The organism is Ruegeria sp. YKSF57, assembly GCF_059612585.1.
This window is the reverse complement of the sequence record NZ_JBXWQW010000036.1, coordinates 1-44,538: the sequence shown is the minus strand read 5'-3', so window position 1 is coordinate 44,538 and position 44,538 is coordinate 1. Positions and strand designations below refer to the sequence as shown.

36 protein-coding genes and 1 pseudogene are annotated in these 44,538 nt (G+C 54.5%); 22 read left to right on the top strand and 15 right to left on the bottom strand.

The features are described from left to right. Window positions 1-95 precede the first annotated feature (95 nt). Window positions 96-1,025: a GlxA family transcriptional regulator gene (locus tag AC2FLX_RS15585; protein ID WP_480751641.1), complete on the top strand. Its 930-nt coding sequence runs from the start codon at window positions 96-98 to the stop codon at window positions 1,023-1,025. On the opposite strand, the gene AC2FLX_RS15580 is transcribed toward AC2FLX_RS15585, so the two are convergent. From AC2FLX_RS15580 to AC2FLX_RS15550, 7 genes and pseudogenes are all read right to left on the bottom strand, one after another. Continuing rightward, the gene (locus AC2FLX_RS15580; RefSeq protein ID WP_496875464.1) at window positions 1,019-2,647 is read right to left on the bottom strand and encodes a bifunctional aspartate transaminase/aspartate 4-decarboxylase; all 1,629 of its coding nucleotides are present in this window, start codon (window positions 2,645-2,647) and stop codon (window positions 1,019-1,021) included. The two genes, AC2FLX_RS15585 and AC2FLX_RS15580, sit on opposite strands and share 7 nt — an antisense overlap. Before the next feature lie 13 nt (window positions 2,648-2,660). Next, a complete protein-coding gene (gene aspT / locus AC2FLX_RS15575) occupies window positions 2,661-4,352 on the bottom strand; it encodes an aspartate-alanine antiporter (protein ID WP_496809882.1) in 1,692 nt (563 codons plus the stop codon). Window positions 4,353-4,379: 27 nt separating this feature from the next. Next, window positions 4,380-7,526, bottom strand: a complete 3,147-nt coding sequence (locus AC2FLX_RS15570) for an efflux RND transporter permease subunit (RefSeq protein WP_480751646.1) — start codon at window positions 7,524-7,526, stop codon at window positions 4,380-4,382. Between the two features lie 4 nt (window positions 7,527-7,530). Continuing rightward, a complete protein-coding gene (locus AC2FLX_RS15565; RefSeq protein WP_480751647.1) occupies window positions 7,531-8,661 on the bottom strand; it encodes an efflux RND transporter periplasmic adaptor subunit in 1,131 nt (376 codons plus the stop codon). A 174-nt stretch (window positions 8,662-8,835) separates the two neighbouring features. Beyond that, window positions 8,836-9,105, bottom strand: coding sequence for a hypothetical protein (locus tag AC2FLX_RS15560; protein WP_480751649.1), 270 nt, complete (start codon window positions 9,103-9,105; stop codon window positions 8,836-8,838). A gap of 740 nt (window positions 9,106-9,845) precedes the next feature. Then, complete coding sequence (locus AC2FLX_RS15555) at window positions 9,846-10,415, bottom strand: LysR substrate-binding domain-containing protein (RefSeq protein WP_496747024.1); 570 nt, start codon at window positions 10,413-10,415, stop codon at window positions 9,846-9,848. A gap of 174 nt (window positions 10,416-10,589) precedes the next feature. After that, window positions 10,590-10,700 (bottom strand): annotated as a pseudogene (locus tag AC2FLX_RS15550) (LysR family transcriptional regulator); the annotation flags it as partial. A 123-nt stretch (window positions 10,701-10,823) separates the two neighbouring features. Between AC2FLX_RS15550 and AC2FLX_RS15545 the strand changes: the two are divergent. The 9 genes from AC2FLX_RS15545 (at window position 10,824) to tnpC (ending at window position 21,144) form a co-directional block, all read left to right on the top strand. After that, window positions 10,824-12,266 (top strand): aldehyde dehydrogenase family protein, encoded by a 1,443-nt coding sequence (locus AC2FLX_RS15545; protein ID WP_496809883.1) that lies wholly within the window; start codon window positions 10,824-10,826, stop codon window positions 12,264-12,266. Further along, window positions 12,266-13,240, top strand: a complete 975-nt coding sequence (locus tag AC2FLX_RS15540) for a membrane dipeptidase (protein WP_496809884.1) — start codon at window positions 12,266-12,268, stop codon at window positions 13,238-13,240. Before AC2FLX_RS15545 ends, AC2FLX_RS15540 begins: the two co-directional genes overlap by 1 nt. 4 nt (window positions 13,241-13,244) lie before the next feature. Beyond that, complete coding sequence (locus AC2FLX_RS15535) at window positions 13,245-14,933, top strand: hypothetical protein (RefSeq protein WP_496809885.1); 1,689 nt, start codon at window positions 13,245-13,247, stop codon at window positions 14,931-14,933. Further along, window positions 14,930-15,559 carry a DUF3726 domain-containing protein gene (locus AC2FLX_RS15530; RefSeq protein ID WP_496809886.1) on the top strand — a complete coding sequence of 210 codons (630 nt, stop codon included), beginning with the start codon at window positions 14,930-14,932 and terminating at the stop codon, window positions 15,557-15,559. The genes AC2FLX_RS15535 and AC2FLX_RS15530 overlap by 4 nt, the downstream gene beginning before the upstream one ends. Window positions 15,560-15,571: 12 nt before the next feature. Next, window positions 15,572-16,582: an Ldh family oxidoreductase gene (locus AC2FLX_RS15525; RefSeq protein ID WP_480751658.1), complete on the top strand. Its 1,011-nt coding sequence runs from the start codon at window positions 15,572-15,574 to the stop codon at window positions 16,580-16,582. A gap of 88 nt (window positions 16,583-16,670) precedes the next feature. Further along, on the top strand, window positions 16,671-18,497 hold the full coding sequence (locus AC2FLX_RS15520) for a BCCT family transporter (RefSeq protein WP_480751660.1): 1,827 nt from the start codon (window positions 16,671-16,673) through the stop codon (window positions 18,495-18,497). A 390-nt stretch (window positions 18,498-18,887) separates the two neighbouring features. Beyond that, entirely contained in the window at window positions 18,888-19,235 is a 348-nt protein-coding gene (tnpA, locus tag AC2FLX_RS15515; protein ID WP_496809887.1) for an IS66-like element accessory protein TnpA, read from the top strand. Continuing rightward, a complete protein-coding gene (gene tnpB, locus AC2FLX_RS15510; RefSeq protein WP_008555941.1) occupies window positions 19,232-19,603 on the top strand; it encodes an IS66 family insertion sequence element accessory protein TnpB in 372 nt (123 codons plus the stop codon). Before tnpA ends, tnpB begins: the two co-directional genes overlap by 4 nt. Window positions 19,604-19,641: 38 nt before the next feature. After that, complete coding sequence (tnpC, locus tag AC2FLX_RS15505; RefSeq protein ID WP_496809888.1) at window positions 19,642-21,144, top strand: IS66 family transposase; 1,503 nt, start codon at window positions 19,642-19,644, stop codon at window positions 21,142-21,144. Between the two features lie 125 nt (window positions 21,145-21,269). On the opposite strand, the gene AC2FLX_RS15500 is transcribed toward tnpC, so the two are convergent. The 8 genes from AC2FLX_RS15500 to AC2FLX_RS15465 all read right to left on the bottom strand — a co-directional run bounded on the left by AC2FLX_RS15500 (window position 21,270) and on the right by AC2FLX_RS15465 (window position 28,873). Further along, window positions 21,270-22,370, bottom strand: a complete 1,101-nt coding sequence (locus tag AC2FLX_RS15500; RefSeq protein WP_496748332.1) for a M56 family metallopeptidase — start codon at window positions 22,368-22,370, stop codon at window positions 21,270-21,272. Beyond that, window positions 22,357-22,752, bottom strand: a complete 396-nt coding sequence (locus tag AC2FLX_RS15495) for a BlaI/MecI/CopY family transcriptional regulator (RefSeq protein WP_480751702.1) — start codon at window positions 22,750-22,752, stop codon at window positions 22,357-22,359. The genes AC2FLX_RS15500 and AC2FLX_RS15495 overlap by 14 nt, the downstream gene beginning before the upstream one ends. A 69-nt stretch (window positions 22,753-22,821) precedes the next feature. Next, on the bottom strand, window positions 22,822-23,229 hold the full coding sequence (locus tag AC2FLX_RS15490) for a DUF2160 domain-containing protein (RefSeq protein ID WP_496809889.1): 408 nt from the start codon (window positions 23,227-23,229) through the stop codon (window positions 22,822-22,824). Window positions 23,230-23,237: 8 nt separating this feature from the next. Continuing rightward, a complete protein-coding gene (locus AC2FLX_RS15485; protein ID WP_480751665.1) occupies window positions 23,238-24,035 on the bottom strand; it encodes a carbohydrate ABC transporter permease in 798 nt (265 codons plus the stop codon). Further along, window positions 24,032-24,895 (bottom strand): carbohydrate ABC transporter permease, encoded by an 864-nt coding sequence (locus AC2FLX_RS15480; RefSeq protein ID WP_480751667.1) that lies wholly within the window; start codon window positions 24,893-24,895, stop codon window positions 24,032-24,034. The genes AC2FLX_RS15485 and AC2FLX_RS15480 overlap by 4 nt, the downstream gene beginning before the upstream one ends. After that, complete coding sequence (locus tag AC2FLX_RS15475; RefSeq protein WP_496809890.1) at window positions 24,892-25,968, bottom strand: ABC transporter ATP-binding protein; 1,077 nt, start codon at window positions 25,966-25,968, stop codon at window positions 24,892-24,894. The genes AC2FLX_RS15480 and AC2FLX_RS15475 overlap by 4 nt, the downstream gene beginning before the upstream one ends. A gap of 1 nt (window position 25,969) precedes the next feature. Then, window positions 25,970-27,031, bottom strand: coding sequence for an ABC transporter ATP-binding protein (locus AC2FLX_RS15470; protein ID WP_496809891.1), 1,062 nt, complete (start codon window positions 27,029-27,031; stop codon window positions 25,970-25,972). A 102-nt stretch (window positions 27,032-27,133) separates the two neighbouring features. After that, window positions 27,134-28,873, bottom strand: a complete 1,740-nt coding sequence (locus AC2FLX_RS15465) for an ABC transporter substrate-binding protein (protein WP_480751672.1) — start codon at window positions 28,871-28,873, stop codon at window positions 27,134-27,136. A 425-nt stretch (window positions 28,874-29,298) separates the two neighbouring features. On the opposite strand from AC2FLX_RS15465, the gene AC2FLX_RS15460 reads away from it, so the two are divergent. The 12 genes from AC2FLX_RS15460 to AC2FLX_RS15405 all read left to right on the top strand — a co-directional run. Continuing rightward, window positions 29,299-29,727: a hypothetical protein gene (locus AC2FLX_RS15460; protein ID WP_480751674.1), complete on the top strand. Its 429-nt coding sequence runs from the start codon at window positions 29,299-29,301 to the stop codon at window positions 29,725-29,727. A gap of 2 nt (window positions 29,728-29,729) precedes the next feature. Further along, the gene (locus AC2FLX_RS15455; RefSeq protein WP_496748362.1) at window positions 29,730-31,745 is read left to right on the top strand and encodes a dynamin family protein; all 2,016 of its coding nucleotides are present in this window, start codon (window positions 29,730-29,732) and stop codon (window positions 31,743-31,745) included. Window positions 31,746-31,753: 8 nt separating this feature from the next. Further along, a complete protein-coding gene (locus tag AC2FLX_RS15450; RefSeq protein ID WP_480751676.1) occupies window positions 31,754-33,529 on the top strand; it encodes a dynamin family protein in 1,776 nt (591 codons plus the stop codon). 21 nt (window positions 33,530-33,550) lie between these two features. Continuing rightward, window positions 33,551-33,952, top strand: coding sequence for a hypothetical protein (locus AC2FLX_RS15445; RefSeq protein ID WP_480751677.1), 402 nt, complete (start codon window positions 33,551-33,553; stop codon window positions 33,950-33,952). Window positions 33,953-33,975: 23 nt separating this feature from the next. Next, entirely contained in the window at window positions 33,976-34,842 is an 867-nt protein-coding gene (locus AC2FLX_RS15440; RefSeq protein ID WP_496809892.1) for a hypothetical protein, read from the top strand. 80 nt (window positions 34,843-34,922) lie between these two features. Beyond that, window positions 34,923-36,965, top strand: coding sequence for a dynamin family protein (locus AC2FLX_RS15435; protein ID WP_480751680.1), 2,043 nt, complete (start codon window positions 34,923-34,925; stop codon window positions 36,963-36,965). Next, window positions 36,962-38,266, top strand: a complete 1,305-nt coding sequence (locus AC2FLX_RS15430) for a dynamin family protein (protein WP_496809893.1) — start codon at window positions 36,962-36,964, stop codon at window positions 38,264-38,266. Before AC2FLX_RS15435 ends, AC2FLX_RS15430 begins: the two co-directional genes overlap by 4 nt. 308 nt (window positions 38,267-38,574) lie before the next feature. Beyond that, the gene (locus tag AC2FLX_RS15425) at window positions 38,575-41,007 is read left to right on the top strand and encodes a serine/threonine-protein kinase (protein WP_496875463.1); all 2,433 of its coding nucleotides are present in this window, start codon (window positions 38,575-38,577) and stop codon (window positions 41,005-41,007) included. Between the two features lie 199 nt (window positions 41,008-41,206). After that, window positions 41,207-42,178 carry an FHA domain-containing protein gene (locus tag AC2FLX_RS15420; RefSeq protein ID WP_496809895.1) on the top strand — a complete coding sequence of 324 codons (972 nt, stop codon included), beginning with the start codon at window positions 41,207-41,209 and terminating at the stop codon, window positions 42,176-42,178. A 3-nt stretch (window positions 42,179-42,181) separates the two neighbouring features. Beyond that, window positions 42,182-42,967, top strand: a complete 786-nt coding sequence (locus AC2FLX_RS15415; RefSeq protein WP_496809896.1) for a PP2C family protein-serine/threonine phosphatase — start codon at window positions 42,182-42,184, stop codon at window positions 42,965-42,967. Window positions 42,968-43,000: 33 nt separating this feature from the next. After that, window positions 43,001-44,266 carry a LysM peptidoglycan-binding domain-containing protein gene (locus AC2FLX_RS15410; protein WP_480751689.1) on the top strand — a complete coding sequence of 422 codons (1,266 nt, stop codon included), beginning with the start codon at window positions 43,001-43,003 and terminating at the stop codon, window positions 44,264-44,266. A gap of 32 nt (window positions 44,267-44,298) precedes the next feature. After that, window positions 44,299-44,538, top strand: a 240-nt coding sequence (locus AC2FLX_RS15405) for a LysM peptidoglycan-binding domain-containing protein (protein WP_496875462.1), incomplete at its 3' end; no start/stop codon positions are given.

Below are 44,538 nucleotides of genomic sequence, written 5' to 3'. Positions count from 1 at the left end.
GCAACTTCCGCTAAATGGAGGGCAATGTGTTCTATTGTGCATCAAATCCACAAACTTCGGCTCCGGTACGCGGACTCGTGGTGTCGAGTTCTCGAATGACTGCAATTGACGTTATTGTGCCAACTAGCGCGACAGAGGCTTCTGCTCAGATTGTCGTTGACCTTTTTGGAGCTGCGAACGAACTGGTAAAAGGCGCGCCATACGAGATTTCCGTGAGAAAGCTTTCGGCACAACCTGCGGAGGATGCCCGTTACTGGGCCAATCGCACAGTTATTTTTCTCGGGGATATTCATGATCGCTGGCATCTGACTTCGGACGAACGAAATCGAATACATCAGATTCTACGACTCGCAAACAGGTCAGTTTTGATTGGCGGTGCGATCTTTTTGTTATGCGACACCGGATTGCAGGAACGATATTCCGTTGCCATTCACCCCAATTTCGCCGCGGCTGCGGCTGAAGAGCAATTGGTGGAGCGTGTTCCCGGTGCACATTCTGCAACGTCCGGGTCTGTCTGTACTGCCGTTAGCAGTTTTGCTGCCCTGCGGCTGCTACTCGAGTTTGTCGGCGAGGACCACGGCCAATTCACCGCCAGCGCCTTGAGTGACTATCTGGGCTTGAGCGCTGACCCGCGCCAGCAACAAAGCAAGGTCTCGTTGTCGTTGGTGCAACGTGCGCAGGGGGATCGATTGATCGCAGGTTGTCTGGACATTATGCGTCAGCATTTGGAAGAGCCACTGAAGATAGGCGAGTTAGCGGAACAATTGGGCGTCTCCACTCGAAAACTGCAGCGGCGTTTTCTGGATCTGACAGGTTCGGGGCCGCTTACGGCCTATCGCGCCTTGCGAATCGAACGTGCCCGGCAATTGTTGGAGCATACAAGCCTCCCGCTTACAGAAATCGTTGTCGCCACCGGCTTTGGGACATGTTCCAATCTGGCACGCTGGTTTCGCCGGGAATATGGTGAAACACCTCAATCTGTGCGCCGGCGATCATTTCGGGGCAGGCGCGCTTCAAATCACTGATTGGTGTTACCGTGCAACGGTTGATTTTGCGCGGCTCGATATGCCTGAACATAACCGCGAGCGACAGCTCTGACAGCACGACCGATTTTCGCATAAGCCTCGTCCGGAAGATTGGCAAACGATACGCGCGCTGACCAGTTTGGTGCATCAAATCCACCGCCATTCAGCAATACGATAGCGTGATCTTCGGCCAGCTTGAACGCGATATCCAGCGGGTGAACATTCTGCTTGATCCACTGAACTACGTCTTCGCCGACGTACTGACGTAACCAGTACTCGAAGTCGATGATGCCGTAGTAGGCGTCATAGTTATTGCCGAAGGATACATCTATACCGAGCGACTCAGTCAGTAAGTTGAAGCGCCTATGGACGATTTCCATGCAGGCGGCCTGATAAGTCTTTTTGGTATCGACCAGTTCGCAAAGAGAAAACAGGCACATCATCACCTGCTGAGGTAATGACAACCCCGCCGTATGGTTAAGCGCCACATCTCGGCTGTCTGCCACAATACGGTCAATGAAGCGGATTTCTCTCGGATTGAGGCTGAGCGTTCTATAACGTTTGTCCAGTTTTAGTTTCGTTTCTTCCGGCAGCGCAGCCAGTTTTTCGTCCAGGATGTTGTCCTGAGCGACAGCAATCAGGCCCAAGCGCCAGCCGGTACAGCCGAAGTATTTGGAATAGGAGTAAACGCCGATTGTATTGCGGGGCAGGTGCGCGAGAACTGATTGAAAGTCATGAACAAACGTACCGTAAACATCATCTGTCAGGACGATCAGGTCCGGTCGGGTGTTGGTTACCAGATCATCCAGTTTGGCAAGAGTTTTCGAATTCATAGCAACCGAAGATGGGTTGCCTGGGTTGACCAGAAAGAAGGCCTTGATTTTTGGGTCTTTCAGCTTGTCGAGTTCGGCGTCGGAATACTGGAAGCCGTCTTCTTCGCGGGCGGATACGTGAATAGTCACAAGGTTATAGTCTTCAAGCTCCGGCATTTCGAGATAGGGTGTGAAAATCGGCGTTCCCAGAGCAATCGTGTCGCCCGGGTTCAACAGCCGGTTGTTCTTGAGCGCCTTAAAAATATAGCACATCGCGGCCGTGCCGCCTTCGACCGCAAACAAGTCGAACTTTTCGTCTGGGCGGTGGCCGGCGCACATAGACCACATCAGGTATTCATGTGCGACGACGGCGTTATGATGCAATATCCGGTCGGGAACTGGATAGTTGTCACCGATGATCGAATCCGTCAGTTCGTGAACAAATGAATCCGGATCGAATCCAAAGGCAGATATTGCATGATCAACCACCTCTGCCAGTGTGTCCGCGCCCGGCATGCTTGCATTCTCTACCAGCCATTCGCGCAGGCGGTCTGCGCATCCCTGCTGAGCAGGCATGCCGCCAATCCCTGCAGGATCATCCATCACCCGCTTCGCTTCGGTAATTGCGAATTGACCCAAAAGAAAAAAAGCCTCGCGCGGGTGCGTGGCGATCCAGTTAGGGTTACCTCGACCTGCGTTCAGGAAAGCATGGCTAGAACGGCGCGAATCCTCGCTGGCCAGTTTTATTAACTCATCCTTGATTTCGAACGGGCTGAGAGCTTCAAAATCGTGCAGATTCAATTGGTCCATTGTTAAAAACCTTTTAGAAACGCGCCATCGCGATGACGACGATCATACCGAAAATGGTCAAGAGCGTGTTGCCGATGGCGTAGGGCATACCATAACCCAGTGCAGGGATCCGGCTTTGGGCAGCTTCCTGAATCATGCCCAATGCAGCGGTCGTGGTTCGAACACCAGCACAGGCTCCGAACAGGATCGCCGGATGAAACCTGAAGACATAGTAACCGATATAGACGGAAAAAATCATCGGTACTGATGTAGCAACCACGCCCCAAAGCAAAAGTGCGATGCCTGCCTGACGCAGGCCATCGGCAAAGCCGGGTCCTGCCGAAATTCCCACAACGGCGATGAAAACATTCAGCCCCATGGTGTTCATCAGCCAAAGTGCAGGCGATGGAATGCGCCCGAATGTCGGATGAATAGTGCGCAGCCATCCAAGAAGCAATCCCGCCAACAACGCTCCGCCAGTTGTCGACAGGCTGATGGGCAAACCGTCAAAGACGTAGGTTAGAGTCCCGACCAGACCGCCAAGGAATATCCCCCATCCTACAAAGGCGAGATCCGTTGTTTCCACAGGTCTGTCCGCGTATCCAAGCGCCTTAACCGCAGCCTCCACGTGCCGCTTACTGCCGGTTATTGTCAGGATGTCCCCTCGATGTAACTCTGTCTTGGGCAGAATTGGCAATTCGACCATGTTCCGCGTAATCTTGGTTAGATAGACACCCCGAGCCAACGAGGATTTTCCGAGTGCTTCAAGCTTCTTACCGTGAGCGCGTCGGTTTGTTACCAGAACATCCAGCTTTTCGATCTCGAAGCTCAGCAACTCAGGTACATCTGCTTCCTGCATCGTGTTTTCCAGGTGTTTGACCAAATCAGCGCGGTGACCCGAAAAAACCACAATGTCCCCGGCCTTGAGTTCGGACGCGGAATCTGCCTCGATAACTTTTCCATCCCTGCGCAAGCGTTCCACAAATATGCGGGTATCGGGCAGTAAGTCGTCCAAAGGCCTACCTACAAGCGGGCTGCCTTCGGGCATCACGAACGCACGGGCCTCAATCGCGTGATAGGCGGAATGGTCACCCATGTCTTCGCTATCTTCCTGCGCACCGCCCCCCATCTGCTGCTCGTATTCCTTGCAGGCGGCGACAAGGTCGATCTTGAGCAGGCGAGGCCCCAACTTGGCAAGGATCAACGCGGAACCAATGGTTCCATAGATATAGGTCACAGCGTAAGCGATAGGAATCTGGTTGTTGTATTTGGACACATCCTCGCTCGGTAATCCCATTTGAGTGAGTTGTTCGGACGCAACACCAATAGCGGCCGAGATTGTCTGGCTACCTGCGTAGAACCCGGCGGCATAACCGATATCCAGTCCTGCGATTAGTGCTGCCAGAAGTGGAACCAGCAGGCATACGATCAACACGCTTAGGGCAAAAAGGATCTGTCTGAATCCATCGGATTTGAAACCGCGCATGAATTGCGGTCCGACACCATATCCAACCGCAAAAATGAATAGAATGAAGAAGGTCGATTTCAACTCGGGGGCCAACTCGATGCGTGCCTGACCAATCACAACGGCTGCTAAGAGTGTGGCCGTGACGGTGCCGAGGCTGAAGCCCTTGATGCTTTTTGGACCAATCAGGAACCCGATCCCGATTGCCAGAAAAACCGACAACTCAGGATGATCCCGAAGCGTATCCAGAAGCCATTGCATCTTGTTTTCCTCCAAAATTGGAGGCGGTCAGCTTTCCGCCTCCTGTCCTGCTGTCGGCCGGTCCGGCTTGCCATGCACTTTTTCCCGGAACCATTGCGCGATTACGTAGAGAGAGGGGATAATGAAAATTCCGACGAGCGATGCAGCGATCATACCGCCGAAAACCGGCGTCCCGACGCCCCGTCGGGCTAATTCGGAGGCGCCTTCGGCGACGACCAACGGATAGAGGCCCGCAATAAAGGCGAAGCTGGTCATCATGACTGCTCGGAAACGCGCCCTTGCGCCGTCAATGGCAGCCTCGACGATACTCATGCCGTGCTCATAACGCTCCATAGCAAACTCGACGATCAAGATCGCGTTCTTTGCCGCCAAAGCGATCAGAACGACCAGACCGATCTGTGCATATAGGTTGTTTTCCAGCTCAAGCAGCAACAGCGCTCCCATCGCCCCACACATGGCGAAGGTCACCGACAACAGCACTGCTAGTGGGATTGTCCAGCTTTCATAGAGCGCGACGAGGAACAGATAGGCAAACAATACGGCCAGGCCCAAAACAATCTGGGTTTTGCCCGCCGCCTCGATCTGTTGTTGTGCGGTGCCGGTCCATTGATAACTATAACCCTGCGGAAGCGTCTGATTTGCCAGCTGATCCATGGCGGCAATCGCCTCGCCCATCGAATGCCCGGGTGTCGGCCCCCCGGCTATCGTAACCGAGCGGAAGTTGTTATAGCGTACCAAAAATTGTGGCCCCAGGACCAAGTCAGATGTCGCCACAGCTCGGATCGGCACCATATCGCCGTCCTTGTTACGAACGTGGATGCGAGCAATGTCATCTACATGATCACGGAATTGCTGTTCTGCTTGCAGATTGACCTGCCAAGTGCGCCCAAACAGGTTCATGTCATTCACATGATAGCCACCCAGAGTGACCTGCATTGCACGAAATACGGCATCCACGTCCACTCCGAGAGTCTGAAGTTTTTTCCGGTCAAGGTCGAGATGCAGCTGCGGAGTTTGAGCCGAGAATGTTGTATAGACACCGGTCAGGCGCGGGTTTTCGTTGGCGGCGGTGATTAGTCCTTTGGTTGTCGCGCCAAGGTCCAGAACATCGCTGCCTTGTAGATCAAGCAACTGGAACTCGAACCCTGCGCCTGTTCCAAGACCGATGATCGGGGGCAGGTTGAACGGTACAGCAATCCCATCCTCCAGCCCTGCGAACCGGGCACGTACATATCTCAATGATGAACGAACAGATAGCGAAGGGTCGGTTCGTTCTTCGAATGGTTTCATGATGGCAATCGCAAAGCCGCCATTGGATTTGTTCAGCCCGTCGACAAAACTGTATCCTGTTACGGTCATCACGTCCTGTACGCCGGGTGCGCTTTTGAGGATGCTGTAAACCTGGTTCATCACCTCGTTCGTGCGATTGACTGAGGCACCTTCAGGCAGAACAACTTCGGTGAAATACGCGCCTTGGTCTTCAACTGGCAGAAAACCGGACGGAGTGATTTTGAACAAAGCCCCGGTACCAAAGATCGCCAAACCGAGAAACAGGATCGCAAGTCCTGCGCGTCGGGCCAGGCGCGTCACGACGAAAGCATACCCATCCCTCGCGTTGTCGATGCGACGGGACAGCCACGCCAACGGACCGCGGCCGGACCCGGAATGGCGTTTCAGCAGCAACGTGCACAAGGCCGGGCTAAGTGTCAGGGCGTTTAGAGCCGAGATCAGCATTGAGAACGAGACCGCGACAGCGAATTGCTGAAACATCGACCCCGTGATGCCCGGAACGAAGGCAACGGGAACAAATACCGAAAGTAATACAAACGTAATGGCGAGGATCGGCGCGGTGATCTGGTTCATCGCTTCACCGGTTGCTTCGGACACCGAAAGATCGGGGCGTTCGGCCATCACCTTTTCAACGTTTTCGATCACGACAATCGCGTCGTCTACAACGATTCCGATCGCCAATACCAGTGCCAGCAAAGACACGGTGTTCAGGCTGAACCCCAGCGCCAGCATGAAGCTAAGCGCACCAATCAGGGATACTGGTACCGCGATCAATGGGATCAGTGCCATTCGGAAACTGCCAAGGAACAGGAACACGACGATGACCACAAGCACAAAGGCTTCGAGAAGTGTTTTGATCACTTCTTCGATGCTGGCTTTGACGAAACTCACCGAACTATACGGTGCGCTCCACTTCACACCTTCGGGAAAGGCATTTGACAAGCTTTTCAGCGCCGCCTCGACCGCTTCAGAGGTGTTCAACGCGTTTGCTCCCGGCGCGAGATAGACGCCGATCATCGCTGTCGGACCCCCATCGAAATGGGCTACCGAATCCTGCGATTGCGCGCCTAGTTGCACGCGCGCGATGTCACCAATCAGGATAAACGATCCATCCGTTTGGGAGCGTACGACTATTTCTTCAAACTCTTCGGCAGACGTTAAACGGCCCTGCGTTTGGATATTGAGCTGAAATACCGGATCATCGGTCATCGGTTGTGCGCCTACACGCCCTACGGCGGCCTGCGTATTCTGCGCCTGTACCGCATTGATCACATCATCGACAGTCAATTGCAGACTCGTCATCTTGTCGACGTCCAGCCAAATGCGCATAGAATAGTTCTGCGCACCAAAGATCACCGCGTCGCCGACCCCGGTTGAACGCTTGATGCTGTCCAGAACGTTGATTGTAGCGAAGTTCGACAAAAATAGAGCATCGTGCTCTGGGTTGTCCGACGTAATCGCGATCACTTCCAGAAGCGCGGTCGATTTTTTCTTGGTGCTGACCCCGGCCCGTGTAACCTCTTCGGGCAAGGACGACAAGGCCAGGCTCACGCGGTTCTGCACGTTGACCGCATTGATGTCGGGGTCGGTGCCCGGCTCAAACGTCACCTGTAGGCTATAGCTTCCATCCGAGCCACTGGTGGACTTCATGTAAAGCATGTCGCTAACGCCCACGACCTGCTCTTCGATGATTTGCGCGACCGTGGCTTCAACCACGTCGGCCCCTGCGCCGGGATAGACCGTCGACACCTGCACTTGTGGCGGCACGATGTCGGGCAACTGTTCAACCGGCAACTGCGTGAGGGAAATCAGACCGGCCAGCGTAATGATAACGGAAATGACGAGGGCGAAGCGCGGCCTGTGAATAAAAAGCTGCGAGATCATCGTCTCAATCCTTGCCGTTGCCCACATCTTCGGATTGAACGACTTCAACCTCGAGACCCGGACGGGCACGTTGAAGCCCCACAGTGATTACCTGATCGCCTGCTTTCAAGCCCTTGGAAATCACCGCGCTGGTACCGGTGACGCGGTCGAGTTCTACGTTTTGCCGAACTACTTTGTTGTCGCTTCCGACCGTCAGAACAAAATACCCGGATTGGTCCTTTTGCAGCGCCGTAGCGGGAATTACGAGTGATTTTTCTTGGGAATGATCCACAACAGTCACAAGCACCAATTGGTTGTCGATCAACTGCCCGTCGGGATTCGGAAACTCCGCCCGGATCATAACGGTATCTGTGCCGGTTTGGACCTGTGTGTCGACGACTTTGATTTTACCGGTTTCCTTGAAAACGTCCCCACTTGCCAACGTGACTTTCACCGTCAAAGGTCGCGTATTGTTTTCTTGGGCGCGTTGTTTTCTGAAATCGATCAGCGCGGCTTCAGAGACAGGAAACTCGACATAAATAGGATCAATACTTGACAGCGACACCAACGTTCCACTTTCGGGTGCAACATAGGCGCCAACCGAAATGTCCGTCAGGCCGACGCGGCCGTCAAATGGAGCTGTGATCTTGGTGTAAGAAAAGTTGAGTTGTGCCGCCTGCAAGCTGCCCTTTAGTTGTAGTAGCTGTCCATCCACCTTGCCTTGGTCCGCTTGGGCCTTTTGTACGATGTTTTCGGCCACGTCTCCTTTGTCGAGCAGTTTTTGCTGCCGGTCCAGTTCAATATCAGCCAGCGTTTTCTCCGCCTCGGCTGATTTTATCTGGCCTTGAATTTGCGTGATCTGGGCCTGGTATTCGTCCGGTTCAATTTGAACCAGAACCTCTCCTTTGGCGACCCTGCTGCCATCCTTAAAGTCTATCGATTGAATGAATCCAGGTACCCGTGAGATGAGGTTGACATGGTTAATGGCCTGCACACGACCGGTAAACGACTTTGTGCTGGCGACCGCTTCCAATACGGCCTGGGTTACCGTCACTTTCGGCGTAACTTCAGTCTGCGTCTGCGTTTGTGCCAAAGCGATCGTGGCTGCAGCGGCAGAGTAGAGGAGACCTGTGAATGTTCGTCGGATCAGTCGCATCGCCACCATCTTTTACCAAAAAGGATCACAAAATCAGTGAATTGCTGAACGATATACAACGAAGACATTTTGTCTAGGAAAAGCTGAGCTGGTTTCCGGCAGACTGGCGCACCTAGCGGCTGATGCTGGCTCTTCGCGTTGTCGGCATTCCAACACCTGCAGGATGTCGCTGCCTTATCGCCCTGTTTCCAGGAAGAGTATGAACCGAGCTTCAACGTGGATGAAGTAATCTTCAAGCTCCATTGCTTTAAAGACAAGAGGGTCTTGTTTGCCATTCGTTTCCGCAAATTTTCTGGCTGCTATGGCGAGATCTTCCATCTTGCCACACAGTCCAATAAGTTGCCTGAGTGCTGCGATGTTCGACGCGCCAGACAAAAGCACACTATCCAGGTTTTCAGCAATATCTTGCTTGGCTCCTGACAGGGTTCGCATGATTTGTGCCAACTCGGGGCTCGTTGCTCCGTCAGCACCCCGAGTCGTTGTCGAAACGACTTTCAATTTGTCCAACAAGTTACTGTTTGGCATCAAGCGCTTACTTAGATCTAAAAAGAACCGGCGCCCTAGGCGCCGGAAGTCCGTCAGGGAGAACCTGAATGCAAACCTGCGTCTATATTGCGTGTTTGTCTGTGAACTTGATCACTCATCATTCTTAATTGTCTAACTGATCAGGTTTGAACGGCCGTGAATGGCATGAAGATATGCTTATCGGCATTCAGACGGTAAACCGATGCGTCGAAGCAACGCTCAGACCCGCATGAGTTTTTGGAATCGAAAACGAGCGCGCAAACGCCAGAAGCGGCTTACGCGCGTCAATTTCTGCAAGCTTCGTTGTGCGGAATTTGCTTGAAAGTTCGAAAACGTTTTATCTGGCCCCGGTATAGATTGGGCCGTCATCTTCCATTTGAAAAAGCGATCTTGCAGACGCGATCGCGCTTTTGATGCTGTCGCGAAAGTACTCAGCGCGCTTGCATTGAGCATCAGCAAGAATTTCGCGAATTTCGGCTTCGGACGGGCTTTTGTAGTCAAATTCACTCATGGGTGTGCCTGTTTCTGTCGTTCGGCCTGTTGGCCGCATGCTCGTGTGCATAGATCTTTTGCTGCGTGGTGATAATGGATATTCCGGGAAATCCGGTATGAAGTTAACGCATGGCTGTTGGGCTGAGTTGGCAAGCGATGGATGGGCACTAGACCAATTGCTGCGACAGAACAAAGGTGCAGCATTCATCGGTCAGTTCCTTAAAACGCGTTCTCTCTCTCTGATAAAGGTAGACATGGCGTTTTTCGGCCAGGTCCGAAATGGGCCGAAAAGCGATGGTTTCTGGAACAAATCGCGCGACTGTTTCCGGAAGCACGGTTACCCATTTCCCTGTTCGAACCATGGTGATCAGTGAATGGGTGTTCTGAATGGTGACGTCCGCCGTTTCAACGACATCTAAAAATCGTGGTGTTTGGATAAGTTCGCACAAAGCGTTTCGAATGAATCCGGCGGCGATGACATCGTAGATTGTGGGCACTTCGGCCCGAGTAATCAGTGGGTGGTTCGACGCGCAGACAAGCCCGAAGCGGTCCTGGAATAGCGGTGTGGCCCGAACCCCGTTGAGTGGGTGATGGCCTGAGGCGATGCCAATATCTGCCTTGCCCTCAGTCAACGCATCCAGAACTTGTTGAGTGTCGGTGTCCCGCAGCTCGATTTTGAGGCCGGGGAACAGATGGGTCATATGATCAAGAACCGAAGGGAACAGCAGCGCGGCCACTGAGGGCACCGAAACTATGCGGATCAATCCGTGAACGGCGCCCGCAGCGGCCTCGATATTTTGCACCGCCTGATCGAATTGACGCACTTGTTTCAAAGCCAAATCAAAAACCTGCTCTCCCAATGGCGACAATTGGTTCTTTCTTTCACCTTCGAACAGGCGCTTGCCGAGGTGATCCTCCAACTGTTTCAGTGTCATCGAGACAGCGGATTGGGTTCTACCCAAACGATCTGCCGCCTCGACCAAATTTCCGGTTTGCGCGACCGTGCAGAAACAGCGCAGCATTTCGATTTTGAGTGACATCATTCAATTTTTCTGAAGTTTGTTAAAGTTAATTGAGTTTGACTGATATCCGGTCGTAAGTCCACACTGTTCCAAATCTGACTTTTTGAGAATTTGAGGCATGACGTGACCAAGCTGAACTTGATTGCCGGCGAATGGCTGGCAGGCGAAAGCGAAATTGACAACCGCAACCCTTCGGATCTGAGCGACCTGGTTGGCATGTTCACACAGGCCAGCGCCGATCAGCTTGAGGCGACGCTGGATCAAGCGCGCGTCGCGCAGGCCGAATGGGCTGCCTACGGTCTGGAGCGCAAACAGGCCGTCCTGAACGCCATCGGCAACGAGTTGATGGCCCGAGCCGAAGAGCTGGGTACATTGCTTAGCCGCGAAGAAGGCAAGCCGCTGGCCGAAGGCAAGGGCGAGGTTTACCGCGCCGGTCAGTTCTTCATTTATTACGCCGCGGAATGTCTGCGCCAGATCGGTGAGAACGCCGATTCCGTGCGCCCCGATATCGAGGTGGACGTGCGCCGCGAAGCTATTGGCGTTGTCGCGGTCATCAGCCCGTGGAACTTCCCAACTGCAACGGCCTCGTGGAAGATTGCCCCGGCGCTGTGTTATGGCAACGCGGTTGTGTGGAAGCCCGCCAACATTACCCCCGCCTCGGCTGTGGCCCTGGCTGAAATCATCGAACGGCAGGATATCCCGAAAGGTCTGTTCAGCCTTGTGATGGGCTCGGGCCGTTCGGTCGGGCAACGTCTGGTGGAAAGCCACAAGGTCAATGCGATTTCCTTCACCGGGTCGGTGCCCGTGGGCAAAGGCATCGCCGCCGCAGCAATCCAGAACCTGACCAAAGTGCAGATGGAAATGGGGTCCAAAAACGCGCTGGCTGTGATGGACGACGCCGATCTGGATCTGGCGGTGACGCTGGCACTGGGTGGGGCCTTTGGCGGCACTGGTCAGAAATGCACCGCCTCGTCACGTCTGGTTGTTCACGCGGGCATCCACGATGCCTTTGTCGAAAAGCTGGTCGCTGGTGCAAAGGCGATGAAGGTGGGTCACGCGCTGGAAGCAGGCGTGCAGATGGGCCCCGTCGTCAGCCAGCAGCAGTTGAATGAAAACCTTGCCTATGTCGATCTGGGTAAATCCGAAGGGGCCGAGCTGGCCTGTGGCGGTCAGCGCCTGGAGATGCCTCATGACGGGTTCTACATGTCGCCGGGCGTATTCCTGAACACCAATAACAATATGCGCATCAACCGCGAAGAGATGTTTGCGCCTCTGACATCCGTCATCAAGGTCGGCAGCTATGACGAAGCTCTGAGTGTGGTCAACGACACCAATTTCGGCCTGACCTCGGGCATCGTGACCAAATCGCTGGCCCGCGCCACCCATTTCCGCCGCAACGCACGCACCGGTGTTGTGACGGTTAACCTGCCCACCGCTGGCACCGATTACCACGTGCCTTTCGGTGGCCGGGGCGACAGCTCGTACGGGCCGCGCGAACAGGGCAAAGCGGCAGCCGAGTTCTATACAACAGTCAAAACCGCCTATATCAGCGCAGGCCCGGTCTGATGCGGATCGACGGCCTGCAATATGCCAACTGGTCGGAGAAGATATTTCGCCAGCTGCGCGAAGGGCGCGTGGACGCGATCCACGTCACCATCTCCTATCATGAGAATTTCCGCGAAACGGTTCTGAATTTCGAGAAATGGAACCGTTGGTTCGAGCAATATCCGGATCTGATCATGAAAGGCCGTTGGGCCAGCGACATCGACATCGCGCGCGAAACGGGCCGGACCGCCGTGTTTTTCGGATTTCAGAACCCGTCGCCCATCGAAGATGATATCGGGCTTGTCGAAATCCTGCACGATCTGGGCGCGCGGTTCATGCAACTGACCTATAACAACCAATCCCTGCTTGCGACCGGTTGTTATGAGGCCGAAGACACCGGTATCACCCGTATGGGCAAGCAGGTGATCAAAGAGATGAACCGTGTGGGCCTTGTGGTGGATATGAGCCATTCGGCAGACCGTTCCACCATGGAAGCCGCCGAGCTCTCCGAGCGTCCCATCGCCATCACCCACGCAAATCCGCATGAATGGGCCCCAGCACTTCGCAACAAACGCGACACGGTGATCCGCGCTGTAACCGAAAACGGTGGGATGTTTGGATTTTCTGTTTACCCGCATCACCTAAAGAACAAATCCGGCTGCACGTTGGAGAGTTTTTGCGAGATGATCGCCAGTGCCGCGGACAAGTACGGGGTGGAACACCTTGGGATCGGAACCGACCTTTGTCAGGACCAGCCTGACTGCGTGGTCGAGTGGATGCGTGTTGGTCGATGGACCAAGGATATCGACTATGGCGAGGGTTCGGCCTGCAACCCCGGTTTCCCTCCAATGCCATCCTGGTTCCGGGACAATCGAGATTTTGGAATTATCGAACAAGGGTTACGCGCGACCGGTTTGAGCGAAGACGAAGTGGCCGGAATCATGGGCGGGAACTGGTATCGGTTCTTTGCCGACAACTTCGTCCCAAAAGGGTAACCAAATGGAAACACCGGCGAAGACACATATCCGCAGACGAGACCCTGCGATCGTCATGCGGCTTTCGCGACTTGGGTCACTACATCAATGCCGGCTGAGCTTCATGCGGCAGCTGACTCGTCGCATGGCAGCAGAAAACTGGTCATTTTCGCGACCAGTATTCGACATTGATGCCAATGGTGTCGGGTGCGCTGTTTATACTGTGCAGGGGCCGGAAAGGGCGTATTCACTTGTCGCCTTTGCTCACGATCTGCCGCCAGAGATGCGTTCGGACCGGGTTATCGCAACAGCCTGGGATGCCACGTTCACGCTTTTTGACGGCATCCCCAGCGCCGAGGACATCGACCGATTGTCTCGCAATATTCCCTTGCAGGAAGCGGGGCGGGTTACAGAAAGCGAACTGTCGGTTTCGCGCGCCAACCGGTCAGTTCGGTTGTGGGAGCATTTCGTAACTGCGCTGGCATCCGGGAGGCAGCCCGATCCTGAAAAGACTTACGCCGTCGGATATCTGATGCGTACGACTGCGGTTTATGGCTCGGGAAAACTGGGCGCTGCTGATCGCGAAAAGATCGCCAACCGACCGGAAATGCAGGCTCCGTTTCAGGCTGAAATGCTCTCAGTATATCTGACGCGCGTCTTTGTTCGGGATCTTGTCCAGCATATGGCGCGTTCGAGAGGAGGCGATCAGGCAGCCGATCTTGATCCGGCCATCGCCCAATGGTTGGGGATTGGTAACTCCACGGGATTGGGTATGGCACCCTATTTGATTAACCATCCGGTCCTGTTCAACAATTGGATTTTGGCACGTGAAGAGGCGATCGTCCGCGTCCGTACGGTAGAAACGGCAACTGCGGAAGAGGCCTCGGCCTTTCGAGAAATCTTCGAACGAAGTAAATTGTTGATTTCCTGGTGGCGTTCAGAGCATCCAATCCAGATCGAAAAGCTGTCCGCATTGTCTGGCGATCTTGCGGCGATAACTGACTATCTTTCTCAGGACGGCCTGATCAAGCAGTACCCGTGGGATCGGATCGTCAAGTGGTCGGAAGGCGTTCTCAGTCAAGAAGGGCAAGAGCTGATCGCGTCGCTGATCTTGGAGCCTTATGGGCAGCTAGTCGACGGCCTAGCTGATTGTATGGCCGATAGCAATCCAGACGCCTTCCGGATCGATGGGTCAATGACGGTAGAGCGGCTGCGCGCACTGTTGGAAGAACAGTTCAACTGGGCGCTGGCCGTGAATTGGGAGGTGCCTGAGAACCGTGCCCGCGCATGGTATGTGTCCGAGGAAAAGCTGGAACCGAGGCTTGGCGAAAGATTCGAGGAACCGATTGAGGAGTATGAGCAACCTCTGGCCCCCGCCCGGGATGCTGCGGCTGCTTTCAAGGCGTTGATAGAATGGGACGGCAAAAAGCCGGTGGCAGAATTTCTGTTAGAGCACCCCGAACACCGCCATACCGTCCGTCGTATTCAAATCCGTCAGATCGCGCCTTACGGCGAGATTCAGGACAACACCATTGGCGCCGATCTGTTGCCCATCGACATGCTTCGGGCAAAGCTATCCTTCTTTGGAGCTACACATTTCGACCCGCGCTCTGATCGCTGGGTGCGGATCAGCATGTACGCGGGAGCGCCCTATCCCGAAGACCTGAGTACTGAAAACGCCGACCTGTGGGTTTATCCGGAGGCGCAGAAATGAGTTTCGCCTTGAACGAAATCGAAGCCACCGCCAAACGCGCCACTCGCGGTGCGGGGTATACTTGGGGGCAAGCTGAAGAAGCATCGAAAGCGACCCGTTGGCTCTGTGAAAAAGGATCTGATGGCGCTGGCGTATTGGCTCGGCTGTTGGAACAGGATCTGGCGTCGGATCCAATCTTGCACAATCCTCGGCAGATAGAAGCTCCATGGCAGGGTAGTGAGGATCTTTGTCCATTGGTTGCCGGGCCGCTTTTGTCCGATTGTGCACATCTGCTGAAATCTGGTTCGATCAAGATGCGAGACGTTGCGCTCCCTGAACTGCTGTTGCCATTTGCCGCTGCTGCTGCGCGTGCTTTGGGTTGCTCGCTGATAGTTGACTTCGACGGTCTTCAAGTGGTGACGGACGGTGTGAATTTGGCCTCACCAGATGCCATCCCTGTTCGGGCTCGGTCAGTCACAGTTTCAAAAGGTGATGCACCGGTCCCTTACCGACAACAATGCACACGCGTGGAACCGGATCCGGAGGACTGGGCAACTTTGACCGGTTTCGCTCATCGCACTTTTGCTCCCGCATCCGATGAATCCCGCCTGCTGGGCGCAGGGGCCGGGCTATCCGACAACGACTGAAGAGGTATTGAGATGATAAAAACCAGGGCTCTTACTATCGCCGAAATCGAGGAACTATCATTTCGCGCCCTCGTGGGTGCCGGAACGTCGGAAGAGAACGCGCGTCCGCTCGCTATTGCAACGGCCGCGACCGAAGCGGATGGCGTTGCCAGCCACGGGCTTGCCTATATACCGATCTATTGTGAACACGTGCAGTGCGGAAAAGTAGACGGTCAGGCAAAACCTGTCTTGGCGCGACCAAGGTCGGGTGTGATTACAGTCGATGCAGCGACAGGTTTTGCCCACCCCGCAATTGATCTTGGTTTCGAAGCACTGATCCCGGCCGCCCGAGAGCAGGGGATTGCGGCTCTGGCGATCAGGAACAGCTATAACTGTGGGGTTTTGGGTTATCACACCTATCGGTTGGCGCAGGCGGGTCTTGTTGGTCTTGGGTTCACCAATGCACCGGCTTCAATCGCCCCGTCAGGTGGCGCAAAACCAGTTGTTGGTACAAACCCGTTTTCCATTGCCGCGCCCGGCACCGACGGTCAACCCGCTTTGCTTATCGATCAGAGCGCAAGCACCATTGCCAAAAGCGAAGTCATGAAACATGCCCGTGAAGGCAAGGCGATTCCGGTTGGCTGGGCGCTGGATCCCCAAGGAAACCCAACCACCGATCCCAATATCGGCCTCAAGGGCTCGATGGCCCCTTCGGGCGGCTACAAGGGTGTGGGAGTCGCGTTGCTGACCGAAATCATGGCGGCGGCGCTGACCGGGGCTACATTGGGAATACACGCTTCACCCTTCTCTGGAACTGCGGGCGGACCACCCAAAACCGGCCAGTTCTTTATTGCCATTGACGCAAACATAACCTCCGGTGACGCTTTTGCGGCAGGTATTGCCGGTCTTGTGGAAGCGATAAGGTATCAAGACGGAGCACATTTGCCCGGAGATGGCCGACGCGCAAAGCGCGTGGCTGCGCGAAAAGAGGGTGTGGCGGTAAGTATGGCAACCCTGGAAAAAATTGAGGCCCTGATGACCTAGGCCGCGCGGCATGCTCCTTGGATGGACGCCGCCCAAAGGAACGATCCTACAATAAAACTATCAAATACGTGCGAACAGGGAGGAGCACATGTCATCCAAACCACCTTTCACCGACTTGCAGATAAAAAGGGCCGCAAGCGGTTTTTATGAAGGGCACAGCGTCGAAATCGCTTTGCTGAGTAAGGCTATCATGGTCGGCCTTGTAATCTGGGCACTCGTCTGGCCCGCGAACGCCAACGGCGTTCTGGGCAGCCTGAACTGGCGTTTGCTTGAAGATTTCAATGCATTCTACATTGTCATCGTCGGCTTCTTCTCTTTCTTCCTGCTTGTGGTTGCACTGCTGCCTCAAACGGGTCGACGGATCATGGGGCCTGTGGGCGAGAAACCAGAATTCTCCAATTTCTCATGGTTCTCGATGATGTTCGGCGCCGGTCTGGGCGTCGGCCTCATGGTTTTCGCCACCGCTGAACCGATGGGACTTTGGGGATCGAACCCGGTTGTTCTGGCGGGTCAGGTAGAAGCCAATACCGAAGCCGCAATCCAATCTGGTTTCCGGTATACGTTCCTGCACTATGGCTTCCACGCTTGGGCAATTTATGTGGCGACTGGTCTATCGCTGGCCTACTACGCCTATACCCGGAACATGCCACTGACCATCCGTTCCGCGCTGACACCACTGTTCGGCAAGATGTTGAATGGCATCCTTGGACATGTCGTTGACGTTCTTGGTGTCGTTGCCACCATTTTGGGTGTGTCGGTTACTATCGGATTTGGTGTTTCGCAGTTCATCGACGGTATGTATGCCATTACCGGAATGGAATGGATGATGGACATGACCGGTGAAGCGCCGGCTCCTGGCACCGTTGGTTTGATTTCCGGACTGTTGGTCATCATGGGGCTGTCGATCATCTCGGCTGTTTCTGGCGTGGGTCGGGGCGTGAAATATCTGTCGAACCTCAACCTAGTCCTGTCGATTTTGCTGCTGCTGACCTTTGTCGTATTCGGTTCGTTCCTGTTTGCGATGACGACTTATGCAACTGCTTTTGTCGATTATCTGATGCATTACGTTTCGCTCAGTTTCGGTGCGTTTGGTCCGCAATCTTCTGCAGATTTTGCGGCAGCACTTCCGGCAGAGGCGGCACCATACGCTGACGCGCTGCGTGGCGGAGCAACCAACGCTTGGGGCTCGTTCGACGGCTTCAAATCCGGCCTTGAAGGCGACGCCGCTGCATTGCCCGAAGAGGTTCTGGCTGCTACCTACGCCGCCGGTGAGCCAGGTCGTCAATTCGGCTGGCAAGCGGGTTGGACTACGTTCTACTGGGCCTGGTGGATTGCGTTCTCGCCGTTTGTTGGTTTGTTCCTTGCGCGCATCTCCAAGGGTCGCTCCGTGCGTGAATTCATCGTGGGCTGCGTGTTCGCACCAGCGATGGTCTGCTTTGCGTGGATGACCGTTCTGGGCGGCACTGCAATCGATATGGAAGTTACGGGTGTCGCCGAAGGCGCAATCATCGGTGCGTCAAACACCGCGAAACTGTTCGTGACACTGGAACAGATCATTTCGGGCGGCTTGTTGTCCGGCGTTACCGTGATGTGCGTGGTGTTGATTATGACCTTCCTCGTCACTTCGGCTGACTCGGGCATTCTGGTTATGAACACCATCATGTCTGGTGGCGACCAGAACATTGGCAACAAGCACAAGATCGTATGGGGTGTCATCCTGACCCTGGTGATCGGCACATTGCTGATAGCTGGCAAAACCAATGGTGGCGCGGACCCCATGGAAGCACTTAAGAGCGCAATGATCATCGGCGCATTGCCGTTCACGATGGTCATGGGGTTGATGTGCGTCGCTCTCGCCAAGGCACTGTTCCGCGATAGCCAACGAGACCGTATTGCAACGGCAGCAGCCGAGTAATCAACAATTGCGGACAGCCACATCGTGGCTGTCCGCACCTTAAGGCAGCGCAACCTTTTAATTTGATTTGTCTCGCCCGAAGTTCTTAGGCTTGGTTTTGCAAATTTCGAGGTCGCCGTCTCAACTTCGTTCTTCACAGTGATCAACGATTGTCGCGGGTATCCAGCGCGGCGGACCTAGTGTCTGGTTACTAAAGCACGGGATTCAAACTTGTTGCCGGTTTTTGATACCGAACTCCTGTACATGTATGACGGGGTACCGTTTGGATGCTCAGGTCAATTTGAACATCCGATTGCCTCACCGTAACCGTCCGGCCTGCCCGCACTGACGGCCCTCGTTAGTGAGGGATAATGTCCATTAACGAACAAGTGGACATTATCGAGGTTGGGCATGGCAAAGCGGCGCAGGCGTCGGACTTGGTCTGAAGACGAGAAGCGGATGATCTGCGCGCAGACGCGGGTGCCTGGTGTATCGGTTGCGCGGGTTGCACGGCGCTACGATGTGAATGCGAACCAGGTCTTCAACTGGCTGAAGGAACCGCGGTTCGCGGCCGAGGCTGAAGAAGAACCTGTCACCCGCTTCCTTCCGGTTGAAGTTTTGGATGCTGAGCCTGCTTCAGCCCCGCCGGATGCCGGTGCGCAGATTGAGGTGGAGCTTGCCAACGGCCACCGCCTGAAGGTTCAGGGCGGCTTTGATCCCGATGTGCTCGCGGCATTGATCCGGAAGCTTTCGGCGTGATCCCGGTTCCGGCAAACACAAAGGTCTGGCTGGCCGCCGGGGTCACAGACATGCGCAAGGGGTTTGGCGGTTTGTCGGCCTTGGCCGAGAAGGTCCTGGCCGAAGATCCGTTCTGCGGGCATTTGTTTGTTTTCCGCGGACGGCGCGGGGATCTGCTGAAGGTGATTTGGTGGGATGGCCAGGGGGCGTGCCTGTTCTCCAAGCGGTTGGAACGGGGCCGGTTCGTCTGGCCCTCCGCGAAAGACGGCAAGATCAGCCTGACGCCTGCTCAGCTGTCGATGCTTCTGGAAGGGATCGATTGGCGGTTGCCTCAGAAGACCTGGAAGCCGCTGACCGCCGGTAATTTTCCCGCAATAGCAGAGCCGTAGGATTCCCATTCCGCCAAAGCCGGGGTATATTCCGGCCCATGCTGGATGCGCCCAAAACATTGCCTTCCGATCCCGGCGAGCTCCGCTACACAGCGGAAGGTTTGCTCGATCTGGTGAAGGCGCAGGCGCTGAAGATTGCAAAGCTGGAACATCAACTTGCGGGGCATAACCGGCACCGGTTCGGCTCAAAGTCGGAAAGCCTGGATCAGCTTCAGCTCCGTCTGGAGGAAGAAGAAACAGCGGCAGCGCAGGTTGCCAGCGCAGATGTTCCTGACGGGGATGCCGAAGGGCAGAAGGCCAAACCCAAGCGCAAACCGCTGCCGCCCGAACTGCCCCGGATTGATCGAGTTCTGACGCCTGGCGAAGCCTGCACATGCGGCGGCAAGCTGCGGACCATTGCCGAAGATGTGACGGAGGAGCTGGAATATGTGCCGGGCCGGTTCGTGGTGAACCGGATTGTCCGTCCGAGAATGGCCTGCCGGGATTGCGAGCGGATCGTTCAATCTGCGCTGCCATCGCGCCCCATTGAGCGCGGCCGCCCTGGACCCGGCCTTTTGGCCCATGTCCTGGTTAGCAAATATGCCGATCACAGCCCTTTGTACCGCCAGTCGCAAATCTACGCCCGCGAAGGGATCGATCTGGAGCGGTCCACACTGGCGGATTGGGTTGGCCGCTCTGCGGCACTGCTGGAGCCGCTGGCTGACGCCATCGGTGGCCATGTGCGCGCAGGCCAGGCCATCTTTGCGGATGATACCCCAATCAAAATGCAGGCCAAGGGCAAGTGCGCGACGGCCCGCGTCTGGACCTATGTGCGGGATGAACGCCCGTGGGGCGGAGCTGACCCGCCCGCCGCCTGGTATCAGTTCACAGCAAACCGCAAAGGCGAACATCCTTCAGCCCATCTGGCCAATTACAAAGGCTGGATGCACGCGGACGGTTATTCCGGTTTCAACGATCTGTACCGCTCAGGTTCAGTCAGCGAAGTTGCCTGCATGGCTCATATCCGGCGCAAGTTCGTCGATGTGTTCCAATCGCAGGGGCTGTCCGTTGCCGAAGAAGCGATCCGCCGGATTGCTGAGTTCTATGTCGTGGAAAAGGACGCCCGCGGATTGCCGCCGCAGGAGCGCGTCCAACTGCGCCAATCCCGGTCAAAGCCGCTGCTTGATGATCTGGAGGCCTGGCTGGCCGCACAGATGGCACGGATTCCGGGTAAATCCGAACTGGCCAAAGCGATCCGCTATGCCCTGACGCGGATGAAGAAACTGCACCCCTATCTGGATCATGGCATCCTGGAACTCGACAACAACACAGCCGAACGCGCCGTCAAACCCGTGGCCATAGGCCGCAAAAATTACCTGTTCGTCGGCTCCGAAGGCGGAGGGAAAGCCGCGGCCATCGCCTATACCCTGATCGAAACCGCCAAGATGAACAACGTCGATCCACAGGCGTGGCTAACTTGGGTTTTGGCACAAATCGCGGATCACAAGATCACACGCCTGAACGAACTCATGCCCTGGCGCTACGCTGCTACCGCAGCGTAGCAGGCACCGCCGAACCTTTGCCAGAGCACCTCCACCGGACGGACACGCCTCACCAAGTCACGCACTCGTTCATCAGACATTCCACCCGCATGTAGATCAGTGGTTTTGATCTTCTGATTGTGTTCTCAGTTGCTATTGGCGCGAATGGCTTCAAGCCGCTCTAAGTTTACTATGGTCGAGAGCATAAGGCGGTCGTGACTCCAATCTTCGGAGGGCTTTAGGGACGCGGTGCCGATCGCCAGAATTATGGCAAAAAGGAATGTCATGGACAAAACCGCGTTGTGACCGCTTGAAACAGAGCTAGGTACATGATGAAGTGCTAGAACCCGTTGGCGTAACGCGTTTTTTGCTTTGCTGCCATTTACCAAGGCCACATTCATTACCTTAGGTCCATCTTGAGATATGCTGCGCGAGCAGATGTTCAGCAGACAACGGGAATAGTCCCTCGCATCCAGATCGCGCCGGACGATCACTGATTGATCGCATGCCAGTTCACGCAGTCTTTCGAACTGATGTTTGAATACCAAGAAAGCTGGGTTCCAAAAAAAGACGGGACGCAGGATTTCAAAGGCAAGTTCCCACTCCACATCGCCTTCGCGCAAATGCTGGAACTCGTGCGCAAGCGCGAATTTCAACTCCTTTGGATTTGAAAGCAAATCGCTCGGCAGTACGACGTGGCGACGTAGTATGCCGCGAACGGCGTATGGAATTGTGACGCGATCCGAAACGCGCACGTCAACGCGTGCGGTCCGACGCCACAAGAAACTATCCCGGATTGTTTGGTGGATACAAGTCGCCGAACGAACTGCACGGGCTGCCATGAGCATTGCCCCTAGCGCCAAGGTTGTCAGAAACAGTGACGCAGCGACAAAACCGCCCGAAGTCAAGCCTTCGATCCAACGATTGCGAGTGTTTAACAATGCTTCGAAATCTGTTGCCGGTATTGCAATTTCACCGCGTAGATAGGCTGCTACAGCCAGATCGCTTACGGCCAAAGAACCGCCAGACCAAAAGTTGCCCGCTATCATTTCCGTAGCGATTGCCAGAAACGGGCTGAGTAGCACACAGATGAACAACGCTTTGAGGATTCCAAGCTGCGCCGGATACGCAAATCGTAGGGGTTTGAGTTTGAACACCAGCTTGGCAAAGCCCCAAATCATGGACGCAAGAAAAAGAGTGATATTCAAGTCGATATAGACGTCGAGAACCGGTCTAACCGCTGTCATTTTGCAGTCTCCTCTCCACCAATGCCCGAATTTCCTCGAGATCGGTCTCTGTCAGGCCTGCATCGTCGACCAGCCGCGCAACAAGCGTCGCGGGTGTGTTGTCGAACAGTGTCCTTGACAAGTTCTGAAGTGACCGAGCCTGATATCTGTCTTTATCCAAAAGCGGTTTGTAAATGAGGGACTTCCCTTCTTTGCGGCTGGCCACAAAACCCTTCTCATCCAGAATCCGCAGGATTGTCGCACCGGAAGTGTATGCGAGATCACGCTCCGGTGGCAGCCGGTCCAACACATCTCGAACAGAGCCTTCGCCCAGACCCCAGAGTTCATTCATAAACTCCAGTTCGACTTCGGTAAGAAGGTTTCCGCTTTTTCTTTTTCTCATGGATCGGTGTTCATTCGCCAATTGTTGCTCGTCCTTTCAGAAAAGCACCGTTTCCTTCGGTAAAAAAGCTTAAACTTTCCAAAACACGAAGATACCCCAGCAAATCGCAATGAAAAGCGGGATCCAGATAGGCTGTCCAAACAGGCCAAGCCAAGCCAGGAATATATAGGACGACCCCAATAGAGAAATGAACAACCGATCTCCAAGCGTTGTGGTCAGTCCCAGCACACCGCGCCGTTCAACACCGTCGGGATAGCGGGTGACTTCAAGGATACCAATCAAGGCGATCGCGCTGAAAATACCAATGAAGACGGCGAGTGTTGCTGGGGTCCAAGCCATCCAGAAGTCCGGCCAAAGCGGGTCCGTCCAGGAGAACCCTTTTTCTTCCTGTTGCCCGACATTCCCCCATCCGGCCTTGGCTTGCGCACGAGCAAAATCGGGTGCGAGAAAGAAGAGAAAAACGGCAAGTTTTTTCATTGTGTCCCTCATACTCGTCCCAACGCGAAACCGCGCGCGATGTAGTTTCGGACGAACCAGATGACGATTGCGCCTGGAATGATCGTCAAAGTTCCGGCTGCAGCCAAAAGACCAAGTTCGTATCCAGCGCTTGAGGCCGTGCGTGTCATGACGGCCGCAATGGGTTTGGCCTCAACCGCGGTCAGGGTTTTCGCCAGCAGCATTTCGACCCAGGAAAACATGAAACAGAAGAACGCGGCGACACCGACGCCCGCCTTGATGTTGGGCAGAAATATCTTCAGGAAGAAATGTGGAAAGGTATATCCGTCGACATAAGCCGTTTCGTCCAGCTCCTTCGGGATGCCGCGCATGAAACCTTCGAGGATCCAGACCGCCAGCGGGACGTTGAAGAGTGTATGTGCCAGAGCCACGGCCAAATGCGTGTCGAACAGGCGCAGTGACGAATACAGCTGAAAGAAGGGCAAAGCAAAGACCGCAGCCGGTGCCATACGGTTGGTTAGCAGCCAAAAAAACAACTGCTTGTCGCCCAGGAACCTGTAGCGCGAAAAGGCATAGGCCGCTGGCAGGGCGACGCTTACCGAAAGGATCGTATTCAGCGAGACATAAAGGATGGAATTGATATAGCCCCAATACCACGTCGGATCTGTGAAGATCGTCTTGTAGTTGTCCAGCGTGAACGTTTGCGGGAAGAGCGAAAACCCCGACAGGATTTCGTTTGTTGTCTTGAAACTCATCGCCACCAGCCAATAGATCGGCAACATCAGGAAGGCGATATAGAGTATCGGGACAATGGACCGCTTTCTCATTGGGCATCATCCTTTGTCATCAGAGTGTAGAAGATCCAGCTGACAAGCAACGTGATTGCGAAATAAATCAGGCTCATCGCCGCCGCAGGACCAAGATCGAACTGTCCCAGAGCAATCTTCACAAGGTCGATTGACAAAAGGGTGGTCGAATTGCCGGGGCCGCCGCCGGTCAGCACAAAGGGTTCGGTATAAATGTTGAAACTGTCCATAAACCGCAGCAAGACGGCGATAGTCAGAACCGTCTTCATCTTGGGCAATTGGATGTAACGGAACACCTTCCATGGCGATGCACCGTCAATTTTGGCGGCCTGGTAATAGGCGTCGGGGATCGACACAAGGCCTGCATAACACAGTAGCACGACCAGCGAGGTCCAGTGCCAGACGTCCATGACGATGACGGTGATCCAGGCTGAAAGCGGCTGTTGCGTCATGTCATAGTTGATGCCCAGGACGTCATTCAGGAAGTATCCCAGAAGACCGATTTTGGGCAGGGTGAAGATGTTCCACATCGAGCCGACCACGTTCCATGGAATCAGCATCGGCAGGGCCATCAGCACCAGACAGACTGGCACCCAAAATCCTTTTCGGGGCATGGATAGCGCGACGATTATCCCAAGCGGCACCTCGATTGAAAGGATCAGCGCAGTGAATAGGAATTGCCGCCCTAGCGCAGCCTGAAACCTGTCGGACCGCAGAATCTGTTCGAACCAACCCAGTCCCTCCCAGAAGAACTGATTGTTACCAAAGGTCTCCTGCACCGAATAGTTGACTACTGTCATCATCGGCACCAGTGCGTTAAAGGCCACCAGCAATAGAACCGGCAGGACAAAGAACCAGGCCTTTTGGTTTTCCGTTCTCATGATGCGCGCTCCGTAGTGGCGATCCAGCCATCGCGATAGATGCGGGTCTTCTCTGGGAGGAATTGAAGGTGAATAACGGAGCCGGGTTCCGGGGCAGAACGATCACTCACGGCTTTCAACGTAGAGCCTCCGACGATGGCATCGACGACAAAGTGACGACCCACATCCGCAACTTTTGTCACTTGCGCCGGGATTCCTGTGCCTCCTATCGACACGTATTCCGGTCGAATGCCGAGTTTGACATCGCCACTGCCGTCGATAACTGGACCTTCGAGTTCGACCGGATGCCCCTCGAATATGGCTTTGTTCCCGGTGATTTCACACGGCAAGACATTCATGCCGGGCGAGCCGATGAAGTGTCCGACAAATGTATGTTGGGGCCGCTCGAACAGTTCAACCGGCGTGCCGATCTGAACAACCTCTCCGTCTTGCATAACAACAACCTCGTCAGCAAAGGTTAGCGCCTCGGTTTGGTCGTGGGTGACATAGATCATCGTCGCCCGGACTCTTTGATGCAGTTCCTTGAGCTTGGAGCGCAGCTTCCATTTCAGATGCGGGTCGATCACCGTCAGAGGTTCGTCAAACATGACGACATTTACATCTTGCCTGACGAGGCCACGTCCCATCGAAATCTTCTGTTTGTTGTCCGGGCTGAGATTGGCGGTACGAGTGTTCAGCAAATGCGTGACTTCCAGCATTTCAGAGATCTCACCGACCCGGCGTTCGATCGTTGCAGCATCAACTCCTCTGTTTTTCAGTGGAAAGGCCAGGTTTTCGCGGACGGTCATGGTGTCGTAGATCACCGGAAACTGAAACACCTGTGCAATGTTCCTCTGATCCGGTTGAAGCATGGTTACGTCTTGATCATCGAACAGAACCTGACCTTCGGATGGGGTCAAAAGACCTGAAATGATGTTGAGTAGAGTGGTTTTCCCACAACCCGACGGGCCCAGCAATGCATAGGCGCCGCCGTCGCGCCATGTCACGTCGATTTCCTTCAGCGCATAGTCTTGAGGCCCTGAGGGGTTTGGGAAGTAGCTGTGTTTCAGGTTAGATAGCTTGATCTGTGCCATGTCAGGCCACCCGCCTCCCGTCCTGGCCGAAATACCTGCAATGGGACGGGTTCATAAAGAATGTGTGATCTTCACCGACGCGATAAGGGTGAACACCGGGGGCCAGCGAGACCCAAGACTGATCGCTCAGTTGAAAATGAGCGCTGGAATCCGAACCCGACAATTCTGTCACGATGATCCGTCCCTTCAATTCAACGTCGCTCGCATTCGAACGGTTCGGCGTTACACGATGGGGACGTATGGCAACCGTGTAGTCTCCATCAGGCAGTTCCGCAGCTGCTCCTGCCAAAGTCCAGCGCGCCCCGCCATCGAGAATTGCCTCTAAGCCAAATTTGGATATGTGGGCTGAGTTGATCGGTGGATCAGAAAAGACTTGTGCGGCGGCCAGATTTTCCGGATTTCGGTAAATCTCGGAAGTTGGACCGAACTGCGTGACGCAACCGTCCGCCATAAGCGCCGTCTGCCCGCCAAGCAACAGCGCCTCTTCCGGTTCTGAGGTTGCATACACAACCACCGCACCGCGGCCAGCAAACAACTCTGGCAGTTGTTCCCGCAGTTCTTCACGCAGTTTGTAGTCAAGGTTGGCAAGCGGTTCGTCCAGAAATACGGCGCGAGATTCTTTTGCAATTGCACGTGCCAAGGCTGTTCTTTGCTGTTGGCCCCCGGACAGTTCCTGAGGACGACGGCCAAGCATCGGGAGCAGCTGCAACAGGTTGGCGGCCTCTTCCACGCGCGCGTCAATTTCGCTTTTTGCCATCCCTGCGACGCGTAGCGGCGAGGCAATATTTTCAAACACTGTCAAATGCGGATAGTTAACAAAGAACTGGTGGACGAGACTGATGTTGCGCTTTTGCGTGTTTAGCCGAGTTACGTCCAGCCCATCCATCACGATGCGCCCGCCAGCCAGTGGGTCGAGGCCTGCCATCATTTTGATCAGTGAAGTTTTGCCCGAACCTGTGGCGCCCAGCAAGACATTGAAGTGTCCGGACTTTAATTTGAGTGTTGTAGGTTTGATATGCGTCACCTGACCGACACGTTTGGAGACGTCGTGAAGTTCAATCATTTCCGTGATTTCCAGTCCCGATATCCCAACGCTTCGCATCAGGTCGTTGGGCTTGTCTTGTTTGGTTGGGATCGCCAGCCGACTGGCGACCCCTGTTTCGCGTTATTGGGACTGCCAGCGCGCCACCAGATCGTCATAGTTCACGGTCTGACCTTGCGGCTTTTCGTTTTCCAGTTTCGCTTTCGGGGAACCGGGCTTTTCCAGCCAGAATGCATCGTCCTGCGGTTCGTTCAGACGTGGTCCGCACCCGCCGTAAACGCCAGCGCTTTCGTCGGCTGCCTGCATCCGCGCCATGGTGATGTCCATCTCTTCGGCCAGACGATCCATCGCCTCTTGTGGGGTGAAAGCGCCAGAGTTCACGTCACCGATCTGCTGCCACCAGATCTGGGCCAGCTTCGGATAGTCCGGGACGTTGATGCCAGTCGGCGACCAGGCCACGCGGTCAGGCGAGCGATAAAACTCTACGAGACCACCCAGCTTCGGTGCGCGTTCGGTAAAGCTTTCATGCCGGACGGAAGAGTCACGAATGAAAGTCAGACCGACATGGCTTTTCTTGACGTCAACAGTCTTGGAAGTGACGAACTGTGCATAGAGCCAAGCTGCTTGCGCCCGGTCAGGCGGTGTGGATTTGAGAAAGGTCCATGACCCCACATCCTGATATCCGACCTTTTGGCCTTCTTCCCAGTATGGACCATGCGGGCTGGGTGCCATCCGCCACAGTGGAGTACCGTCATCATCTACAGTGTTGTTGCCTTCAGACTTCGGCTTGACCATGTCCGCAGTGAATGCGGTGTACCAGAAGATCTGCTGAGCGACATTGCCCTGAGACAACGCCGGCAGCGATTGGTAAAAGTCATACGACGCCGCGCCCGGAGGCGCATAATTTCGCAGCCATTCATCCCATTTGCGGATCGCATAGACTGCGGCCGGGCCGTTGGCTGCACCACCGCGCGACACGCTAGCGCCAACAGGATTGCAGGTACCCGCTTCCATTCGGATGCCCCATTCGTCGACCGGAATGCCGTTGGGCTCGCCTTTGTCCCCAGCGCCCGCCATTGACAGCCACGCATCGGTCATGCGCCAACCGAGGTCAGGTGCACGCTTGCCGTAATCCATGTGGCCATAGATCGTGACACCATCAACCTCCTTCACGTCATTGGTGAAGAATTCAGCAATGTCCTCGTAGGCCGACCAGTTGACCGGAACGCCCAAGTCATAGCCATACTTTTCTTTGAAAGCAGCCTTCAGGTCTTCGCGGTCGAACCAGTCTTTGCGGAACCAATACAGGTTCGCGAACTGTTGGTCAGGCAACTGATACAAATTGCCATCCGGGCCGGTGGTAAACTGGATTCCCATAAAGTCATCCAGATCCAGCGTCGGCGATGTCGTTGCGGCCCAATCGCCGCCCATCATTTCGGTAAGATTGTAGGCCAGTTGCAGGCGCGAGTGGGTGCCGATCAAGTCACTGTCGTTGACATAGCCGTCATAAAGGTTCCTGCCGGTCTGCATTTGGGTCTGAACAGCCTGAACGACTTCGCCTTCACCAAGAATCTGGTGATTGACCTTGATGCCGGTAATCTCTTCGAACGCCTTGGTCAGCACTTCCGCTTCATATGAATGGGTTGGAATGCCCTCGGAAAGGACGTTGATTTCCATCCCGGAATAGGGGCCTGAGGCGTCGATGAACCACTTCATCTCGGCCATTTGTTCATCTTTTGACAAGGTCGATGGTTGGAACTCGTCGTCGATCCAGCGTGTTGCCGCGGCTTCGTCAGCCATAGCATAGCCGTGTCCCGCAATGACGGCGGCAACCGCCACTGCGGAAAGCAGATGTTTCCTCATCTGTCTCCTCCCAGTGTTATGTTTTTTCCAGCCGAGGCCGGATGACTAGTAGCATTTGCGATTGCCCTGCATTTTGTCAAACTAATTTTTTAGTAAGTGATGTTGAATAGCCTCCTCTGACTGGCCAAGTTATTGTTTGGTGCATCCCTGACCGTTGATCCGTCGGCATGATGGTTTCGGTATTGTTTACGCAGCCAATGGCTTGCCGAAATGCGAGGATTCCATGGGGTCGATTGGACCGTTGAGTTCCGCCATAGTCACTCCTCGCGCAATTCCGCCTCATTTCCGACGTCAAAAATTCTCAATCACGCCAAACAAACACCGTGTTGAGCGCGATGCTCGTAGTTAGGAGTAAACGAGTCTGTCCTTCCATTCGGGGCAAATGTGCCAGTATCCACTCCACTCCTTAGTAAAGGGTATCTGTCGTGAGCGAGCAGTTGAACCGTATGGCCGCAGAGGAAGAGGCAGTTTTCCTGGCGCGTGAAAGTTTCATCTCGGAATTGAAGGCATTGAACAGACGGTATCCAAGAACGGGATTTGGCATATCGCTTTGCACCCATTCAGGTGAAAAATACTTGCTGGCAAACTCCAGTATGCCGTTGCCCGGAAAAAAATCCCAAGGCTTCCCGACGGGCCAACGTGTTGCTAGTCTTGAAAACGGGTCACGCTTCCGCTCAATCGAAGTGCTGGCCGATTCTGAAGCAGTGGCAACATTCAACCCGAAGACCGAAGCCGATATGTTAAGTGATGTGTTAGACCTGATTGCACGGATCGAAGCGCCGGCCAACCTTTTTGCGGGGCGTATTGGCGCGCAGAAAGACTCGGGGAATGTAGTGAGGGGAATTGGAGGGTAAAAATGGCGCGCAACGACCATCTGCTATCTGTCGGCAATGAGGCGTTAACGCCGATGAAATCGGCAATGACAGCTCTGACGACGCAGATAGACCAGTTGACCGAGGTAGCTGATGCGCGCTCGTCGGCCCGGTTGGCTACGCTCAAGGGTCGGATGGAAAACTTTGTAGCAAGTGTCACATTTGTCGGTCAGGTAAAAGCGGGTAAGTCGACTGTCGTTAACATCTTGACGGGACGGCCCGGTTTGCTGCCCTCGGATGTGAACCCCTGGACATCGGTCGTCACGACGCTGAATATCAACACCATGCCCCCGGGCAGCACCAAGGCGAAATTCACTTTCTTCGATCAGGAAGAGTGGGACAATCTTATGGTTGGAGGTGGCCGATTGGGTGAGTTGGCCAACCGTGCCGGTGCAGATGACGAAATGGAAGACATCCGCCGCCAGATCGCTGAAATGAAGGCCAAGTCTGAAGAACGGTTGGGCAAACATTTCGACCTGATTCTGGGTCAGCACCACCAATATGACTATTTCGACGAGGAATTGGTTCAGCGCTATGTATGCCTTGGTGACGAGGACGATCCGGATATCAACCCAAACACTGGCCGTTTCGCGGACGTAACCAAAGCAGCAGAGTTGTACCTTGATCTGCCACAATATCCGATATCTCTAAAGTTATGCGATACGCCCGGCGTTAACGATACGTTCATGGTACGCGAACAGATTACGCTGCGCAGTCTGCGCGGCTCTGAGGTGTGTGTTGTGGTTTTGGCTGCCAGCCAGGCGCTGACAACGATGGATGTGGCATTGATGCGGATTATCTCGCAATTCGAGAACCGCCAGATCATCCTGTTTATCAACCGGATTGATGAACTGGCCGACCCTGTTAATCAGGTTCCCGAAATCCGCGAGCGTATCAACCAGACACTTAAACAGAACAATATCAGCGAAGAAACCAGCGTCGTGTTCGGCAGCGCTATTTGGGCCGAGGCGGCGTTAACCGGAAATGCTGACCTGTTGACGGAAGAGTCCCACAGATCGCTGAACACGCTGTATTTGGCCGCCGGATTCGATCCGGCCAGTGCATCACTGGACAAAATCTGGGCGCTGTCGGGTCTTCCAGACTTACTACTGGCCATCAACGAACGGATCGCCGAAGGAGCGGGTGCGCGCCTTATTGATCGGGTGCGCCATCGTGCTCGCAATATTGCCAGTCAGATTCGTGCAACATCCGTTGCTAAGAACATGTCGGGCGCCGAAGAGGGCATCGTTCGCGATCTGGATGGGTTGTCGCCGGATGAAGCTGTTTCCAAGGTTCTTTCCGAATACGAAGAAAAGGCTTCTGTACTGACAGCTGGGATGCGCCAGAAGGTAATGCAACGCCTCGCCGCGGCGGAAGAGAATTTTGTCAAACGCGCCACCGACTCGTTGATTGCTCATCTGGAAGAGAATGGCGAACAGGGTACATGGCAATATGACCCAGCAGGTTTACGTACCTTGCAAAAAGCTGCCTATTTCAGCTTTGCCCGCAACATGCGCAAAGAAGTTGGTGCGCTTTATGGTGACGCGGCCAAGGATTTCGAGGCGGTCTATCACAAGCTGTTGGGAAACCATTTGGGTGAGTTCAGCATTGAGGCTCCGATTGTTCCTCGCGTTCCACCCCCGCTTGCTATTGGGCGCACGATTGCGCTTGATCTGCAAAGCACGTGGTGGCGCCGTTGGTGGCAACGGCGCAAAGGGTTCGAAGCGTACGCAGCGGACTATACGCGCCTGATCGCTGCCGAAGCCCAATCGATTACCAAGGATATCGAAGAAAACCAGATTGCTTCGGTGTTGGAAAATGTCCGCGCGAACTTGGACGAGTTTATGCGCGAGCAAAAAGAAACCCTTTTGGACATCTCGCAGTCTGGGGACCAGAATCCTGATCGGCGAGCCGCATTGGCCGCTGGTTTCCAACCGGAGAGATCCCGGGATGAGATCCTAGGAGATATCCTGAAAGATCTAAGCAACGAAGCAGCGTAAGAAGAAATATGGCTAAAGAAAACAATATCCGCTTCGTCACGCCCCTAAAGCGGAAACGTATCGAGCGATGGGCCCGCCGCAAGCCGGTGTTTGCCTTGATGGGCGAATTCAGCGCTGGGAAATCGACGCTGTTAAATTTTCTCGTACGAAAGAACACATTGCCGACGCAAGTTACGGCCACTCAGTTGCCTCCGGTTTGGTTTTCTTGGGGAAACAAACCTGCATATGTCGTTTGTCACGACGGCAGCAAATACGAGATTGAGCTTGATCAACTGGATCAGGTTGGCATGGATGATGCGCAATTTATCCGGATCTTTCTGAAGGCGGACATTCTCGAGGCCGTCGATCTGATCGATACACCGGGCATTTCTGACCCCAAGATCTCGGCAGACGTGTGGGAACGTGCCGTAGGGCAAGCGAATGGTGTGATCTGGTGCACTCATTCCACCCAAGCCTGGCGTGAAACCGAACGTGCTACCTGGGTTTCTTTGCCAGAGCGTTTGCATCACAATTCGCTTTTGCTGGTCACGCGGGCGGATGCTTTGGATGCAAAAGATCGTCAAAAGGTTTTGCGCCGGGTAAATCGCGAAGCCGGACACCTTTTCAATCGTACGATTCTGTTTTCTGCCAAGGACGCGATCATTGCTCGCGATCACACAGGCGATTCCGATCTTTGGGTCCGAAGTGGCGGCGGAAAAATGATCGACAGTTTTCTGGAGATCACCGAGAGCATTATGAACACCCGGGCGGAGATATTGACAAGGTATCAGGTGAATCGGAGCCTAGTAAGCACGACAGAGCCTAAGCACAACTCATTCGCGCAGGTGATGCCTGTCCGTCCGGCGCGCATACAGCGACGCGCTGACGACGACCAGCCAGAAACGAGTCGCTCGCGGATCGGTGCTGAAGAAGCCGACAGAATGCGCGAACAGGTTGCGACCCGCGAAATCACAGCCGGTTCCGAATCCGTGCCACCAGAGGATGAACTGCGCTCGGTATTCCGGTTGCAAACAAGTACGTTGTTGAACACCAGCAATGGGCCGAGTCCCGACGAGTCTGAGCGGCATCCGTTCAGACTTCTGAAAGAAAATGCGGTGTCGAACGATTACATCGAAAGCGGTATCGCGGATACCGACGATGCGATCGAATTGGAAACCTCGGTTGAGTTCGCTTTGGCGGATGAAAGTCGCGAAGACACACTTGGCGTCGAAGATGACGCTTTTGTAGTATTCAAGATCGACGGTTCAGATGAGGCGCCATCGGATTATCAAACACAACATGAGTTCGAGGCGCAAGCCACTGAACAACCTCGACCGAGCGGTGCCGAACTGGACAATGCCAGCGCCAAAGAAATTGATAGACCCGGGTCAGATGTCGTTTCATCGATTACCGCATTGATGGCAACGAGCGAGCGCGAGGAAGAGTATGAAGCTCCCTTGGGCGACACTGACCTGTTGGGCGAAGAGCAGCAGGCGAACATATTCGCGTTGTCGGATGCCTCTTCGGCGCCTGATTTCAAAGAAGATGAAGCCGAAGGATCTCCACAGGAAACGGCATTCGAAGTCCCGGAGGGCGTACCTCTAAACGCTGCAAGCATGTGGCGCGAAATCGTCGAATCTGAAGAACTGCCGGAGGATGCTGAAGAACTGTTGGATGTATTTCAATCGTTCCTGGCAGAGTTTGACCAAATTGCCGCCGAGCATAGTGCCCGCCAGGTTGAGGACGCACTACACGCCATTCCAGGCGTTCGAAAGAAGCAGGGGTCGGAATGGCTCGTTCTGTGACGCCGATTGATTGGAAAAAGCATGTCGCTTGACGCCGCACTCCAATCTGCAATGGAAACGATACCCGAGTGTTTTGCAGCCGGGTACTTTGACATGGCAACCGGAATGTTGCTTGCCCTGAAAGCGGAAGCTGCGGACGGCGAGGAAATTATGGAAACACTTGCACTTGCAGTTGCTAGCCTGTTTCAAGGGAAAGGCATACAAGCATTCGGCGAAATCATTCGGGCGGCGGAAGCTGATGAAGAGGGTGGATGTGGTTTCGGAGAGATTGCCGTCTTTTCAGAGGATCGCTTGCATGTATTTATGCGCACTAAGGAGTATCCTGAACAGGTTGTGTGTTACATCTGCAGAGGCAGTGCCAACGTTGGGTTGGCACTTACCAAATCACACATGAGTCTTGGCGCAGTGGCGGAGGCCGTTTAGAGCAGGGCTTGGGGGGAACAACCGTGATCGACACGGAAATTATCGATATGCTCGGCAAATTGGGCCGCAACGCAAAACCGCGATTGTCGCCTGTCACACAAATAGTTGGGGCATCTGCGGAAGATCGCCGAACAGCACTTCTGCGGGCGATTCGCGCAACAGTTTTGCCCCGTCGCCTGAAAGTAACTGCAGGCGATGGAAGTCATCTAGTGATCGAAGTCAGCAGTTCCCGAGTCACGGACGTTCTGGACGCAAACGTGGGTGATTTGCCGGATTTCGATAATGATCCGCGCGGGGGTGTAACCGACAAGGTAGCACGACTGATCACGGCGATCAGTGCTTCGTCTGGCCCACTAAATCTGATTTCGTTGAACCCCGACAAGACTCCAGACGCTGACGATGTCGGGATCACGATGTCTGAGATTGAGAAAGCCTGTGCAAATCTCGGTCCATCAATCGATAAAGCCTCGCTGGAAACGGTGCCTGTGGAAACGACCAAAAGTGAAAGCGTTTCTGATAAAATCTCATACGACGGGGCACTGGCCGAAAAATTCTTTGAAAAGTCAGAGCAGTTTTCGTTCGGGCAGTTGTTGATTGGGGATGGTGATCTTTCCATGTCCTTTGCCGCCGGTGAGTGCGCGCAGGGCGGATCAATGTGTCCGGACGAAAAAACGCTAAAGAGGCTTTCGGATGATTTGACGGCGTGGGATGCAGATAGTGGTTTCGCAAATTCAGGCCCACAGCTCATCGTGTTGCGCCCGACAGGCGGCAAGGGGAATGGTATTGCTGTCTTACGCGATGGTTCGTCTACGGTGGTTTCGGTTCACGAAGCTCGTAAGCTTGGATCTGTAGTAAACCTCTGGAAGTCTCTAATGCGGGAACGCGAGTAAATTCTGTTCCGGTCGTAACTTCTTGTTTTTTGTTGCTTATCGGTGTGAAAGTTACCCCCATGAGTTCGTAGGGTATTGAAATGAGTGAGACCAGTCGCCGGGAGTTGATCCGGATCGCTGAAGAAATGAACGAAACGGCGAATGACGAAACCCGTCTGTTCATTTCCCGGATCATACGCGATTTGACCGAGCTGAAGCCCGGAGTTGCCTTTGTCGGTCAGATAAAGGCCGGTAAGTCTCGTCTTATCAACGGTTTCACTGGCCACGCAGAGTTTTTACCGTCGGACGTGAATCCATGGACGACTGTGATAACCGATATGCATTTTGGTCACCCATCGGGTCGCGTAAAGGGGGCAGAGTTTCACTTTTTCGACAACCATCAATGGAACGCTTTGATCGCCGAAGGCGAAGAACTGCGCAACATGTTCCCGGACGAGGAGGACAGCTACAAGCGCGAAATGATCGAAGAGCAGGTCGAGGCGATGAAAAATCGCGCACGGCTCAGGCTTGGCGATAGCTTTGAAAAGCTGATGGGTCAGACCCATGATCTGGAGGCGTTAGATTCGACCGACCTTGCCCGGTATGTTTGTGCCGGCGACGACCCCACGGACACCGAAAGAAGCGAACCGAGATCGGATCGTGGGCTTTATAGCGATATAACCCGTAAGGCAGAAGTTTTTTTCGAACTTGGCCATTTTCCTTTTCCGCTGACCGTGACCGACACGCCAGGAGTCAATGACCCGCTTCTGATCCGCGAGGAAATCTCGCGTCAATACCTTAAGGAAGCTGATTTTTTTGTGGTGGTTCTGTCTGCGCATCAAGCGTTGTCCAGGGCAGACCTGAAACTGTTTCGTCTGATGCAGGCCTTGGAGCTTGGCCAGATCGTTGTTTTCATTAATCGTGTGGACGAGTTGAACGGTGGTGCTGACGATGCCGCCAAAGTGCGCTTAGATGTCGAGGAAGGGCTGGAAAGGGCGCTGGGCAATTCGAACATCGACGTTTTGATGGGAAGCGCGCAATGGGCGCATTTCGCCTTGACCGGGGATGAAACAAGCATCAACCACGATAAGGTTCTTGCGTGGCTGCGGGCGCATCCCAAGCAGATGCAAAAGTACCTTGATGGCGTCAGGGACATGAAACAAGGCGCCGGCCCTGTCAGCCGCGAAGCGGTGTTGCGTTTGGCCGCTATGATTGCATCGGGCCTGCCGGATCTGCGCAAGCATGTCACAAAATCTTTGGCCGATGGGCCTTGCGGCGAGCAGCTTCAGATGTCGTGGCAACATCTCAATGGGTTCGCGAAAGGTGATCTGGAGAGAAGCGCAGCCCGAATTCGGGCGTCACAGAATGAGGTTGAGCCAGACGAAATTTGGCACGAGGCGAACAAAGACATCCTTGGTTCCCTTCGCGAGACGGTGGCACAGAAAACAGCCGAAATCGCCCGCGACATGGATGATGTGTTCTCAAATCTGCGGGGTGTCATGGATGACACGGTCGCCGAGATGGTGGCCTCGGTCGTTCGCGGCCCGAACGGTTCATCACCTCTTCTTGCCAAAGGAGGTGCGACGGAACTGGATTTCTCTGGCCTCCGTGAGCGGATGAGGGAACTGGTGCAGAACGCAACTCAAGTCGTTCGCCAGCGCATGTTGAGCGAGCTTTATACAATCGACATGCAAAGCAACGCGGTGCTCAGAGGTCTTCCTGGCTGGAAAGACGGCTCGGAAAGCCGGATGAATACAAGCGCTGTTCGGTGGTTCCGCCCCAATACCACGGCCTTGACGCGAGGCATTACTGTCGAATTACGTGTCAGCTGGTTGTCGCGTTTGATTTCCAAAAACAGTGTCGTGTCTCGTGCGGAAAAAATGATTACGCAGGAATTTGAACTCATCGGTGATGATCTGATTGATACTGCACGTATCGACTTGTTGGAGCGCCTGGACACTGTCCTGACACACCATCTTGCGTTGCTGGCCGGACACCTTGAAAATAGGGATGCCACCGGTGAGGCCAGTGCGAAAGTGAATGCTCAAACCGCATTTGACCAGGCGCGCCGAATTGCGGATGAACTGGATGCGGTGTTTGCCCCGACGCGGGCTGATAGACGAAAGGCGGAGGCAGCAGAGTGATCGAATTTCCCGGAACCGAACAAATTGTCCGGCAACTGGAACGTTTCTTGTCAGCGACCAGAAACGAGCCGCCAACGCCCCATTTGCAAAAGTTGCGCGAGCGCGCAGCGGCTCATGTGGAGCGGCTGTCAAACGCGGTCGCGATTGGATTCGCCGGAGAATTCGGTGCGGGCAAATCCAGCCTTGCGAACATGCTTGCCGGCGCTGATATTCTGCCAACCGGGCCGCACCACCTGCAACTACCTCTGGTCATCGTGGCTTACGCCGATGAACCTGAAACGACGGTCGGCTGGTGGGACAAGCCGCATAAAACCTATGCAGGGATTGCTCTTGAAAAAGCGGCAGCCGACAAGCCCGACTTCATCTCGGTCGGATTGAATTCGCCGGCCATGCGCGAAATATCCTTGTTCGACTTGCCTGGTTCAGGCGCCTTGGATGAAAGCTACAAACAGACCCTCGATCTGCTGAAATTTGTCGACTGCGCAATCTGGTGCAGCAACGGTGCAAATGCATGGCGCGAAACCGAGCGGCATCTGTGGTCGCAGGTTCCCAAGGAGCTTAGGGACAACAGTTTGCTGGCGGTGACACATTCGGATCTGCAACCTGTCCAAGATGCACTCGACCGGGTCCTCGGGCGCTTGCGGAAGGAAACCGCTGGACTATTCCAGAGTGTCGTTCCGATCGGTACTCCTGTAGCAGTCAAGGCGATGTCAAAGGAGCCCGAACCCGATTTCGCACTGTGGGAAGCGTGCGGCGGACAAGCCTTGGCCGAAGCCATTCTAGGGATCGCGTCGGTGCGCCGTCAGAAAGATATTGATGTGGCGAGCGCCGATCTTCAAGACGTGTTTTTACCGGAACTGGAAAAAAGCGTGGTCAAAGCCGAAGGTAAAATCTCGGACATTTTACCCGATGGTTTGTCCGGAGAGGCGTTGCAGGATTACCTGACCGCGGCACTTCCAACGCTATCGAACACCATTCTTGAAGAGTGGCTGGCCGCGATTACCTTGATCTATGAAGATCTGCAGGAAAGCTCTGATATGGATCCGGCGACATTCCTTCAAAGCTGTCAGGAACTGGTAGAGGATTTTGCAGAACGGCTGGAAGGCGGAGGCGAGCTTGATCCGACGGCCGATTGGGTGCCCGCCGAATTCGAGCGGGCGATGGATCTGCTGTTGCTATTACAATTTGAAAGTGGGAAAGCGCCCTTGCGAGACGCGCTGAACATTCTGGCACAGCTGGGCGACAACTTGGCATGGGCAGGCAGTTCAGTTTCCGATGCCTCGAAAAAAACAGGTACCTAATCTGAGTAATCACCGGTTGCGCGGACGGTGGTTGATTCGCTTTGGGCTCGTTGAGCCTTCAGTGCGAAGATTTACTGTTTTATCCGACGATTTTTTCCGTATTATCGACTCTTTTTAGCGCTGCAGGCTTCAGTATTTCGCCGTATTATGTTTAGCATCCACTACGGCTTGATGTATTGCGGTTTCGCTTCATACGTAGGTCATCGCGCGGCCCAATTTTAGTCGTATTTGAAAAGTTTAACCATTTTAGGCCCTGTGGCTGTTTCTGGTGATGAGTTTGGCGGCCTTTGAGCCCTGTTTAATAAGTAATGTTGCGCCGCAGAATCGGAAAGCACGGGCAGGAAGAAATGAGCCAGAATCAGGCAGTCGGACACGATCACGACGATGACACACATATCGAGGTGCTACGACCGGGGGCCCGCCTTCTTCGTGGCCAGTACGAGATTCTCAGCTTTCTCAACAATGGCGGATTCGGGATCACCTATCTGGCACGTGACAGCCTGGAACGGGATGTTGTTATCAAAGAGTGCTTTCCTGGTGCCTTGTGCCGTCGCAACGGCGACAAGGTCGAGGCCGCTGATCCGTCCTATCGCGAGGATCTTCATGCAATCATCGACCTATTCATTCAGGAGGCGCGGAATCACGCGCGACTGGTGCACCCAAATATCGTGAATGTGCATCAGGTCTTCGAGGATAACCAGACCGCCTATATCGCGATGGATTTGATCAAGGGTGGTGATCTGCTGGAATACATGCAGGATCACAAGAACAATGCTACCCCAGATTTTGTGGTGCAGGTCACCGAAAAAATGCTGTCGGCTGTGTCGTTCATCCATGAAAGCGGTATGTTGCACCGCGATATCTCTCCAGATAATATTCTGATCGACCAGAACGAACAGCCTGTTCTGATCGACTTCGGCGCGGCTCGGGAACGGGCGGCAAACCAGAATGCCGCGCTGCTGGCGCTGCGTGTCGTCAAGGATGGTTACTCGCCGCACGAATTCTATGTTCGCGGCTCCGAGCAAGGCCCAAGCAGCGATCTCTATGTGCTTGCGGCCACGTTGTATCACGCGATTAGCGGCGAACGTCCGATTGATGGGCAGACGCGTCTGAATGCATTCAACAACAGCCAACCTGATCCCTATGTACCTCTCGCCAGTCGGTTCGAGGGTTATCCCGATGGTTTTTTGGAAGCCATTGACAAGGCAATGGAAATCCATGCAGCTGATCGAGTCCAAACCGCTTTGGAATGGCTTCGGATGTTCCGTGGGCCGGACGTTGCATTCGGCAACTTCACCTATCGCCCGGTGTCCATGATCGTTGCAGTTGATCGAGACGAAAAAGAACCTCTGAGCGAAGCCGAGAAGGAACGCATTCGCGCAGAGACCGAAAATGCAGAGGCGGTCGTGACGGCATTGCTGGCTGGAAACTCTGACATTGCGATCGGAGGAAATCCGGATGGCGCTAAACTACCAACCGAGCTTAAGCCGCAGGAAGAGACACAAGTCGCCGTTGACAAGGTAATTCGAAACGACTCGGGTAGTGGTGGCAAGGTACTAGGCCTTGTTGCTCTGGTGACCGTCGCGGTGGCTGCGGGGGGGTATTTCGCTCTTTCCGGAAGTAAAACAGAATTGGCCTCGCCCGCAACTTCAGAAGGTTCTCCGTCAATCGAAGCTGTTGCCGAACCGCAGGATGAGACAGTGGTGGGTACACAGGATATAGCCCAGACCGATGCAGCGTCAGAGGCTCATGATGAAGCGTCTTCCCAAGCTTTCGCGACTTCCGTTGGAAAGGGCAATGAATCAAGTGCGGTCACTGCGGACGCGTCGGATCCAGAGGCTTCACCGGAACCTGAAAACGCCGAAACTTCTATTGTTGCACCGGTACAAGACGAAGTTATTGAACCAAATACTCCACCGGCGGCAGCGGTTGATGAAGCCGAGTTGGCCGAAGCATCAGTTTCCGAAGAAGCGACCGCCGACCAATTGGCCTCCGAAGCGACGGCAACAGAGGCCGCAAATGCTGACGAGATTATCTCGGCGAGAACGCCGGTCGTCGAACCCGAGCGTGCGGAAGAAACAACGCAACCCGAGACAGCCGCGTCACCGCCTGGGTCTGTGTCGGAGCAGACCAATTTGTTGGACAACCAAGTCGCCTTCTCACATTGGGACGTGGAAATCCCGTTCGAGACCAGTATTCGCCGGGCTTCGAATGGAAATGTCATCGCCGTTACTGGACTTGATCCAAGCACCGACATGACGGTCATTGGTGACTGGGTCACACAGGGCACAGTCATTTTCACGATCAATGGAGAACAGATCCCCGATGGTCGCTCGTTTGCCTCTCAAGTTCTCGACGATCTCAATGTGGATTCTGACGGATATATTCGAGTCGTCGCCCGCTATCGTGAATTGGGCAGGACGCGGGCCAACAATGGGCTGCTTGCCCTGCCCGCGCTGCGTGTGCTCGGCTTGGCCAATGGTTTGGGCCTTGTGGTGCGAGCCGACGGAAATGAAGGGTGGCAGACAATCGTTACCGCAGAGAGCGCCGAGGCGGCGCCAGATTTGAAGGTAAGCGACGTGATCGTTCGCGAAGCGATCACCGGTGAGGTTATCGGCGATTTGGAGAGTCTGGATAATGCCCTGGAGCTTCTCGTGGCGGATGATCAGTTCGAAGCTCGTCTGATCGTTCTCAGAGACGGAGCTGAAAAAGAGGTTGTGATGCAACTCGCCAGAGAGTGATCGGTCAGTGTGAATCTGTTCTGCCAGAGCGTTTTCGTGGGATTGGTTGTGCGCTTCTCGATCGAACTTGGCCCTGATGCAGATAGTAATAAGTTGAATTAGTTAGAAAAACTTGGCTGCTTGGGTCTTGGGCTCAGGTGGAATGTGAAACCCAAATGGAACTTCGGTTCTGATGTCAGAAATGCGGAAGGTCGTCGCCATGTTCAAATACAAAAGCCCCCTGAGTCGGCTTCTCGAAGGTGCCGGCAAGTCGAAAGAAAGCATTGAAAGTGCGACGGAGGATACCGAAACACCAGAGCCGATAGCAGACTTGAACGCGCTGCGTCGGGCGCTTGCTGGAAACACAACACGCGAGGAGCCTTACGAAGAGACTGAGGAGCTGATACCCGAAGAAAAAATGCCGGAATTCGAAGCGGACGCGGACGTTGAGCACGGCAACCATGACACAGAAGAGCTTGTTGAATCGTCCAATGAGATCCCAGAATCCGATGAATTCACATTTCAACCTGAAGAGGATGAGACCGAAGAGCAGGTTGTTACACTCCGGCTGACTCCGGCAGAAGAGGCACCTTTGACGATTGAAGAATCTGGACAATCTGAAACTGCCTCTCGGGCGCCGGTAGCTGAGCAAGAAGCAGCCGTCGAGAACGAAGCATCTGCGACACAGATCGAGGAAGAGTTGCAAGCGGCCCAAGCCGCCCCTGAATCCACTCAGAATCGGCGCGAGCGGGTCAAGACGACGTTCCTGGGTTTCGAGCGCCCTGATACACATGTGCAGGATTTGATGGAGGCCAGACCTGTCGAGGTAACTCCTTCCAAGCAGGCAGAGTTCCCGGTCGGATGGCTGGTGATCACTGCGGGACCCGGGCGGGGAACCAGCATCGCGGTTACTGAAGGTTTGATGCAGATTGGACGGAACGATGATCAAGCGATTCAACTGGATTTTGGCGATCATGGTATTTCGCGTAGCAATCACGCCGTGATTGCCTATGATCCGGAAGACCGCAAATGCTATTTGGGACATGGCGGCAAGGCGAATCTGGTCCGGCTCAATGGTGGCCCAGTGCTGAGCACCGTACCACTGTCCAGTGGTGATACGATCAGGATCAGCGAAACCAGTATACGTTTCGTTGCGTTCTGCGGCGGCGATTTCGATTGGCGGGACAACTGACGAATGCTGGTGTCTCCAGTATATGACATCGCTTTGTTGACGGACAAAGGGCAGCGCGAAACGCAAGAAGACGCGATTGCCGCTCGTTTCTTCGATACAATGAATGCCGCTTACGTCGTTGTTGCTGACGGGATGGGTGGACATGACGCAGGCGATGTCGCGTCCGAGCTTGTGATTTCGGCATGGCGGGATGTTCTAGACGGGCATCTTGAACACGATAAAACAACTGAATCGATGTTGCTGGACGCATTGCCAATGGCGGCGATGCAAGCCAATGCTGCGGTATCGGGGCATGTGGAAGAGCATGACAACTCCTTTGTCATGGGTTCAACCCTCTTGGGCGCGCTCATGCTTGACAGCCGCTTGTTCTGGATCTCGATTGGGGATAGCCCGTTGTTTCTTTTCCGGGATAGCAGCCTGTTGCAAATTAACGAAGACCATTCGCTAGCGCCAATTATCGATTCCAAGGTCGAAGACGGCTTGATGACCAAGGAAGAGGCGCGTGCTCATCCGGATCGGAACCAGTTGACTTCCGTGATTATGGGGGCCCCGATTCCAAAGGTAGATTGCCCTGAAAGGCCCGTCGAACTGATGAAAGGGGATATCCTCATAGCGGCCAGTGACGGATTACAGTTTCTCGAAAACAACGCCATCCGCAACATTTTGATTTCTCAGAGTGACGCTCCTTCTCAGGAGATTGCCGATACGCTCTTGCAGGCTTTGCGCGCGCTAGGTGATCCTGATCAGGACAATATATCGATTGCAGTGGTGAAACCCGTAAACGTCTGAAACCAACAGAGCACAGAAATGAATACAGGGACCATGAAAAAGTATCTGATTGCATCCAGCCTTGCGTTATCCGCCGCAGCGGGGTCCGCCGCTGCACAAGAGGCCTGCTCGGTCTATTCCGTTCAGCGCGGCGACAGCCTGCGCGAGATCTCCATGCGGGCTTTCGGCACCTACGACTACCGGGACATCTATGATGCTAACCGGGAAGAGATCGGGAACAATCCGAACATAATTCAAGTTGGCGCCGTTTTAAGAATTCCTTGCGTTTCCGCCCAGGCAGCGCAACAGCCCGCAGAACCAGAAACGGAAGCAGAACGGTTGGCGGCAGAAATGGCGGCGGAACTGGTTCGTGCTGCGGAAAGCCGCGCGGAAAAGGCCATAGCCGAGGCCGAAGCTCGTGTTACTGCAGCCAAGGCGGAGGCGAAGAAGGCAAGCGAAAAGGCTGTGAAAGAAGCCAAGGCGGCCGCGAAGCGCGAAATTGAAGCTGCTCGTTCCGAAGGGGCCGCATTGATTAGAAATGCATCTTCGGATGAGCGCCCTGCGATCCGCGACCGTCAGTTGCTGTTGATTACCGGCGGCGACTACGCGCCGTTTACCGATGAAAACCTGCCGAATCGTGGCTTGTATACCAAACTGGTGGAAACCGCATTTTTGCGCGCGGCGCCGGAACAGGGGTACAAGATTCAGTTTGTCAATGATTGGAGCTCGCACCTGGATCTGCTGATGCCGACTTTGGCATTTGATGCAACTTTCCCTTGGTCCCGTCCAAACTGCGAAGAGGCCGAGGCATTGTCTGAAAAAGACCGTGTGCGTTGTGAGACTTACAACTTCTCCAACCCGTTCTACGAAGTTGTGGACACGTTCTTTGCTCAGGAAGGATCTGGGCTCGAAACCACGCGAACCTATGCCGATTTCGCGGGCACCACGATTTGTCGCCCGGAAGGTTGGTCACTGTCCCATATGGATGCCGTCGGTCTCTATGAGCCGGTGATCACGTTGTATCGGCCGGTCTCGCCGGACGAATGCTTTCATGCCGTAATGGGTGGTCGAGCGGATCTAGTCGCAATTGAAGCCCACTTGGCCGAGGAGGCAATCGCGCGACTAGGATATGAACACCAAGTCATCGAAAATCCGAACTTGGCGGCGATCAAATCGTTGAACGTGATGACACATGTGGACAATCCTGACGGCGGGGCAATTCTTGATACCCTGAATGAAGGGTTGGCGATTATGCAGCAATCGGGTGAGTGGCGCGATATCGTGTCGACTGCCCTGCGTTATCAAATGGAAAACGGCTGAGGCCTGATTTTGGAACAACTCGGAGGAAGAAAATGTTCGCAGTAAATCTCAAACACGTTGCGCTTACAGCGGTTGCCACAATCACACTTGCTGCTGGGGCGGCCAGTGCTCAAGAAGCGTGTAGCAACTACACGGTTGCGGATGGCGACACTCTGGCTACGATCTCGATCGCGGCATATGGAACTTCTAACTATCAGCCGATCTTTAACGCTAACCGGAACGCGATCGACAACCCTGGCGACCTGAAATCAGGTCTGGTGCTGGCCTTGCCT

Coding starts and splice junctions, on each gene's coding strand:
- AC2FLX_RS15455 (WP_496748362.1), top strand. CDS start 29,730: ATGGCGCGCAACGACCATCTGCTATCTGTCGGCAATGAGGCGTTAACG.
- AC2FLX_RS15495 (WP_480751702.1), bottom strand. CDS start 22,752: ATGAGAAAAAGAAAAAGCGGAAACCTTCTTACCGAAGTCGAACTGGAG.
- AC2FLX_RS15570 (WP_480751646.1), bottom strand. CDS start 7,526: ATGATCTCGCAGCTTTTTATTCACAGGCCGCGCTTCGCCCTCGTCATT.
- AC2FLX_RS15490 (WP_496809889.1), bottom strand. CDS start 23,229: ATGAAAAAACTTGCCGTTTTTCTCTTCTTTCTCGCACCCGATTTTGCT.
- AC2FLX_RS15475 (WP_496809890.1), bottom strand. CDS start 25,968: ATGGCACAGATCAAGCTATCTAACCTGAAACACAGCTACTTCCCAAAC.
- AC2FLX_RS15585 (WP_480751641.1), top strand. CDS start 96: ATGACTGCAATTGACGTTATTGTGCCAACTAGCGCGACAGAGGCTTCT.
- aspT (WP_496809882.1), bottom strand. CDS start 4,352: ATGCAATGGCTTCTGGATACGCTTCGGGATCATCCTGAGTTGTCGGTT.
- AC2FLX_RS15470 (WP_496809891.1), bottom strand. CDS start 27,031: ATGATTGAACTTCACGACGTCTCCAAACGTGTCGGTCAGGTGACGCAT.
- AC2FLX_RS15580 (WP_496875464.1), bottom strand. CDS start 2,647: ATGGACCAATTGAATCTGCACGATTTTGAAGCTCTCAGCCCGTTCGAA.
- AC2FLX_RS15500 (WP_496748332.1), bottom strand. CDS start 22,370: ATGACAGCGGTTAGACCGGTTCTCGACGTCTATATCGACTTGAATATC.
- AC2FLX_RS15410 (WP_480751689.1), top strand. CDS start 43,001: ATGAAAAAGTATCTGATTGCATCCAGCCTTGCGTTATCCGCCGCAGCG.
- AC2FLX_RS15530 (WP_496809886.1), top strand. CDS start 14,930: ATGAGTTTCGCCTTGAACGAAATCGAAGCCACCGCCAAACGCGCCACT.
- AC2FLX_RS15450 (WP_480751676.1), top strand. CDS start 31,754: ATGGCTAAAGAAAACAATATCCGCTTCGTCACGCCCCTAAAGCGGAAA.
- AC2FLX_RS15425 (WP_496875463.1), top strand. CDS start 38,575: ATGTTGCGCCGCAGAATCGGAAAGCACGGGCAGGAAGAAATGAGCCAG.
- AC2FLX_RS15445 (WP_480751677.1), top strand. CDS start 33,551: ATGTCGCTTGACGCCGCACTCCAATCTGCAATGGAAACGATACCCGAG.
- tnpA (WP_496809887.1), top strand. CDS start 18,888: ATGGCAAAGCGGCGCAGGCGTCGGACTTGGTCTGAAGACGAGAAGCGG.
- AC2FLX_RS15465 (WP_480751672.1), bottom strand. CDS start 28,873: ATGAGGAAACATCTGCTTTCCGCAGTGGCGGTTGCCGCCGTCATTGCG.
- AC2FLX_RS15435 (WP_480751680.1), top strand. CDS start 34,923: ATGAGTGAGACCAGTCGCCGGGAGTTGATCCGGATCGCTGAAGAAATG.
- tnpC (WP_496809888.1), top strand. CDS start 19,642: ATGCTGGATGCGCCCAAAACATTGCCTTCCGATCCCGGCGAGCTCCGC.
- AC2FLX_RS15535 (WP_496809885.1), top strand. CDS start 13,245: ATGGAAACACCGGCGAAGACACATATCCGCAGACGAGACCCTGCGATC.
- AC2FLX_RS15520 (WP_480751660.1), top strand. CDS start 16,671: ATGTCATCCAAACCACCTTTCACCGACTTGCAGATAAAAAGGGCCGCA.
- AC2FLX_RS15480 (WP_480751667.1), bottom strand. CDS start 24,895: ATGAGAACGGAAAACCAAAAGGCCTGGTTCTTTGTCCTGCCGGTTCTA.
- AC2FLX_RS15415 (WP_496809896.1), top strand. CDS start 42,182: ATGCTGGTGTCTCCAGTATATGACATCGCTTTGTTGACGGACAAAGGG.
- AC2FLX_RS15420 (WP_496809895.1), top strand. CDS start 41,207: ATGTTCAAATACAAAAGCCCCCTGAGTCGGCTTCTCGAAGGTGCCGGC.
- AC2FLX_RS15540 (WP_496809884.1), top strand. CDS start 12,266: ATGCGGATCGACGGCCTGCAATATGCCAACTGGTCGGAGAAGATATTT.
- AC2FLX_RS15565 (WP_480751647.1), bottom strand. CDS start 8,661: ATGCGACTGATCCGACGAACATTCACAGGTCTCCTCTACTCTGCCGCT.
- AC2FLX_RS15485 (WP_480751665.1), bottom strand. CDS start 24,035: ATGAGAAAGCGGTCCATTGTCCCGATACTCTATATCGCCTTCCTGATG.
- AC2FLX_RS15525 (WP_480751658.1), top strand. CDS start 15,572: ATGATAAAAACCAGGGCTCTTACTATCGCCGAAATCGAGGAACTATCA.